The 57,671-nt window shown below is 68.0% G+C and carries 40 protein-coding genes and 8 pseudogenes (1 of these 48 cut by a window edge); 19 read left to right on the top strand and 29 right to left on the bottom strand.

Annotation, left to right across the window (positions count from 1 at the left end; translation table 11 throughout):
* The 3 genes from BJF87_RS19635 to BJF87_RS19625 all read left to right on the top strand — a co-directional run.
* On the top strand, positions 1–415 hold the 3' portion of the coding sequence (locus tag BJF87_RS19635) for a hypothetical protein (RefSeq protein ID WP_006357144.1). The gene continues 1,031 nt to the left of window position 1, outside the view; the window shows 415 of its 1,446 coding nt (coding positions 1,032–1,446); its start codon lies off the left edge, out of view; its stop codon occupies positions 413–415.
* Entirely contained in the window at positions 412–1,428 is a 1,017-nt protein-coding gene (locus BJF87_RS19630) for a glutamate ABC transporter substrate-binding protein (RefSeq protein ID WP_006357143.1), read from the top strand. The genes BJF87_RS19635 and BJF87_RS19630 overlap by 4 nt, the downstream gene beginning before the upstream one ends.
* Before the next feature lie 121 nt (positions 1,429–1,549).
* Complete coding sequence (locus BJF87_RS19625) at positions 1,550–4,075, top strand: serine/threonine-protein kinase (RefSeq protein WP_262339056.1); 2,526 nt, start codon at positions 1,550–1,552, stop codon at positions 4,073–4,075.
* On the opposite strand, the gene BJF87_RS19620 is transcribed toward BJF87_RS19625, so the two are convergent.
* The 7 genes and pseudogenes from BJF87_RS19620 to BJF87_RS19590 form a co-directional block, all read right to left on the bottom strand.
* A complete protein-coding gene (locus tag BJF87_RS19620) occupies positions 4,072–5,295 on the bottom strand; it encodes an acetate kinase (RefSeq protein ID WP_035753806.1) in 1,224 nt (407 codons plus the stop codon). The two genes, BJF87_RS19625 and BJF87_RS19620, sit on opposite strands and share 4 nt — an antisense overlap.
* Positions 5,292–7,472 carry a phosphate acetyltransferase gene (gene pta, locus BJF87_RS19615; protein ID WP_042375124.1) on the bottom strand — a complete coding sequence of 727 codons (2,181 nt, stop codon included), beginning with the start codon at positions 7,470–7,472 and terminating at the stop codon, positions 5,292–5,294. Before pta ends, BJF87_RS19620 begins: the two co-directional genes overlap by 4 nt.
* Positions 7,473–7,488: 16 nt before the next feature.
* Positions 7,489–9,134 (bottom strand): annotated as a pseudogene (locus BJF87_RS19610) (FAD-binding oxidoreductase).
* 7 nt (positions 9,135–9,141) lie between these two features.
* Positions 9,142–9,699 carry a TetR/AcrR family transcriptional regulator gene (locus BJF87_RS19605; protein ID WP_006357138.1) on the bottom strand — a complete coding sequence of 186 codons (558 nt, stop codon included), beginning with the start codon at positions 9,697–9,699 and terminating at the stop codon, positions 9,142–9,144.
* A 53-nt stretch (positions 9,700–9,752) separates the two neighbouring features.
* Positions 9,753–13,028, bottom strand: a complete 3,276-nt coding sequence (locus tag BJF87_RS19600) for an NAD-glutamate dehydrogenase domain-containing protein (protein WP_075863753.1) — start codon at positions 13,026–13,028, stop codon at positions 9,753–9,755.
* Positions 13,029–13,184: 156 nt separating this feature from the next.
* A complete protein-coding gene (locus BJF87_RS19595; RefSeq protein ID WP_075863752.1) occupies positions 13,185–14,573 on the bottom strand; it encodes an aspartate aminotransferase family protein in 1,389 nt (462 codons plus the stop codon).
* A gap of 33 nt (positions 14,574–14,606) precedes the next feature.
* Positions 14,607–16,115 carry a CoA-acylating methylmalonate-semialdehyde dehydrogenase gene (locus BJF87_RS19590; protein ID WP_075863751.1) on the bottom strand — a complete coding sequence of 503 codons (1,509 nt, stop codon included), beginning with the start codon at positions 16,113–16,115 and terminating at the stop codon, positions 14,607–14,609.
* A 214-nt stretch (positions 16,116–16,329) separates the two neighbouring features.
* On the opposite strand from BJF87_RS19590, the gene BJF87_RS19585 reads away from it, so the two are divergent.
* Positions 16,330–17,940, top strand: coding sequence for a PucR family transcriptional regulator (locus BJF87_RS19585; RefSeq protein ID WP_075863750.1), 1,611 nt, complete (start codon positions 16,330–16,332; stop codon positions 17,938–17,940).
* Between the two features lie 113 nt (positions 17,941–18,053).
* Here the strand turns inward: BJF87_RS19585 and BJF87_RS19580 are convergent, their stop codons facing one another.
* The 9 genes and pseudogenes from BJF87_RS19580 to fgd all read right to left on the bottom strand — a co-directional run bounded on the left by BJF87_RS19580 (position 18,054) and on the right by fgd (position 25,586).
* On the bottom strand, positions 18,054–18,689 hold the full coding sequence (locus tag BJF87_RS19580; protein ID WP_084813235.1) for a 3,4-dihydroxy-2-butanone-4-phosphate synthase: 636 nt from the start codon (positions 18,687–18,689) through the stop codon (positions 18,054–18,056).
* Positions 18,690–18,796: 107 nt separating this feature from the next.
* Positions 18,797–20,062 carry an ethanolamine utilization protein EutH gene (locus tag BJF87_RS19575; protein WP_075863749.1) on the bottom strand — a complete coding sequence of 422 codons (1,266 nt, stop codon included), beginning with the start codon at positions 20,060–20,062 and terminating at the stop codon, positions 18,797–18,799.
* Between the two features lie 66 nt (positions 20,063–20,128).
* Complete coding sequence (locus tag BJF87_RS19570) at positions 20,129–20,914, bottom strand: SDR family NAD(P)-dependent oxidoreductase (protein ID WP_084813234.1); 786 nt, start codon at positions 20,912–20,914, stop codon at positions 20,129–20,131.
* Between the two features lie 184 nt (positions 20,915–21,098).
* Positions 21,099–21,437 (bottom strand): cupin domain-containing protein, encoded by a 339-nt coding sequence (locus BJF87_RS19565; RefSeq protein ID WP_075863748.1) that lies wholly within the window; start codon positions 21,435–21,437, stop codon positions 21,099–21,101.
* A 92-nt stretch (positions 21,438–21,529) separates the two neighbouring features.
* The gene (locus tag BJF87_RS19560) at positions 21,530–22,609 is read right to left on the bottom strand and encodes an LLM class flavin-dependent oxidoreductase (RefSeq protein WP_075863747.1); all 1,080 of its coding nucleotides are present in this window, start codon (positions 22,607–22,609) and stop codon (positions 21,530–21,532) included.
* Between the two features lie 139 nt (positions 22,610–22,748).
* Positions 22,749–23,255: a flavin reductase family protein gene (locus BJF87_RS19555; protein WP_075863746.1), complete on the bottom strand. Its 507-nt coding sequence runs from the start codon at positions 23,253–23,255 to the stop codon at positions 22,749–22,751.
* Positions 23,256–23,518: 263 nt separating this feature from the next.
* Positions 23,519–24,121 carry a TetR/AcrR family transcriptional regulator gene (locus BJF87_RS19550; protein ID WP_075863745.1) on the bottom strand — a complete coding sequence of 201 codons (603 nt, stop codon included), beginning with the start codon at positions 24,119–24,121 and terminating at the stop codon, positions 23,519–23,521.
* 66 nt (positions 24,122–24,187) lie between these two features.
* Positions 24,188–24,514: pseudogene (locus tag BJF87_RS19545) on the bottom strand (EamA family transporter); the annotation flags it as partial.
* 61 nt (positions 24,515–24,575) lie between these two features.
* Positions 24,576–25,586 carry a glucose-6-phosphate dehydrogenase (coenzyme-F420) gene (gene fgd / locus BJF87_RS19540; protein ID WP_075863744.1) on the bottom strand — a complete coding sequence of 337 codons (1,011 nt, stop codon included), beginning with the start codon at positions 25,584–25,586 and terminating at the stop codon, positions 24,576–24,578.
* A gap of 183 nt (positions 25,587–25,769) precedes the next feature.
* Here fgd and BJF87_RS19535 point away from each other — a divergent pair, with 183 nt between their 5' ends.
* Entirely contained in the window at positions 25,770–27,689 is a 1,920-nt protein-coding gene (locus BJF87_RS19535) for an ABC transporter ATP-binding protein (RefSeq protein WP_075863743.1), read from the top strand.
* A 56-nt stretch (positions 27,690–27,745) separates the two neighbouring features.
* Here the strand turns inward: BJF87_RS19535 and BJF87_RS19530 are convergent, their stop codons facing one another.
* Genes BJF87_RS19530 through BJF87_RS19520 form a run of 3 tightly spaced genes read right to left on the bottom strand, consistent with a single transcriptional unit; the run spans position 27,746 to position 29,428 of the window.
* Positions 27,746–28,027 (bottom strand): hypothetical protein, encoded by a 282-nt coding sequence (locus tag BJF87_RS19530; protein WP_035753791.1) that lies wholly within the window; start codon positions 28,025–28,027, stop codon positions 27,746–27,748.
* 47 nt (positions 28,028–28,074) lie between these two features.
* Positions 28,075–28,449 carry a YidH family protein gene (locus BJF87_RS19525; protein ID WP_006357132.1) on the bottom strand — a complete coding sequence of 125 codons (375 nt, stop codon included), beginning with the start codon at positions 28,447–28,449 and terminating at the stop codon, positions 28,075–28,077.
* 4 nt (positions 28,450–28,453) lie between these two features.
* Positions 28,454–29,428 carry an alpha/beta hydrolase gene (locus BJF87_RS19520; protein WP_075863742.1) on the bottom strand — a complete coding sequence of 325 codons (975 nt, stop codon included), beginning with the start codon at positions 29,426–29,428 and terminating at the stop codon, positions 28,454–28,456.
* Between the two features lie 143 nt (positions 29,429–29,571).
* Here BJF87_RS19520 and BJF87_RS19515 point away from each other — a divergent pair.
* A pseudogene (locus BJF87_RS19515) lies at positions 29,572–33,452 on the top strand (Pls/PosA family non-ribosomal peptide synthetase).
* Positions 33,453–33,467: 15 nt separating this feature from the next.
* On the opposite strand, the gene BJF87_RS19510 reads toward BJF87_RS19515, so the two are convergent.
* On the bottom strand, positions 33,468–34,049 hold the full coding sequence (locus BJF87_RS19510; protein ID WP_035753790.1) for an HdeD family acid-resistance protein: 582 nt from the start codon (positions 34,047–34,049) through the stop codon (positions 33,468–33,470).
* An 89-nt stretch (positions 34,050–34,138) separates the two neighbouring features.
* Between BJF87_RS19510 and BJF87_RS19505 the strand changes: the two genes are divergently transcribed.
* A complete protein-coding gene (locus tag BJF87_RS19505; protein WP_006357127.1) occupies positions 34,139–35,005 on the top strand; it encodes an acyl-CoA thioesterase domain-containing protein in 867 nt (288 codons plus the stop codon).
* 69 nt (positions 35,006–35,074) lie between these two features.
* The gene (locus BJF87_RS19500; protein WP_035753787.1) at positions 35,075–36,136 is read left to right on the top strand and encodes a DUF4185 domain-containing protein; all 1,062 of its coding nucleotides are present in this window, start codon (positions 35,075–35,077) and stop codon (positions 36,134–36,136) included.
* A gap of 64 nt (positions 36,137–36,200) precedes the next feature.
* Here the strand turns inward: BJF87_RS19500 and BJF87_RS19495 are convergent, their stop codons facing one another.
* The 3 genes and pseudogenes from BJF87_RS19495 to BJF87_RS19485 all read right to left on the bottom strand — a co-directional run bounded on the left by BJF87_RS19495 (position 36,201) and on the right by BJF87_RS19485 (position 38,683).
* On the bottom strand, positions 36,201–36,887 hold the full coding sequence (locus BJF87_RS19495; RefSeq protein WP_006357125.1) for a DUF305 domain-containing protein: 687 nt from the start codon (positions 36,885–36,887) through the stop codon (positions 36,201–36,203).
* 71 nt (positions 36,888–36,958) lie between these two features.
* Positions 36,959–37,318: a hypothetical protein gene (locus tag BJF87_RS19490; protein ID WP_052362759.1), complete on the bottom strand. Its 360-nt coding sequence runs from the start codon at positions 37,316–37,318 to the stop codon at positions 36,959–36,961.
* 88 nt (positions 37,319–37,406) lie between these two features.
* Positions 37,407–38,683, bottom strand: a pseudogene (locus BJF87_RS19485) (phosphatase PAP2 family protein).
* A 248-nt stretch (positions 38,684–38,931) separates the two neighbouring features.
* Between BJF87_RS19485 and BJF87_RS19480 the strand changes: the two are divergent.
* On the top strand, positions 38,932–39,147 hold the full coding sequence (locus BJF87_RS19480) for a hypothetical protein (RefSeq protein ID WP_005194730.1): 216 nt from the start codon (positions 38,932–38,934) through the stop codon (positions 39,145–39,147).
* Positions 39,148–39,217: 70 nt separating this feature from the next.
* Positions 39,218–39,988: a deoxyribonuclease IV gene (locus BJF87_RS19475; RefSeq protein WP_006357122.1), complete on the top strand. Its 771-nt coding sequence runs from the start codon at positions 39,218–39,220 to the stop codon at positions 39,986–39,988.
* Between the two features lie 8 nt (positions 39,989–39,996).
* Here BJF87_RS19475 and BJF87_RS19470 read toward each other — a convergent pair whose 3' ends face one another.
* Complete coding sequence (locus BJF87_RS19470) at positions 39,997–40,512, bottom strand: hypothetical protein (protein WP_035753782.1); 516 nt, start codon at positions 40,510–40,512, stop codon at positions 39,997–39,999.
* 308 nt (positions 40,513–40,820) lie between these two features.
* Here BJF87_RS19470 and BJF87_RS19465 point away from each other — a divergent pair, with 308 nt between their 5' ends.
* Both BJF87_RS19465 and BJF87_RS19460 read left to right on the top strand, forming a co-directional pair.
* Positions 40,821–42,656, top strand: coding sequence for an acyl-CoA dehydrogenase (locus BJF87_RS19465; protein WP_075863772.1), 1,836 nt, complete (start codon positions 40,821–40,823; stop codon positions 42,654–42,656).
* A 180-nt stretch (positions 42,657–42,836) separates the two neighbouring features.
* Complete coding sequence (locus BJF87_RS19460; protein WP_006357118.1) at positions 42,837–43,892, top strand: zinc-dependent alcohol dehydrogenase family protein; 1,056 nt, start codon at positions 42,837–42,839, stop codon at positions 43,890–43,892.
* Positions 43,893–43,964: 72 nt separating this feature from the next.
* On the opposite strand, the gene BJF87_RS19455 is transcribed toward BJF87_RS19460, so the two are convergent.
* The 3 genes and pseudogenes from BJF87_RS19455 to BJF87_RS19445 all read right to left on the bottom strand — a co-directional run bounded on the left by BJF87_RS19455 (position 43,965) and on the right by BJF87_RS19445 (position 48,094).
* On the bottom strand, positions 43,965–44,744 hold the full coding sequence (locus BJF87_RS19455; RefSeq protein ID WP_006357117.1) for an SDR family NAD(P)-dependent oxidoreductase: 780 nt from the start codon (positions 44,742–44,744) through the stop codon (positions 43,965–43,967).
* Positions 44,745–44,808: 64 nt separating this feature from the next.
* On the bottom strand, positions 44,809–46,494 hold the full coding sequence (locus BJF87_RS19450) for a VanW family protein (RefSeq protein WP_050918616.1): 1,686 nt from the start codon (positions 46,492–46,494) through the stop codon (positions 44,809–44,811).
* A 287-nt stretch (positions 46,495–46,781) separates the two neighbouring features.
* Positions 46,782–48,094, bottom strand: a pseudogene (locus BJF87_RS19445) (acetyl-CoA C-acetyltransferase).
* Between the two features lie 89 nt (positions 48,095–48,183).
* Here BJF87_RS19445 and BJF87_RS19440 point away from each other — a divergent pair.
* On the top strand, positions 48,184–49,548 hold the full coding sequence (locus BJF87_RS19440) for a 3-oxoacyl-ACP reductase (RefSeq protein ID WP_075863741.1): 1,365 nt from the start codon (positions 48,184–48,186) through the stop codon (positions 49,546–49,548).
* On the top strand, positions 49,548–50,435 hold the full coding sequence (locus BJF87_RS19435; protein ID WP_006357113.1) for a MaoC/PaaZ C-terminal domain-containing protein: 888 nt from the start codon (positions 49,548–49,550) through the stop codon (positions 50,433–50,435). The genes BJF87_RS19440 and BJF87_RS19435 overlap by 1 nt, the downstream gene beginning before the upstream one ends.
* A gap of 117 nt (positions 50,436–50,552) precedes the next feature.
* On the opposite strand, the gene BJF87_RS19430 is transcribed toward BJF87_RS19435, so the two are convergent.
* Together BJF87_RS19430 and BJF87_RS19425 are read right to left on the bottom strand one after the other, a co-directional pair.
* A complete protein-coding gene (locus BJF87_RS19430; RefSeq protein WP_042375238.1) occupies positions 50,553–51,155 on the bottom strand; it encodes a TetR/AcrR family transcriptional regulator in 603 nt (200 codons plus the stop codon).
* A 99-nt stretch (positions 51,156–51,254) separates the two neighbouring features.
* The gene (locus tag BJF87_RS19425; RefSeq protein WP_075863740.1) at positions 51,255–52,454 is read right to left on the bottom strand and encodes a glycoside hydrolase family 3 N-terminal domain-containing protein; all 1,200 of its coding nucleotides are present in this window, start codon (positions 52,452–52,454) and stop codon (positions 51,255–51,257) included.
* A gap of 29 nt (positions 52,455–52,483) precedes the next feature.
* On the opposite strand from BJF87_RS19425, the gene BJF87_RS19420 reads away from it, so the two are divergent.
* The 5 genes and pseudogenes from BJF87_RS19420 to BJF87_RS27240 all read left to right on the top strand — a co-directional run.
* Complete coding sequence (locus tag BJF87_RS19420) at positions 52,484–53,041, top strand: universal stress protein (protein ID WP_035753775.1); 558 nt, start codon at positions 52,484–52,486, stop codon at positions 53,039–53,041.
* A gap of 67 nt (positions 53,042–53,108) precedes the next feature.
* Positions 53,109–54,074: pseudogene (locus BJF87_RS19415) on the top strand (GlxA family transcriptional regulator).
* A gap of 37 nt (positions 54,075–54,111) precedes the next feature.
* A pseudogene (locus BJF87_RS19410) lies at positions 54,112–54,833 on the top strand (DJ-1/PfpI family protein).
* 80 nt (positions 54,834–54,913) lie between these two features.
* The gene (locus tag BJF87_RS19405) at positions 54,914–55,114 is read left to right on the top strand and encodes a DUF2613 domain-containing protein (RefSeq protein WP_005196483.1); all 201 of its coding nucleotides are present in this window, start codon (positions 54,914–54,916) and stop codon (positions 55,112–55,114) included.
* 106 nt (positions 55,115–55,220) lie between these two features.
* A pseudogene (locus tag BJF87_RS27240) lies at positions 55,221–57,272 on the top strand (DUF3367 domain-containing protein); the annotation flags it as partial.
* Positions 57,273–57,671: the final 399 nt, after the last annotated feature.

The raw sequence follows: 57,671 nt of genomic DNA, 5'->3' as shown, positions 1-57,671 counted from the left end.
GCTGGAACGCACCTTCGCCGCGACGACCGCCAAGATCGGCGGCATCGTCGACGACGTCCGCACATCCAAGGAGACCGGATCGGTGTCGGCGGAGCAGCTCGACACGGTGAGCTCGGCGCTGGCGGAGTGGAGACGCACCGATGCCGGCGTCCGGCGGTACATCCAGACCGGCAACTTCGACCGCGCCCGGCAACTCACCGTCGGGGACGGGCTGAACAGCTCGGCCCGCGCGTATACAGCCGTGGACAGTGCACTCGTCGACGCGATCACCACCGCGCGAACGTCGTTCCGCGACGACATCAACACCGCTCAGCGCGTACTCGGCTTCACCGGGACCGGGATACTCCTGCTCGCGGTCCTCGCCGCCGTCGCGATCGTCGGCGGACTCGTCCCCCGAATACGGGAGTACCGATGACCCGCCCCCGATTCCATCTGTCCGGCCCCGCCCGCTCGCGGCGACCGCTGGTCGTTGCGGTCCTCCTGCTCGTGGCTCTGGTCGCCACGGGCTGTGTCCGGTTTCCCGCCCCGGACGCACCGCCTCCGACCGCGACCGCCGGACCGCTGGTGTTGCCCGGCGTCCAGACCGACGTGCCGGTCGAGCCGCCGCCGAGTTCGGAGGCGTGCAACGCGACCCTCACCCTGCGCCCACCCGCCCAGATGCCGGCGCCCGGACGCATGCCGCCGAACTCGACGATGGCCGGCATCTTCGAACGCGGGCGGCTCATCGTCGGACTCGACATCGGGTCCAACCTGTTCAGCTTCCGGGACCCCATCTCCGGCGACATCGAGGGCTTCGACGTCGACATCGCCCGCGAGATCGCGGGTGCGATCTTCGGCGACCCGAACCGCGTCGAATTCCAGGTGCTCAGCTCCGCGCAACGCATCGACGCGTTGCGGGACAAGACCGTCGACGTCGTCATCAAGACGATGAGCATCACCTGCGACCGCCTCCGCGACATCTCGTTCTCGGCCCCGTATTACGTGGCGTCGCAACGTATCCTGTCGTTCCGTAACTCGAACATCGTCGGACCGTCCCAGCTCGCCGACAAGCGGGTCTGCGCCGCACGCGGCACCACCTCGATCGGCCGGATGCAGTCCATCCAGCCGCGGGTGCGGATCGTCAGCACCACCACCTGGGCCGACTGCCTCGTGCTCATGCAGCAGGGTCAGGTCGACGCGGTCACCAGCGACGACGCCATCCTCGCCGGGCTCGCCGCGCAGGACCCGTGGGTCCGGGTCGTCGGCCCCAGCCTCGGTGAGGAGTTCTACGGCGTGGGCATCCCGAAGGGCGAGGACGACATGGTCCGCTTCGTCAACGGGGTCCTCGAACGCGCCCGCGCGACCGGGCGCTGGCAACAGATCCGCGATCGCTGGCTCACCATCCTCGACAGTGGATTCGGCGCTCCGCAGCCGTACTACCGGGACTGATGCCCATGGACTACGCCGGCGAACCATCCCAGGCAGACCCTCACGGACCCGAGGTCCGGACGCACCCACCCCCGACACCCCGGAGGAGGTCGGTACCCAGCGCGTCTCGCTCGCCGACCTGATGGGTGACGACGCGACGGACACCGACCGGCACACCCCCGACGACCACACGACCGACGACCACACGACCGACGTCCGTTCCCCCGACGAGGGCACCACCGACCAGGTCGTCGAAGTCGGCACGCAGAAGGTCGATCTCGACGCACTCATGGCCGAGGGCGACAACACCGCCGACGACACCACCAGACCCCGCGCGGTGACCGACCCCGATGTCGGGACACAGGCGGCCGCACCCGCATTCACCGTCGGCATCGCGCCGCAGGATCGCTTCGACGGCCGGACCGACCGGGTCGTCCGTACCCGGGCGACACCGGAACCGGATTCGGGTCCGCTCGGGCGGCGACTCGTCCCACGGCGTCGCCCGCCGGTCCACGAGCGCCGTCTGGGCAGCGGCCTGGTCGAGATGCCGAAGATCACCGACATCGAACCCGAGGACGCGGTCATCGACGATCCGGTGATCGCCGAGGGCAAGCGATTCTGTTGGCGCTGCGGCAAACCCGTCGGGCGACTCGAGGGCGAAGGCGAGGGCCCACCCACCGGCGACTGCGCCAACTGCGGTGCGCGGTACTCGTTCGTGCCGGGACTCGCCCAGGGGACACTGGTCGCGGACCAGTACGAGATCGCCGGCGCCATCGCCCACGGCGGCCTCGGATGGATCTACCTGGCCATCGACCGCAACGTCAGCGACCGGCCCGTCGTTCTGAAAGGACTTCTGAATTCCTCTGATTCGGAGGCCCAACGCGTCGCCGTGGCCGAGCGGCAGTTCCTGGCGTCGGTGAACCATCCGGGCATCGTCAAGATCTACAACTTCGTCGAACACATCAGCGACGACGGTGAGCGTTTCGGTTACATCGTCATGGAGTACATCGGCGGTCAGACGCTCAAACAGATCACCTCGGGTGATCCGGAGAAGTCGCTGCTGTCAGTCGAACAGGGCCTCGCCTACATCCTCGAGGTGTTGCTGGCCGTCGGCTATCTCCACTCGGTGGGCCTGGTCTACAACGACGTCAAACCCGAGAACATCATGGTCGGCAGCGACGAGGTCAAGCTGATCGACCTCGGGGCGGTCTCACCGATCAACGGCTACGGCCATCTCTACGGCACACCGGGTTTCCAGGCCCCCGAGATCGTCAAGACCGGGCCCCAGGTGGCCACCGACATCTACAGCGTCGGACGCACCCTCGCGGTGCTGACCGTGCCGATGGAGATGCGCAACGGCCGCTACGTCGACGGTCTGCCGGCCCCCGACGAGACTGCCGTCTTCCGCGACAATCCGTCGTTCTACCTTCTGCTGCAACGTGCCACCGCCCCCGATCCGGCCGACCGGTTCGCCTCCGCGGAGGAGATGAGCACCCAGGTGCTCAACGTGCTGCGCGAGACGGTCGCCGTACACACCGGCGTCCCCCGGCCCTCGCTGTCCACGGTCTTCACCCCGCAGCGGTCGACGTTCGGCACCGACCTGATGCTCGCCCCGGTCGACGGCTTCTTCGACCCCGACCAGGCCGCGTTCTACGATCCGGTCGACATCGCCACCGCACTCCCCCTGCCCCTGGTGAATCCGCTGGATCCGGCCGCGAGCCTGTTGACGTCGGCGGCCCTGTCGGACCCGCGGCAGACTCTCGACTCGATCAACACCGCACGCGCCGAAGGGTTCGCGTCGCTGTTCGGCGGCCGGCCGGTGAAGAACGCCCATCCGTCGCTGGAGATCGACCTGGCCGAGGCGCGCGCCCACCTGCAGCTCGACGACGTCGACACCGCTCTGGCGCTGCTCCGCGATGTCCGTGAGCACCACGGTGATTCGTGGCGGGTGGAGTGGTACATGGGCATCTGCGCGCTGATGAACGACGAGCCCGAGTTGGCCTACGAACGCTTCGACGAGGTGCTGGGCGCGATGCCCGGCGAGGTGGCGCCGAAACTCGCGGTCGCCGGGACCGCCGAACTGATCGGACGCTGGCTCGCCGACGAGAACGGGTCGTCGAAGTCGGCCGACAAGGTCTCCCGGCTCTACGATGTCGCGCAACACCACTATCACGACCTGTGGCTCACCGATCACAGCATCGTGACCGCCGCCTTCGGGCTGGCCCGCCTCGCCGTGGCGGCCGGCGACTACGACGGCGCGATCCGCCCCCTCGACGAAGTGCCCGCCACCAGTAGGCATTTCAACACCGCCCGGGCGACGGCGATCATCGCCCTGGTACACGGCCGGCCCACCTCGCAGGTCACCCGCAACCAGATCGTCGAGGCCGCACGACGACTCGAACAGATCCCCGACACCGAACCCCGCAAGTCGCGGATGCTGCTGATCGTGCTCGGCACCGCGCTCGGCTGGATCCACGACAACCCCGAGGAGGAGGATTCGGACAAGGAACCCTCCACCCTGCTCGGCTTCCCCTTCACCGAGTACGGAATCCGCACCGGCACCGAGAGATCCCTGCGCCAGCTCGCACGTCAGACCCGCAACAACCGCGAGCATCGGTTCATGCTGGTCGATCTCGCGAACTATGTGCGGCCGAACACGCTGTTCTAGGGCTGCCCGCCGGCCGAGTCCGCGACAAGCGCCGCCGACTGCCGCGCGATGGCGAGCTCCTCGTTCGTCGGGACCACCAGGACCTCGACCGCACTGTCGTCGGCGGAGATCCGACGCGCCGACCGGCCCGCGGCGGCGTTGCGGTCCGGGTCGAGGACGATCCCGAAACGCTGCAGCCCCTCGAGCGCATCCGCCCGGACGCGGGCCGAGTTCTCGCCGACGCCGGCGGTGAAGGTGATCGCGTCGAGCTTGGCGAGCCCGAAGGTGTACGCGCCGAGGTAGTGCCGCAGCCGGTGGATATAGACGTCGTAGGCGCGCCGAGCGTCCTCGTCACCGGCGTCGACCAGTGCGGCGATGGAACGGAAGTCGTTCTCGCCGCACAGGCCTCGGAGTCCCGACCGCTGGTTGAGCAGGGTGTCGATCTCGTCGACGGACAGATGGGCCACGCGGTTGAGATGCAGCACCAGGCCGGGATCGATGTCGCCGCTGCGGGTTCCCATGACCAGCCCCTCCAGCGGGGTCATGCCCATACTGGTGTCGACGGGTTGTCCGCCCGAGATGGCCGACGCCGACGCGCCGTTGCCGAGGTGCAGCACGATCTGGTCCAGGCCGGCGGGGTCCTTCCCGAGAAACTCGGCGACGCGGCCCGACACGTACTCGTGGCTGGTGCCGTGGAATCCGTACCGCCGGATGGCATGTTCGGCCGCCACCGCGCGGTCGATCGCGTAGGTCGCGGCCGCCGGGGGCAGGCCGTGGAAGAAGGCCGTGTCGAACACGGCGACCGACGGCACGTCGGGGAGCAGGGTCCGGGCCGCCTCGATGCCCACCAGGTTGGCCGGATTGTGCAGCGGCGCAAGGGTGGAGATCCGCTTGATCTCCGAGATGACCCAGTCGTCGACGAGGGTCGGCTCGTAGAACGACCGGCCTCCGTGCACCACGCGGTGCCCGACCGCGGCGAGCCCGGCGTGCACCAGATCGGTGCCGTTGTCGGCGAAGAACTGTTCGGCCCGCCGAACCGCCGTCAGGTGATCGGGCAGCGGCACCGACTCGGTGACCGTCTCCCCGTTCTGTTCGTGCGTCATCGACGATCCGGCGTCACCGATGCGTTCGGCGATTCCGTCCGCGATGACCACCCCGGTGTCGGGTTGTACCAGTTGATATTTCAGCGACGAGGAGCCGGCGTTGAAGACCAGGACCGCCCCGGCGGTGTCGGCGCTCAACGCGCGTCTCCGGCGACCGTGTCGGCGTCGACCTGCTGCGCCTGGATCGCGGTGATGGCAACCGTGTTCACGATGTCGGACACCAGCGCGCCACGGCTCAGGTCGTTGATCGGCTTGTTCAGGCCCTGCAGGACCGGACCGATCGCGACGGCACCGGCGCTGCGCTGCACCGCCTTGTAGGTGTTGTTGCCGGTGTTGAGATCCGGGAAGATCAGCACGGTCGCCCGACCGGCGACCGGGGAGTCGGGCATCTTGGTCGCCGCGACCGACGGTTCGACCGCCGCGTCGTATTGGATCGGCCCCTCGACGAGCAGCTCGGGAGCGCGCTTCCGAACGAGTTCTGTTGCGGTCTTGACCTTTTCGACGTCGACACCCGAGCCGGACGTCCCGGTGGAGTACGAAAGCAGCGCCACGCGCGGGTCGATGCCGAAGGCCGCCGACGTCTCCGCCGACGAGATGGCGATGTCGGCGAGCTGTTCGTCCGTGGGATCGGGGACGATCGCGCAGTCACCGTAGGCGAGCACGGTGTCCGCCAGGCACATGAAGAACACGCTCGACACCGTGGAGACGCCCGGCTTGGTCTTGATGATCTCGAAGGCCGGTCGGATGGTGTGGGCGGTCGTGTGAGCCGCTCCCGACACCATCCCGTCGGCGCGCCCGGTGTGCACCATCATGGTGCCGAAGTAGGAGACGTCGAGCATCTTCTCCTGTGCGCGTTCCAGATCCATGCCCTTGTGCTTGCGAAGGTCGGTGTAGATCCGGGCGAACTCGTCCAGGTACTCCGAGGTGGCCGGGTTGATGACGATGGCCTCCGAGAGGTCGAGGCCGAGTTCGATCGCCCTCGCCTGCACGGCTTCCGGGTCGCCGAGCAGTGTCAGGTCGGCGACGCCGCGACGGAGGAGCCTGCTCGCCGCCCGCAGGATGCGATCGTCGCCGCCCTCGGGCAGCACGATGTGCTTGCGCTGTGCCCGCGCCCGGGAGATCAGCCGGTACTCGAACATCTGCGGGGTGACGACCGACGGGACGTCGACGTTGAGGTTGCGCATGACGACGTCGGGATCGACGTAGGTCTCCATCAGCGACAGCGCCGCCTCGATCTTGCGGGCCGATCCGGCGTTGAGCCGGCCCCGGGTGTGGGCCGCGGTCCGCGCGGTGTCGTAGGTGCCGTGCGGGCAACTGATGATCGGCAGCGTCGGCTTGAGCCCGCTCACCAGCGCCTCGATCATCGGGTGCGGTTTGAGTCCACCGTTGAGGATGATGCCCGACAGTCTCGGGAATCCGTGCGCCGTATTGGCATTCACGAGGGCCAGGAGGACGTCGGAGCGGTCGGCAGGGGTGATCACGACCGTGCCGTCGGTGAGGCGTTCCAGGATGTGTTCGACGGTCATGCCGCCCACCATCACCCGCAAGGCCTCGTGGTCGAGGAGTTCCTCGTCACCGCTGTACATGGTGGCGCCGAGCGCCTCTTTGAGTTCGGCCATGGTGGGCGCGAACAGGATCGGCTCCTCGGGCAGACACAGACTCGGTACCCCGGTGCGGCGCAGCGTCGTCCGGATCTCGTCGAGTCGGTCCGGGTCGCAGCGGTTCGCGACAATCGCAATCGGCGTGGCATGGGCCGCGCCGACCTCGGACACCAACCCCGCGGCGAGATCGGCGATCTCGGCGGGAGACCGGTCGTCGGCCTTCAGCGCGATCACCATCGGGGCCGACAGGTTGGCAGCGATGCGGGCATTGAAGCTCAGCTCCGACGGGGTTCCGACGTCGGTGTAGTCCGACCCGACGATCACGACGCGGTCGCAGTGCGTTGCCAGCGCATGGAATCGGGCGACGATCTCGCCGATCGCGGCGTCGGGATCCTCGTGAACCTCCTCGTAGGTCACGCCCAGGCAGTCCTCGTAGGGCACGTCCACCGAGTCGTAGTCGATCAGGAGGTCGAGCAACGGGTCCCGCTTGTCGCCGTTGGCACGGATGATCGGGCGGAAGACGCCGACCCGGCCGCCGGTCGCCGCGAGCAGTGCCAGCAGGCCCAGCGCCACGACGGATTTCCCGGTCTCCCCCTCCGCCGACGCGAGATAGATGCTGGTCGTCGACTCGCCCGCAGCACCTCCATCCCTTGCGGTTCGATCTCCAGCGGCGGGGTCGGTAACGGCAGCGTCGGTGGCCATGCGCCCCAGCATAGTGGCGCCCCGGGGTTCAGATCAGGATGCCGGGATTGCAGACGCCGTCGGGATCGACGGTCGCCTTCACCGCCCGCAGAGCCTCGAGCGCCAGCGGACCGATCTCGTCGTGGTAGGCGTCGCGGTGGTCGCGGCCGATGGCGTGATGGTGGGTGATGCTCGCGCCGGTGGCCCGGATCGCGGCGTTCGCCGCGGTTTTCGCCGCCGCCCACTCCGCGATCGGGTCGGCGCCGAACGGCGCGACCACGGTGAAGTACAGCGAGGCACCGGAGGAGTAGACGTGGCTGATGTGACACATGACCAACGGCGGTGTGCCCGATGCGGTGACATTCGGCCCGCTCGCTCCGCTTCCGGCGCCGGTGAGCGTGTCAGTGATCGCGGCGGTGACCGAGGCCCGCAGCTCGTGCAGCTTCGACCAATAGGTGGCGGTCTCCAGGGTCTCGACGAGCACACCGGCGTCGAGCAGCGGATCGCGTAGGTAGGGTCCGGCGAAACGTCCTGTGCGCCAAGACTCTCCGGGGCCGGCCCCGAGTGCCGTGCCACCGGCGCCGACGAGCACCTCCGACGCGGCGTCGCGGCGTCGGAGCACCTCGCGCTCTTCGCCCTCGTATCCGGTGACGACGAGACATCCCGTCGACTCACCGCCGAGCTGTGCGGGATCGGCGAGATTGATCGCGGTCTCGACCTCGTCGGACAGGCGGATGACGGTGGGCAGCGGGCCGTCCTGGGCGAGGCGACGCAACGCGGCGGCGCCGTCGGCGAAGGAGGCGAACCGCCAGCCGTCGAAGATCCGGGTCGTCGGGGCGGGACGGACGCGCAGCCGGACGCTGGTGATGACACCGAAGGCGCCCTCGGAGCCGAGAATCAGCTGGCGGAGGTCGGGTCCGGCCGCCGACCGGGGTGCAGTCCCGAGTTCGACGGTGCCACGCGGGGTGGCGAGCACGAGTCCCTCGACCATCTCGTCGAAGCGTCCGTAGCCGGCCGACGACTGCCCCGCCGACCGGGTCGCCGCGTAGCCGCCGATCCCGGCGCCTCGTAGGACTGCGGGAAGTGACCAAGTGTCCATCCCCGCTCACGCAGAAGTGCCTCGGCGGCGCTCCCGCGAAGCCCGGCCTCGAGGGTGGCGACACGAGAGATCTCGTCGATCTCGACGAGACGGTCCAGGCGGCGGAGGTCGAGGCTGACGACACCGGCGAACCCGGCACGGTCGGGGGCGAGCCCGCCCACGACCGAGGTCCCGCCGGTGAACGGCACGACCGCGACCTTCGCCGCGGCGCAGATCTGCAGGGTCCCCACGACCTCGTCGTGACCGGCGGGATAGACCACCAGGTCCGGAGCGTCGGAGGCGTCGCCGATGCGCAGCCGCAGCAGATCGGGCGTCGAGTAGCCCCGGGTGTGCTGCACGCGTGCGTCGTCGGAGCCGACGACGTGCTCGGAGCCGACGAGGGCTTCGAGATCGGCACGCACGGCCGACGGCACGGTTTGCGCGGGCGGGGTGACCGCCTCGGGAGCGACACCGCGATCCTCGGTGGCGTCGCCGGCCAGCGCGGCCGCGGCGGCGGGCAGTTCGGTGACGCGCGCCGGGTCGCCCCAACGCGGCCGGCGCATGTCGACGACCGGGATCGCGGTCTCGTCCGCGGTGGACCCCTGTTTCCCGGTCATCCTGCGATCACTCCTCGTTCTTGACGACCGCCCGCACGACGAGATCGGCGATCTGCTCGTCGGTGAGCGAACTGTCCGGGATGAGCATCAGCGAGTAGATCGTCCGCACCAGGAACTCCGCGGCCCCACGCGGGTCCGGGACGAGCTGGTCCTGGATCAGCGGATCGAGATCGGGCAGCGTCTGGTCGACGATCTGGTGGATGAGGGTGGAACCAGAGGAATCGCTCGTCGCGACGAGCGCCCGCACGATCTCCTCGGGTTCCTTGCGCAGCACGTACTGCAGCGCCTCGTGCTCACGGATGTAGGGCAGCACGTTCACGACCTGCGCGCGGACCTTGCCCGCGGCGTCGGGCGCGGAGGCCGACCACTCCCGCAGCTTCACGCGCAGAAGTGACACCTCGCGGTCGACGATCGCCGCGACCAGCGCATTCCGTCCGCCGAACATGCGGTAAGCGGTGGCCCGGGCGACACCTGCGTGACGCGCCACGGACGTAAGACTCAACGTCTTGGCGCCGAAGCGGGAGACGAGTCCCACTCCGACATCCACCATGCGGTCACGATCCATGCGAAAAATCTATCGAATCGGGGTGCCTGCACGCGCGGGCACCTCCGCCAAGGCTACCGCCCATCGGCCACCAGCCGGATGTGTTGAGCCGCCACCGCGAGCGTCGCCAGGTCGAAGCGTTCGGCGGCCTCGATCTCGCCGAGGGTGACCGTGACGCGCTGCAGGGCCGTCTGGTTGGACCGTTCCCAGGCCTCGATGGCCTCGGTCGGCCAGTACGATACCGCCGCCGCCTGGACCGGGTCGTCGGCCAGGGTCTCCACGACGTTGCGGGTGAGGTCGCGGAGTGCGCGGTACAGGTCGTCCCGCAGAGCGGAGCGCGCCAGCGCATGCCAGCGGTCACCGCGGGGCAGCGCCGACAGCCGGATCAGCCAGCGGTCGACGTCGATGTGGTCGGACAGGGTGAAGTAGACGGCCCCGACGGTCGCGATGTCGCATCCCGTCTCCTCGGCCACCTCCGCGATGTCGAGCACGCTGTAGCGATACAGGCCCTCGGCCACCCGCCGTGCGATCGCGGGCGGAACGCCGGCCTCGGTGTACTCCGTCACCGCCGACTCGATCCGGGCTGCCTCGTCACCGCGGAGCCAGATCGAGACCTGCGGCGCGGAATCCCGGACGATCCGCAAACGCCTGATCGTCTCGGTCACCGGGATCGGCTGCGGACGGCGGGTCAGCAACCAGCGCGACGCACGGTCGAGGAGCCGGCGCGCCTCGGCGATGATCTCGTACTCCACCTCGGGCCGCAGGCCGGCCGTCTCGATGTCGGCCTGCAGCTCGGCCAACCCCAGGACCTCCACGGCGACAACGAATGCCCGCACGATGTCGGCGGCCTGCGCACCGGTCTCCTCCCGTAACCGGAACGCATACGTCAGGCCGCCGAATGCGAAGAGATCGTTGACGAGTTCGGTCGCGATGACCTCGGTTCGCAACGGGAAGCCGTCGACGTCACCCAGTTCCGTCAGAGCTTGCGGGAAGTATTGCGCCAGCCGGTCGGAGAAGTACGGATCGTCGAAAGCATCTGTCGCGACGCGGAGTTCGGTCTTCACATCGAGCTTCGCGTGGCCCATGAGGGTGGCGAGTTCCGGCGACGACAATCCCTCGCCACGTCGGGCCAGGGCCGCGAATCCCTCGGCGGTGGGCAGGGTCTCGAGTGCCCGGTCCAGCCCCCGGCGCCGCTCCAGATCCTCGACCATGCGGGCGTGCACGTCGACCATCTGGGCCGCATGAGCGCGCGCCTCGCCGAGAACCCGGTTCTGCGACCAGTTGTTCCGCAACACGAGGTCGGCAACCTCGTCGGTCAGCTCGGCGAGGACCTCACCGCGCCGCTCCCCCGACACCGCGGCTCCCGACATGGCGTCGAGGAAGATCTTGATGTTGACCTCGTGATCCGAGCAGTCGACGCCCGCCGAGTTGTCCAGCGCATCGGTGTTTATCCGTCCGCCGTTGCGTGCGAACTCGATCCGGCCGGCCGGGGTGACGCCCAGGTTTCCGCCCTCGCCGACGACTCGCGCCCGCACCCGGGTGGCGTCGACCCGGACGACATCGTTGGTCCGATCGCCGACCTGATCGTGGGTCTCGTTCTCGCTCTTGATGTATGTCCCGACGCCGCCGTTCCAGAGCAGGTCGACCGGCGCAGCCAGGATCGCCGAGATCAGCTCCTGCGGGGTGGCGCTGGTCGTGCCGCGCGCCAGTCCGAGCACCTCGGCCGCCTCGGGCGACACCGCGATCGACTTCGCCGTCCGGTCGAAGACCCCGCCGCCGGCGCTGATGAGATCGCGGCGGTAGTCGGCCCAGGAGGAGCTCGGGAGCCGGAAGAGTCGTCGGCGTTCCTCGAACGAGCTTTCGGCGTCCGGGTTCGGGTCGATGAAGATGTGCCGGTGGTCGAAGGCCGCAACCAGCCGGATACGCGGGGTCGAGAGCATGCCGTTGCCGAAGACGTCACCGCTCATGTCACCGATGCCCGCCACCGTGAAGGTGTCGCGGTCGACGTCGATGCCGAGCTCGGCGAGATGCCGGGTCACGCTCAGCCAGGCGCCCCGCGCCGTGATCCCCATCGCCTTGTGGTCGTAACCGACCGAGCCACCCGAGGCGAAGGCATCGCCGAGCCAGAAGCCGCGGTCGATGGCGATCCCGTTGGCCACATCGGAGAACCGTGCGGTCCCCTTGTCCGCGGCGACGACGAGGTATGAGTCCTCGCCGTCGCGGCAGACCGTCGCGTCGGGGTGTATCGATCGTCCGTCGGCAGAACGGTTGTCGGTGAGGTCGAGCAGACCCGAGATGAACTGGCGGTAACCGTCCTCCCCCGACATCGTCGGATTCTTCACGACGAAGCCGCCTTTCGCGCCCGCGGGCACGATCACCGAGTTCTTCACCGTCTGGGCCTTCGCGAGTCCGAGGATCTCGGTCCGGTAGTCGTCGCGCCGGTCCGACCATCGGAGTCCACCGCGGGCGACGGCGCCGAAGCGGAGGTGGACACCCTCGACATCCGGTGAGTACACGAAGATCTCGTGCAGGGGTCGCGGCTGCGGGAGGATGTCGATGTCGCGAGGTCGGAGTTTGACGGCCAGCTGCGGGCGTTCCGGGCCCAGCGCGTCGGGTCGGTAGAAGTTGGTGCGGCTCGTGGCGACGACGAGAGATCGGTAGGCGCGGAAGATCCGGTCGGCGTCGAGCCCCTGGACCCCGTCGATCAGCGCGTCGAGCGCGGTAAGCCGGTCGGCGACGAGATCATCACGCGCTGAGTCGGATTCGATTCCCGGATCGAACTGGGCGTCGAAGAGCGCCACGATCGCCGATGCGACGGCCGGGTTGCCGGTCACCACCGATTCGATCGTGCGCTGCCCGTACGGCAGTGCCGTCTGTTGCAGGTAGCGGGCGTAGGCACGCAGGACGACCACCTCGCGCCAGCCCAGGCCGGCGGTGAGGACCAGGTGTCCGAACCGATCGGGTTCGGTACGGCCCGACCACATCGCCTTGAACACGTCGAGCACCGCCGCACCGTCCGGGTCCGGGCCGGCGACGCGGCCGTGGGACGCGACGAAAGCGTGCAGACGGCACCGTAATCCGTCGGGGCGTCGGACCACCGTGGTGGCGTGATCCACGAGTTCCAGGTCGAGGCTGCGCAGCAACAGGATGACCTTCTCGAAGGACACCTCGGGGCCGCCGCTGTACAGGGTCACCTGCAGGTGACCGTCCGCGGTCGTCTCCGTCCCGACCTCCACGGTGTCGGGCGTGAGCGCTTCGAGGATCGCGACCTCGGGGGCCGCGGTGTGCGCCTGCTCTTCGACGTAGCCGGTCGGCAGGAGATCGTGGCGAGGGGGCAACGTGCTGGTCATCGCTGGACTCCGGGGGTTCAGGTGGCGGGGTTGGTGATCGGAGGTGGTTCGGGAGAGCTGTTGGCGTGCAGTGGAATGCACGCGGCCCACCCATGGACACCGTTGGCCATGGGTGGGCCGGGAGTGCAGGACGCGTGTCCTGTCAGTCCTGAGTGATCAGGACTTCACGTGTGCATCCGCGACGTCGAGTGCGGTGTCGAGGATCGCCAGACCCTCGCGCACCTCGTCGTCGGAGGCGGTGCACGGGGGCACCGCGTGGATGCGGTTGAAGTTTGCGAACGGCAGCAGTCCGTTGGACTTCAGCGACGCGATCACCTCGTTCATGGCCGGGCTGCTTCCGCCGTACGGGGCCAGGGGTTCCCGGGTCGCCCGGTCGGCGACGAGCTCGATGGCCCAGAAGACACCGAGGCCGCGGACCTCACCCACCGACGGGTGCTTGTCGGCGAGCGCACGCAGTCCGGGACCGAGTACCTCGTTGCCGATGCGAGCGGCGTTCTCGACGATCTTCTCGTCGGTCATCGCGTTGATCGTCGCGACGGCCGCGGCGGTGGCGAGCGGGTGACCCGAGTAGGTCAGGCCACCCGGGTACGGGCGCTGCGCGAAGGTCGCGGCGATCTCGCCGCTGATCGCGACGCCGCCGAGCGGCACGTAGCCCGAGTTCACGCCCTTGGCGAAGGTGATCAGGTCCGGCACGACGCCGTCGAAATGCTCGATGGCGAACCACTTTCCGGTACGGCCGAAGCCGGCCATCACCTCGTCGGCGATGAATACGATGCCGTAGCGGTCACAGATCTCGCGGACGCCGGCCATGTAGCCGGGCGGCGGGACCATGATGCCGGCGGTGCCCGGGACCGACTCCAGCACGAGTGCTGCGATGGAGTCGGGTCCCTCGAGGCGGATCAGCTGGTCGAGCGAGGCCAGGGCGCGCTCGGTTTCCTGCTGCTCGTCCTGGGCGTGGAACTGTGAGCGGTAGAGGAACGGTCCGTGGAAGTGGACGACTCCGCTGTTGCCGTAGTCGTTGGGCCACCGACGCGGGTCACCGGTCATGTTGATCGCGGTGTCGGTGCCGCCGTGGTACGAGCGGTAGCGGGTGAGCACCTTGTACCGGCCCGTGTGCAGGCGCGCCATGCGGACCGCATGCTCGTTGGCGTCTGCTCCACCGTTGGTGAAGAAGACCTTGTTCAGATCGCCCGGGGTGCGCTCGGCGATCAGGCGGGCAGCCTCGGAGCGGGCGTCGTTGGCGTGCTGCGGGGCGATGGTGCACAGCTTCGCGGCCTGCTCCTGGATCGCCTTGACCACGGCCGGGTGCTGATGCCCGATGTTGGTGTTGACCAGCTGGGACGAGAAGTCCAGCAGGCGATTTCCCTCGCCGTCCCAGACGTAGGAGCCCTCGGCGGCGAGGATCGTCATCGGATTGATCTGCTCCTGGGCCGACCAGGAGTGGAACACGTGGGCGCGGTCAAGGGCGTGGGCGCGCACGCCACGCTCGCGTGCGGACTCGAGGTCTTCCCCGGTCGGCAGGATGACATGTTCTGTGGTGGTCATGTCAGATGTCCTTTCTGCTCAGGTCTCTCGAGGTCAGTTGTTCTGCGGGAAACCGAGGTTGATGCCACCGTGACTCGGGTCGAGCCAGCGGCTGGTGACGACCTTGCCGCGGGTGAAGAAGTGCACACCCTCGGTGCCGTGGGCGTGGGTATCGCCGAACAGCGAGTTCTTCCAGCCGCCGAAGCTGTAGTAGGCGGTGGGAACCGGGATCGGGACGTTGATGCCGACCATGCCGACCTCGACCTCGTTCTGGAACCGACGTGCCGCGCCACCGTCGTTGGTGAAGATCGCGGTGCCGTTGCCGTACGGGTTGGAGTTGATCAGTTCGAGCGCCTCGTCGTAGGTCTCGACGCGCACGACCGAGAGGACCGGGCCGAAGATCTCGTCGGTGTAGACGCTCATGTCGGTGGTGACGTTGTCGATCAGGGTCGGGCCCAGCCAGAAGCCGTTCTCCTCGCCGTCGGCCTGGACGCCACGACCGTCGACGACGATGGTCGCGCCGGCAGCCTCACCGGCGTCGACGTAGGAGGCAACGCGATCGCGGTGTGCCTTGGTGACCAGCGGTCCCATGTCGGAGTTGCGGGTGCCGTCGCCGGTCACCAGGCCGACGGTGCGCTCGGAGATCTTCGCGACCAGCTCGTCGGCGATGTCACCGACGGCGACCAGCGCCGAGATGGCCATGCAGCGTTCACCGGCCGAGCCGAAGCCGGCGTTGACCATCGCGTCGGCGGCGAGGTCGAGGTCGGCGTCGGGGAGGACGATGGCGTGGTTCTTGGCGCCGCCGAGGGCCTGCACGCGCTTACCGTGTGCGGTGCCGGTCGAGTAGACGTACTGCGCGATCGGGGTCGAGCCGACGAAGGAGATGGACTTCACGGCGCGGTTGGTCAGGAGCTCGTCGACGGCGGTCTTGTCACCCTGCAACACGTTGAAGACGCCGGCGGGCAGGCCTGCCTCGGCCCACAGTTCGGCGATCCAGATGGCGGCGGTGGGGACCTTCTCCGACGGCTTGAGGATCACGGTGTTGCCGGTGGCGATGGCGATCGGGAAGAACCACATCGGGACCATCGCGGGGAAGTTGAACGGGGAGATGATGCCCACCGGGCCGAGCGGCTGGCGGAGGGAGGCGACGTCGACCTTGGTCGAGGCGTTCTCGGTCATCCCGCCCTTGAGCAGATGCGCGATGCCGCAGGCGAATTCGACGACTTCCTGGCCGCGGGAGATCTCACCGAGGGCGTCGGAGAGCACCTTGCCGTGCTCGGAGGTGATGATCTCGGCCAGCTCCGCCTTGCGAGCGTTGAGCAGTTCGCGGAAGGCGAAGAGGATCGAAGTGCGCTTGGCGATCGAGGTGTCGCGCCAGGCCGGGAAAGCCGCTGCGGCGGCCTCGATCACGCGCTGCGCGTCGGCGGTGTCGGCCAGTGCGACCTGACCGGTGACCTGACCGGTCGCCGGATTGGTCACCGGCGCGAAACGGTCACTTGCGCCGGAGAACTCCTTGTTGTCGAACCAGTGCGAGATCGTCTTGGTGGCGAGCGTGGCGGTCATGAATCGCGTCCTTTGCTGGTGGGGAGCACTGCCGGGTGGAATCACTGCTGGGTGGGATACGAGGCGGCGGTACTAGGGGACATCCGGAACCAGGGGAAATCCGGAGCCGCGCGGAGAATCGGTGCGCTGCGGTGATTACAGAATGCAGCCTCCGGAGCGCCCATGGGACCGACACTGTGTAAGTTTCGAGGCCCGATCCTTTACACTTTGTTACGTGAAGCCGACCATTGCCGACATCCTCTCGCTTCCCGTGGTGCAGAACGGACTACCGCGGCAGGTCGGTGGCGGGCGGCTCGACCGCGAGGTCCGGTGGGCTCACGTCAGCGACCTGGCCGACCTCACCGATCTGCTTCAGGGAGGCGAGATCGTCCTGACCACCGGCCCGGCGCTTCTCGCGGACCCGGCCGGCTATCTCGAGGGGCTGGCGGCTGCGGGCGCGGTCGGCGTGATCGCCGAGCTCCTCGACGCCGATATACCGGATTCCGTTGCCGCGAACGCGGATCGGCTCGACCTGCCCGTCATGGTGCTCGAACGCGCGATCCGCTTCGTGGACGTGACCGAAGAGGTCCACAGCGCCATCGTCGCCGACCAGTACGAGGAGGTCGTCTTCTCGCGACATGTCCACGAGGTGTTCACCGGGCTCGGCATGCGACGCGCGGGTGTCACGGAGATCGTCGACGCCGCAGCCGAACTCATCGACTCGGCGGTCGTCCTGGAGGATCTGACCCGGCAGGTGCTGGCGTTCTCCGCGCGGGGCACCTCGGCCAAGGATCTGTTGCGCGACTGGGAGAGACGCTCCCGCCTCACCCCCGGCGGGCGGGAGACGTCGACCTCCGGACCGGAGGGATGGCTGACCGCGCCGGTGGGGGCGCACCGTCAGGAGTGGGGCCGGCTCGTGGTCCCGCACCCAGGCGACCTGGGCGAACGCGCACGCATGCCCGTGGAGCGCGCGGCGCAGGCTCTCGCCCTGCATCGGATGATCGAACAGAACTGGACCGAGCTGGAGATCCGTGCCCAGAACGGTCTGGTCGACGACCTGCGGCTGGGCCGGATCCCCGACGAGGCCGAGGCCACCGCCCGCGCGCACGCGCTGGGTCTCCAGCCGGGACTCACCTATGCGCCGTTGACGATTCGCGTGGTGGAATCCGTCAGCGCCGACCAGGTACTGGCACAGGGACGGTTGACGCGAGCGCTCGACGCGGTGCGGCACTCGGTACGGGGTGTGGGACGCACCGCGCTGACCGCGTTGCGCCCATCCGGGCAGATCGACCTCATCCTGTCGCTGTCGGCCTCCCGGAACACCGACATGATGACCGAGGTCTGCACGGCCATCCGGACTTCGCTCATGCGGCTCGACGGCGTCGTGAGCGTGACGATCGGCGTCGCACCGGATTCGACGCGACTCGTCGATGCCGCGCGCGGACTCGCGGAATCGGCACATGTCGCCGAGGCGGCGTTGTCCTTGCCGAAGAGCGACAAGGTGTTTCACCGGACGACCGACGTCCGGCTGCGGGGGCTGATCGCGGTCATCCGATCCGACGCGCGTGTTCAGGCGTTCGCCGAGACGGAGCTGCGAGGGCTCCTCGAACACCATGCGCGACACGACGACAATCTGCTCGAGACACTGCGTCGCTTCATCGGGGTCGGCGGCAACAAGGCCGAACTCGCCAAGGCCATGAACCTCGCCCGCCCGACGGTCTACGCCCGCCTCGCACGAATCGAACGCATCCTCGGCGTCGAACTCGACGATGCCGAATCCCGGACGTCCCTGCATGCGGCGCTGCTCATCCTCGACAGCCGGCCGGAGACCGAACGCAGCCGCTGACACAGAATGAAGTCGCGCGCGATATCAATCCGGCTCAACGACTTCGATCGAGGTCGTGTGGCCGAATTGATGTCGCACGCGACTTCGTTCCGGGTGGGAGTTGTGAAGGGGATTCACAACTCCCGGATCTGCTGCACCGACACGACGCGGAGCCCGTGCTCGGCGGCGAACTCGAATGCCTCACCGGCGTCGGCCATCTGGGTCTCGTCGCGCACCGACACCAGGTCGGCGAAGGCGACGACACCGGAAAGTCCCGCGCGACGGACGAGTTCGCCCAGTTCGCGTGCACAACCGTACGACGCCCCGGCGCCGTCGGTGACCCCGACGACCAGGACGTGACCCGGCCGGGTGAAGTCGGCGTGGCCCAGCGCATCGTCGGCCAGCGCCCGAACGGTACGGGCGCGGTCAGCAGCCGAGATACCGGTGCCGACACCGGCAACCGCATCCACCGACACCGCGAAATCTGTTGGTGCGCCCGGCGTCACGTCACCTGCCGTGAGCATCGGGGGCAGGCCCAGGACCCGGCACCGGTCGGCGGGGAGCGACACCGTCACCAGACCCGAACCGAATTGGATGACGAAGGCCATCTGCTCAGTCGTCGCGGGTTCGGCGGCGAGGGCGAGGACCACGCGCCCGGATTCGACGTCGAACACGACGACGGGACGTCCGGCACGCAGATCGTCGAACACCTCAGGTGATATGTGCGTCGAATCCTGCTGAGAGATTGCACGTTCCAGCATCACGGTCATCGCGAGTCCTCTCGGAGGAAGATTGGAGCGGCCGCCGACCGATCGGACCCATCACGATCGATCGGCGGCCGGGTTCAGGTGGAACACCTACCGTGAGGCAGGGTCTTTCAGACGCGCTCGGCGAGATCTCCGGCGTCGGGTTCGACGGAATCCGCTGCCCGGGCGCGGGCTTCGGCGGCCTCGTCTTCCTTGCCCAGTCGCTCGGCGTGCGGAACCGCGAGCCACAGTGCGATGAAGATCGCGACGATCCCACCGAGGAGCTTGCCGATGAGCATCGCGCCGATCATGTTCGGCTGGAAGTTCGCCGTAAAGGCGATGAAGTCGCCGATGGCGAAGGCAGCACAGACCGCGAAGGCGATGGTCAGCACCTTGTCACGCGGCGGCATCAGCGGAACCACCCGGAACAGGGCCAGGACGTTCGCGGCACCGGCGAAGAAGCCGGCCATACCGGCCTCGGAGACACCGACGCGCTTGCCCAGCAGGGCCAGCGGCTTCTCCAGCCACGTCCGGATGGCATAGACCATCGGGAACGCACCCGCGAGCATGACGCCGATGTAGCCTGCGGTTTCCAGCGCCCGGAACTGGTTCTCCTCGTCGGCGATGAAGGGCGCAAGACCCCACGAGCCGAACATCCAGGAGAAGACCCCGGTGAAGTACTCGACGATGGAGAGCGCGAGCGCGGCCGCGGTGACGCCACGGATCAACTGTCCGAAGGCCATGAATCCGGTGATCGCCTGCCGGGGGAAGAACTTCAGCATCAGGGCCAGCACGACCATCAGCACCACCAGCGGAATGAGATTCAGCAGGATGTCGCCGACCGGGAGGTCGAAGGGCTTGGTGCTCGGCGAATCCACCGAGACGTCCTCACGGAGCAACACACCCGTCTGCGCCAGGATGAGGGTCATGAAGAAGGCGGTGAACGGAATGGCGAGCAAGCCGGCCATCACACCCAGCGCCATGAACTTGTGGTCCTTCTTGGGCAGCATTGCCAGGCCGACCGGAACGCTGAAGGTGATCGTCGACCCGGCGGTCATCGCGACCGCGAAGGCGAGGATCCACGCGTTGTGGCTTCCGGCGACCTCGAGGGACAGCTGGTAGGCGCCCTGATCCGCCGGGATGAACGAACTGACCGCGATCGACGCATCGGAGTGCATCCATCGGTAGGCGGGAGCGATCCACTTGTCGATCGCGTCCGCGAGAAACGGGATGATCGCCATCATGCCGCCGACCGGGATGAAGATCGGGCCGATCGACATGAGTCCCTCGCGGAACTCCTCGCCCAGCGGTGAACCCGGTTTGAAGATATAGGCGCCGGCCCCGAGGAGCAGGAACGCCATCATGATGTAGATGATGATCTGGCCGAACAGTTCCATCAGGCCGACCTCCCTTCACGTGAATCCAGTTGCGAGTACATTTCGCTGGCCCCTTGTCCCGCCGCCTCAGCGACCCGCGAGCAGGCCGCCGTCGATGAGCACCTCGGCGCCGGTGATGTACGAGGCATCATCGGAGGCCAGGAATGCCACCGTCGGAGAGATCTCCTCCGGTCCGGCCAGGCGACCCATCGGGATGGTGGCCAGGGTGGCCTCTTCGGCACCCTCACCGAGCTGTGCGAACTCGTCGCGCAGCATCTGGGTGTCGATGTAGCCCGGGTGGATGCTGTTGACGCGGATGCCGAACTTGCCATAGCTGAAGGCGGCGGACTTCGTCATCAGCGTCACCGCACCCTTGGAGGCGACGTAGGAGAGGTAACCGTCCGCACCGACGAGACCGAAGATGCTGGAGGTGTTGATCACCGCAGCGTGCTTGCTCTTCTTGAGCAGCGGGATCATCGTGTGGAACGACAGGAAGATGGACTTCTGGTTGACGTTGGTCGTCTTCTCCCACGCGGCCTCGGTGGAGAGCTCGGCCGGGTGGATGTCGGCGAGGATGCCGGCGTTGTTGACCAGGATGTCGAGGTAGCCGACGGTGGTCTCCAGCTCGGCGGCCAGTGCCTTCCACTGATCGATGCTGCTGACGTCCAGCTGATGGAAGACGACCTGCAGGCCCTCCGCCTTGAGCGTGCGCTCGGCCTCTGCACCGACCTCGGCGTTGATGTCGGCGAAGTGGACGACGGCACCTTCCTGCGCGAGGCGGCGGGTGTGCTCGAGTCCCTGGCCGCCGGCGCCACCGGTGACGAGGGCGACGCGGCCCTTCAGGCGGGTGATGGCAGGTGCGGTGCTGCTCATGATGAATACCTTTCAAGCGTTCGTGAATCTTATGGGTGCGGTGGCCGACGCGGCCTGACGGGAGGCGTGAATCTCACGGCACTGGGAGTTCACGGGTGAAAAGCGTCATCCCGGTCTTGACCAGGCAGATGTGGTCTGCTCTCGCAGACGGATACTTCTGTCCGCTCGCGCAGACGGGGAACTGCTAGCGGTTGATGACGTAGAACTTGCGGACGGTCTCGAGGACCTCCCAGGTGGCCGTTTCGCCCGCGTCGATGACGAAGGTGTCGCCGGCCGCGATCTCGAAGACCTCGTCGGAGGGATGGACGGTGACCTTGGCCCGGCCGGCCACGATGGCGACCGACTCCGGCCCGTGGACGTTGCGCAGCACGCCGGGCGTCATCTGCCAGAGGCCGTGCGACTGACCGCCGTCGGCCCACAGCACGCGCGAGCTGATGGTCCCGGTCTCCGGGTCGGTCTTCTCCCGCTCGTCGAGGTCGGCCTCGCTGATGTTGAGGTGCCGGGAGGTGACGATGTTGGCCAAGGCGTGGGGTCCTTTCGGGGGATGGGTCGGTCCGCCGGACGCCGATGTCCGGCGGACCGACCCAGAGGCGGGGTTGTTGCGGAGCGGAGGTGTCAGCCGTTGAGGTGCGCGAGCTGCGGGGCGACCTTCTGGCCGAGGAGCTCGAAGCTGCGGCGGTACACCTCAGGCGTATCGGTGTACTCGTAGACGAAGGACACCAGCGTGCCGAAGCCGTCGACGGCGTTGTACAGCTCCTCGATGCGGGCGGCGACGGTGTCGGGCGAGCCGATGATGAAGAAGTTGTCGATCATCCAGTCGAGGCTGAGTTCGTCGACGGAGATCTGACCGCCGGTCAGCAGCGGGCCCAGGCCGAGTCGCACGAAGTTGGGGATGTTGTACTCGGCCCACATCTTGCCCATGGCGCCGTTGCGGACCAGGTCGATGGCTTCGGCGTCGGTGTCGGCGACGAAGATGTCGCGGCAGACGCGCCAGTCGGCCTTGCTCGGGTTGTGACCGGCTTCCGCCGCGGCTGTCGAATAGGTCTCCCAGTGGTTCAGCCAGGTCTTCTCGTGGGTCTGCTGGCTGAGCAGGTAGGCACCGCGGCTGCCGGCGAACTTGATGGTGGAAGAGTTCTCCGACATACCGGTGATCATCAGCGGGAGCTTCGCACCATGAGGCTTGAGGTGCGGACCCGCGATCTCCTCGTCGTAAGCAGGCATGTCGACGGAGAAGTACTCGCCCTCGATCTTGAACGGGCCTTCGCGCCCGGTGATCGCCTCGATGATGTCGAGGGCCTCGACCATCATCTTCTGGTTGTTCTTACCGGTGCCGAACAGCTGGGCGTCCGACGGGTACGCGCCCGGAGCGACACCGGCGACGTAGCGGCCGCCGGTCATGTGGTCGAGCCACATCATGCGGTGCGCCAGGGCGATCGGGTTGTGGTACGGCAGCAGGTGGGCGGCGGCACCCAGGGTGAGACGCTCGGTGACCTGCGAGGCGGCCGCGATCATCGCGTCGGGGGCCGGCGAGGGCTCACCACCCAGGGTGTAGTGCTCGGCGAAGAACGCCTCGTCCCAACCGTATTCCTCGGCCCACTTCACCATCGTGAGGTCCCAGTCGATGACCTCTTTGGCGGCGCGGTTGCCGTGAGCGTAGTCGTGCGAGTACGGGGCGCTGAAGATTCCGAACTTCATTGGTTTCCTCTTTCTCGATGGGCCGGCGGATGCCGGCGGGTAGGGCGGGATGGCCGTCCGGCGCGGTGCGCCGTCGGTTGCGTTCTGCTGCTTGGGATCTGGGAGTTTGGAAGCCGCGTCGTCGAGGCCGGGGAACGTCCTACGCGGGCGCCGGCTCGGCGAGCCGACGGAATCCGCTGCGATGGAAGATGATCGGCTCGCGTACTACCGACTCGTCGGACTGACCGAGTTCGAGGACCTCACCGATCACGATCACATGGTCGCCGCCGTCGAGGATGTCGGCGATACGGCAGTCGAACCAGGTCACCGTCTCGCCCAGGATCGGGTTGCCGGTGGAAGTGGTTGTGTAGTCGAGTGATTCGAAACGATCGCCGCCGCTCGACGCGAACTTGCGGGCCAGCTCGGAGTGCTCTTCCGAGAGGATGTTGACCGCGAACGATCCCGTCTCGGCGATGACCGGCCACGTGGTCGACGTCCGGGCCGGCGCGATGGCGATCAGCGCAGGATCGAGGGACAGGGACATGAACGACTGGAGGGTCATTCCGTGCGGCTGTCCATCACGGACACCGGTGACGATGGTGAGTCCGCTGGGGAACTGGCCTACCGCCTTCTTGAAGGCCGAGTGGTCGAACGCTCGGGTTGTCATCTAGCGCCCCTTCAACAGTTCTGAACATTTGTTGAAACTTTGATGGACGTAAACCTAAAGCGGTTGGGAACCCGCTGTCAACGGGTAGTTCCCAAGTTTTCCGTGCTGTAACAAGAGAACTGACCAGTTACGTCCGTGTTAACGGAGCTGGATTCTAGCCAGACAGAGGGCCGTCCGAGGGTGAAAAATTGAGACACAACTGAACATTTGTTGGGCAGTGAGCGCAACACGTCAGAGCACTCGGCAGCGCCGGACAGAATGCGTCAGGAAGAGGCCCGCGCGCCCGCGGTACGAGCCCTCACCTGCGGGTACTCCCGGGACTCGTCCGAGCGGATGATCCCGAGCACGACCTCGCGCAGATCCGCGTCGGACAGGGATGCATCACCGACGTTCCGCTGGACGGTGGAACCGTCCCAGACCGCTTCGAGGATCGTCGCCACCCGAGGGGAGCAGTACATCTCGACACCCGATTTGGCACGCTTGGACCACTTTCGGATGAGCTGCCGGTAGGCCTTCTCGCGAACGCCCTGCGCGTACATCTCCCACATGAGGACCACCGATTGCGTGTCCTCCGAGAGCTTTCGGGTCATGTCGACGACCGCATCGGCCAAGTCGTCGTCGCTGCGGACGTAAGAGAAGCTGCTCTCGTACTTCTCCGAACTCCGGTCGACGTAGTAGGCGAACGCATCGAGAAGCAGTTCGTCGAGGTCCGCGTAGTGGTAGTTCACCGTGCCCAACGCGAGGCCGGCGGCACTGCACACCTTGCGGTGGGTGACGCTCTTGACGCCGCTCTCGGTGATCACCTGCAGGGCCGCTTCCATGAGAGCGGCGCGCGTCGCTTCGGACCGCGCATTCTTCGCCTTCATGGTTCCTTCCCGATGACCGCCGGCAGACCGCGGCGCCCAGGTCTCGACGGTCGGTCCGAACCGCGATTATCGCACTCCGGGCCCCGGCACCACAGTGGCCCCCGCATCGTCGGCGGCGTCCTCCGGCGGGACGCTCACGACCCGGCGGGTCAGCGGCAGCAACCGACGAGCGACCGCCACCCCGCCGATGCACAGCACGCCGCCGACGATCCCGACGCCGGTCGGCAGTTCGTCGAGAAGCGCCCAGGACATCACGATGACGATCGCCGGAACCACGAGCGTCGTCGCCGCCATTGCGCCGGCATCGGTGCGCGCGAGGGCATAGGCCCACGTGGAGAAGGCGATCGCAGTGGGCCCGACGCCGAGATAGATCACCGCGGCGGTCGCCGACGCGGACAAGCGATTTCATAGCTCGAAGCCGCGCTGAGCGCGGTTTCGAGCTATGAAACTGCGACTAGCCCAGCTTGCGCAGGCGCGGTTCCAGATCGCGCCGGAAGTTCTCCAGGAAGCGACGCTGATCGTGCCCCGGCGCGTGGAAGACGAGGTGGTTGAGTCCGGCGTCGGTGTAGAACTTGACCTTCTCGACGGCCTCGTCGGGGTCGGAGGCGACGATCCAGCGCTTGGCGACCTGCTCGATGGGCAGCTCGTCGGCGAGACGTTCCATCTCGGTGGAGCTGTTGACGCTGTGCTTCTGCTCCGGGGTCAGCGACAGGGGTGCCCAGAAGCGCGTGTTCTCCAGCGCCAGTTCGGGATCGGGATCGTAGGAGATCTTGATCTCGATCATCTTGTCGATGGCGTCGAAGTCGCGTTCGGCCTTCTCCGCGCCTTCCTTCACCGCGGGCAGCAGCTTCTCGGTGTAGAGCTCGGCGCCCTTGCCGGAGGTGCAGATGAAGCCGTCACCGGCGCGTCCCGCATAGCGTGCCACGACCGGCCCGCCGGCGGCGACGTACACCGGGATCGGTTGTTCCGGAACGTCATACATGTAGGCGCCCTGCGTGTGGTAGTACTCGCCGTCGAAGTTGACCTCTTCGCCGGTCCACAGTTCGCGCATGAGCTTGATCGACTCGCGCAGGCGGGCGAAGCGCTCCTTGAACTCGGGCCACTCCCCCTGGAACCCGGTGGCGTACTCGTTGAGTGCCTCGCCGGTGCCGACGCCGAGCATGATGCGGCCCGGGTACATGCACCCCATCGACGCGAAGGCCTGGGCGATGACGGCGGGGTTGTAACGGAAGGTCGGGGTCATGACCGATGTGCCGATCTGGACGCGCTTGGTGCGCTCGCCGACGGCCGCCATCCACGCGAGCGAGAAGGGAGCGTGGCCGCCGTTGTGCCGCCACGGCTGGAAGTGGTCACTGACCGCGACCGAATCCAGCCCGTGCTCTTCGGCCGCGACCGCGATCTCCACCAGCTCGCGCGGATCGAACTGCTCCGCTGACGCCTTGAAACCGAGCTTGAGTTCTGCCATGAGCCTCGCCCCTAACCGTCGGCCGTGCCGACCTTTCCCTGGTCGATCCGCTGATCGTGATCGCTGTTGTGACCTCGATTACCAACCTAGAGCATCGGCGAGAGCGCGACTCTTCCCGTCCGATTCGAGCGCCCACCCCCCGGATTGGACCTCAAGTCAACTTTAAGTTCTACCCTGGGCGACATGAGCATGGAGTCGGTCGCCTGGGACATGATGTACAAGTCGTCGACCTCGCCGGACGGTAAGCGACTGCGGGGGGATCGGCGCGCGACGCTGCGTCGGATCGGTGGGTTCGCGAGCCCCCACCGACGGCGGATCGCGCTGTTCCTGGTGCTGTCGGTGTTCACCGCGGTCCTGACCGTGGTGACCCCGCTCCTCGCCGGACGCGTCGTCAACCTCATCACCGACAACGGGGCCGAGGCGATGATCGTCGGGCTCGCGGTGGCGATCGCCCTGATCGCCGTCGCCGAAGCGGCGGCCGGAATCGGAGTGCGGTGGCTGTCGTCGAACATCGGCGAGGGTCTCATCCTCGATCTGCGTCGCGCGGTCTTCGACCATGTCCAGCGCATGCCGGTCGCCTTCTTCACCCGAACCCGGACCGGCGCGCTCGTGAGCCGGCTCAACAACGACGTGATCGGCGCCCAGCGCGCCTTCAGCGACACCCTCTCCGGTGTCGTGTCGAACATCGTGACGCTCACCCTGACTCTGGGCGTGATGATCTACATCAGTTGGCAGATCACGATTCTCGCCCTGGTGCTGCTCCCGGTGTTCGTGATCCCGGCACGTCGGATGGGAGGCCGGATGGCTGCCCTGTCACGTGAAGCAGCCGAGCACAACGCGCGCATGTCGACGCAGATGACCGAGCGGTTCTCCGCTCCCGGTGCCACCCTGGTCAAGCTGTTCGGACGGCCCGACCTGGAATCCCGCGAGTTCGCCGACCGCGCAGATCGCGTGCGCGACATCGGCGTCCGGCGCGCCATGCTGCAGGCCTACTTCTTCACCGCTCTGACTCTCGTGTCGGCACTCGCGCTCGCACTGGTCTACGGGCTCGGCGGATGGCTCGCCGTGCACGAACATCTGTCGGCGGGCGCGGTCGTGTCCCTCGCACTGCTGCTGACCCGGATGTACGCGCCGCTCACCGCCCTGGCGAACGCCCGCGTCGAGATCATGAGCGCGCTGGTGAGTTTCGAGCGCGTCTTCGAGGTCCTCGACCTGACACCGCTGATCGTCGACGCCCCGGACGCTCGCCCGGTGCCCGGCACCGAGAGCGGCCGGCCGGTGCCGGTGTCGGTGCGCTTCGACGACGTCTCCTTCGCCTACCCGTCGGCCGACAAGGTCTCGCTGGCGTCGCTGGAAGAGGTTGCGCAGCTGGACAACCGGGCCGGACAGACCGTCCTGCACCACGTGGACCTCGATGTTCCCGCGGGGAGCATGGTGGCGCTCGTGGGCAGTTCGGGTGCCGGCAAGTCGACCATCGCGAGTCTCGCCACGAGGCTGTACGACGTCGACGAGGGCTCGGTCCAGCTCGCCGGCGTCGACATCCGTGACCTGCAGATCGCGTCGGTTCATCGTACGGTCGGCCTGGTCACCCAGGACGGCCACCTCTTCCACGACACCATCCGCGCCAATCTCGTTCTCGCACGACCCGACACGTCCGATGAGGAGATCTGGGACGCGCTGCGCCGAGCACGCCTCGAGGAGCTCGTGGCATCGTTGCCCGACGGACTCGACACCATCGTCGGCGAACGCGGCTACCGGCTCTCCGGCGGTGAGCGTCAGCGGATGACGATCGCACGCCTGCTGCTGGCACAGCCGTCGGTGGTGATCCTCGACGAGGCGACCGCACACTTGGATTCGACCTCGGAGGCGGCAGTTCAGGAGGCCTTGGGCGAGGCCCTCGAAGGTCGTACCTCGATCGTGATCGCGCACCGGCTCTCGACGATCCGCGCGGCCGATCAGATCGTGGTGCTCGAAGCGGGACGCGTCGTCGAACGCGGCGATCATCCGACGCTCCTCGCACGAAACGGTCGCTACGCCGAGCTCTACCGCACGCAGTTCGCCGACGGTGGGGACGAGGACGACGACGGCACGCTGAGCGCCTAGGCCTTCGAGGCTCGTCGCTGCGCTCCTCGCACCTCAGGCGACAGGGGACGCAGGGCTCACTGCTCGTCTTCGAGGTCGTCGAAGGTGTCGATCAGCGGGCGGCGGGGTTTCCGGGGATCGTTGACGCGCTCGCTCAGGCGGCGGCGCAGCTGCATGCCGATCAGCACGATGTTGACCACGATGACGGCGATGCCGACGGCCACCCAGAACCAGCGGCCGTCCTGCCACCAGCCGACGGTCAGCCAGCCGATGCAGACGATGAGGATGGCCGCTCCGATGCTGGTCATCGTCGTCGACAGCGTCTGCGCGCCGCGGGAGAAGTCGGGGCCGGTACTCACGGGAACTCCTGGATAGAACGGTTGCTGGCGATCAGGTCTGGACCCGATCACGTCTGGATTACGACGACGACCGCGATCAGGATGGCCACCACCACTATCGCAGTGACGACGAACAGGATCTGGGCCGGGCCGGGCATCTGCCCACCGCGCTGGAGGACGCGCATCGTTCGACGCCAGCGCCACGCACCGATCACCGCCAGGGAGCAGCCCAGAGCGACGAGGATGAGCCCCAGGATCAGTTCGAGGACCGGATTGTCGATGTCCGGGGCCAGGTAGACGATCGCCATCCCGGCGGCCATGAACCCGAGGGCGGTGCGAACCCACGCGAGGAGTGTGCGTTCGGCGGCGAGGGTGAAGCGCGCGTCGATCGCACCAGGTGGCGCGGGGGTCGGAGTCGCGCCCTCGCCGGGTCCGGCGCCCACTCCGTCAGCCGGCCCGTTGGTCCTCTCGGTCGTCAGCGCTCTTGCCCTCTCGTATCGCCTCTTTCGCGAAGGCCGCGGTCGCCTCGATCGCGTGGATCGTCTCCGGGTGATGCGAGGCGAGCACCGGGAACGCGTGTACCTGCCAAGCGTAACTGTGGGCGAGGGCCTCGACCCCGGCCTCGTCGAGAATCTCGATCAGGCCGATGACGTCCGGTTCGAGCATCTCCCCCTCTGCGGTGACCATGACCGTCGGCGGGAACTCGACCGGGTCGAGGTCGGCGATACGGCGCACCCCGGTCAGCGGCACGGGACCGCGATCGAACTGCGGTGCCAGCTTCGCCATCTTCGACTTCGGAATGTAGGCGTCGGAGCGGCTGGACCGGTCCGGGTTGGTGCCCAGGTCGACGTCGAGCAGCGGGGAAAAGCCGACGAGTGCGGCCGGGGCGGGGAGTCCGCGTTCGACGGCGGCCTCCACGACCTTCGCCGCCAGGAACCCGCCGGCCGAGTCGCCGGCGACGATGACCCGTCGATAGTGGCGTTCGTTGATGAGCTCGGCGTAGGCGGCGACGGCGTCGGCCACCGACGCGCCCACCCCGGCCTCCGGCAGCTGCCGGTACTCGAGCGAGAAGACCGGGACCTCGCAGGCCCGGGCCAGCCGCGCGGCGATCGAGCGATGGGTGCCGATACCGCAGACGACGAAGGCACCACCGTGGAGGTACAGCATCGCCGTGTCGCTGTCGCGGCGTGACGGGCCGGCCGGCATCGCCAGCTCCGTCGAGCGCCCGGCGAGGGTCAGCTGTTCACGGACCACCCCCCGGGGCTTGGGCCCCACGGCGACGACCCGGTCGATGAGGAACAGTCCGGCCATGCCCGCCTTGTTGATCGGCCACAGCGTGAGCAGCGGCTTCAGGAACACGCGGGAGCCGAACCAGAGGGGATACGACAGGAGGCTCGGCCGCCAGTGGTGAACGATGGGCATGGGACTCCTCCTGGTCTGAGCCGAAGCTACACCCTCGGCGCCTCCGTATAACCGGTAAACGCCGAGCAAAAACATTCACCAAGCCTTGGCCTGCCGGCCACCTGGGTCCGCTATATTCTCGAACTCGTGACAAGACGGTGGCCGTGACGCAGGTACAGATCCTTCCGCAGTTCCTGCGGTCCGCGCAGGCAGGCGATCCGCGAACCCTGTGCGATGTCCTCACCGCGACCGCGCGTGCGCACCCCGATGCGCCCGCGATCGACGACGGCGACGTCACCCTCACCTACGGCCAGCTGCTGGCCTGATCCGCCGCACCGTCGCGCGTTTCGCCGAGGTCGGCGTCGGACACGGCAGCCGCGTCGGCATCCGGATGCCCTCCGGGTCGCGTGACCTCTACGTCGCCATCCTGGCCACCCTCTACGCCGGCGCCGCCTACGTCCCCGTCGACGCCGACGACCCCGATGAGCGCGCCGAACTCGTCTTCGGCGAGGCCGGTGTCGATGCGATCGTCGACGCCGACGGCCCTCGCCCGACGAAACCCGCCGCCGGGACGAGCACGGCCCCGGCACGGCCGACCCCTGCCGACGACGCGTGGATCATCTTCACCTCGGGCTCCACGGGAACGCCGAAGGGCGTGGCGGTCACGCACCGCAATGCGGCAGCCTTCGTCGACGCCGAGGCACACATGTTCCTCCCCGACGAGCCGATCGGACCCGGTGACCGGGTCCTGGCCGGGCTCTCGGTCGCCTTCGACGCCTCGTGCGAGGAGATGTGGCTGGCCTGGCGCAACGGCGCCTGCCTCGTCCCGGCGCCCCGATCGCTGGTGCGCAGCGGCATGGACCTGGGGCCGTGGCTGGTGGCCCGCGACATCACCGTCGTCTCCACCGTGCCGACCCTGGCCTCGCTGTGGCCACCGGAGGCCCTGGAAGCCGTGCGGCTGTTGATCTTCGGCGGCGAGGCCTGCCCGCCGGAACTCGCCGACCGCCTCGCCGTACCCGGTCGCGAGGTCTGGAACACCTACGGCCCCACCGAGGCGACCGTCGTCGCCTGCGCCGCCCCACTGGGCGGCCCCGGGCCGGTGCGCATCGGATTGCCCTTGCAGGGTTGGGATCTCGCGGTCGTCGACGCGGACGGCAACCCCGTCGCCGAGGGCGAGGTCGGCGAGTTGGTCATCGGCGGCGTCGGCCTGGCCCGCTACCTCGACCCGGCCAAGGACGCCGAGAAGTACGCACCGATGCCGGCCCTGGGCTGGGAACGCGCCTATCGCAGCGGAGATCTCGTGCGGCTCGACCCCGCGGGCCTGATCTTCATGGGCCGCGCCGACGACCAGGTGAAGGTCGGCGGTCGACGCATAGAACTCGGCGAGATCGACAACGCCCTGCAGAATCTGCCCGGCGTGAGCGGAGCTGCCGCCGCAGTCCGCAAGTCGGCGGCGGGCAACAGCCTGCTCGTCGGCTATCTGGTCTCCACCGACCCCGACTTCGACGCTTCGGCAGCACACGCCGAGCTCACCCGCCATCTGCCCGCCGCGATGGTCCCAACCCTCGCCGTCGTCGACGAACTGCCCACGCGCACTTCGGGAAAGGTTGATCGTGATGCGCTGCCCTGGCCTCTGCCGGGCAGCAGCAGACCAGTGGATGACGACGTCGAACTCGGCGAGACCGAGCTGTGGCTGGCCCAGTTGTGGACCGATGTGCTCGGCATCCGGATCACCCATCCCGACGTGGACTTCTTCGCGGAGGGCGGTGGTTCGCTCGCGGCCGCGCAGCTGGTGACCGCGATCCGTGGGCGCCACCCCGACATCTCGGTGGCCGACCTCTACGACCATCCGCGACTGGGATCGATGGCGGAGATGCTCGACGCGCGCCGACCGGCGACCAGCATCGTCGAACGCGATGTCGCACCCACGCCACGCGCGACGGGTCTCGCCCAGCTCGCGCTGACCGTTCCGCTGACTACCCTGACCGGTCTGCAGTGGGCGACCTGGCTCGGCGTGGTGAACAACCTGGGCGCCGTCGTGGCCGACCGGCTGGATCGTTCGGTCCCGTGGCTGGTCGAGGTGAACTGGTGGGTCCTGCTCGCGGCCTTCCTGCTCTTCATCACCCCGCCCGGCCGGATGTGCATCGCGGCGTTGGGCTCCCGCCTGCTCCTCGCCGGGGTCACACCGGGTGAGTACCCGCGCGGCGGCAACGTGCATGTGCGTCTGTGGGTGGCCGAACGGCTCCTCGACGCGAGCGGCGCGGCGAACCTGTCCGGTGCGCCGTGGATGATCTACCTCGCCCGGGCACTCGGGGCGCGGATCGGTGGCGACGTCGACCTGCATACGATCCCGCCGGTCACCGGTCTGCTGACGGTCGGTGAGGGCGCGTCGGTGGAGCCGGAGGTCGACCTCGCCGGCTGGTGGATCGACGGCGATGTGGTCCATATCGGGGAGATCGCCATCAAGCGCGGGGCGTCGATCGGTGCGCGCTCGACGCTCATGCCGGGGGCCGTCGTCGGACGCGACGCCGTCGTCGCACCCGGGTCGGCGGTGTTCGGCCGGGTGAAGGCGCGCCAGCACTGGGCCGGTTCACCCGCGGTCAAGGTCGGCAAGGCCATGCACCCATGGCCCGATCATCGGCCGCCACGCGCCCGCGCCTGGGTGCCGATATACGGGTTGTCGTCGCTGGTGCTGGCCGCGATCCCGCTGATCTCACTGGCCGCGGGACTCGCCGTCATCGGCCTGTGGGCCCTCTCCGCCGACCGGTTGCGCGACGTCGCGATCCGCGCCGTGATCCTCCTGCCGGCGGCGACCCTCACCAGTCTGGCCGTCTTCGCCGCGATCACCGCGGTGCTGGTGCGGCTGGCATCCCTGGGCCTGAGCACCGGCTACCACCCGGTGCGGTCACGCGTCGGCTGGCAGGTCTGGCTGACCGAACGCCTCCTCGACGCCGCCCGCACCTACCTGTTCCCGCTCTACGCGAGCCTGCTCACGCCGGTCTGGTTCCGCGTGTTGGGTGCCAAGGTCGGCAAGGGCACCGAGATCTCGACGGCACTGGTGCTGCCGCGCTTCACCACCATCGGCGACGGCGCCTTCCTCGCCGACGACACGATGGTCGCGTCGTACGAGCTCGGGGGCGGCTGGTTGCACATCGACGAGGCGAAGATCGGCAAACGCTCGTTCCTCGGCAATTCGGGGATGACCGGCCCGGGCCGCAAGGTGCCCAAGAACGGCCTGGTCGCCGTGCTGTCGGCGACGCCGAACCGAGCGAAGTCGGGGTCGAGCTGGCTCGGCAGTCCCCCGGTCCGCCTGCGCCGCACCGCCGCCGAGACCGACACCTCCCGCACCTTCGATCCGCCGACGAAGCTGAAGGTGGCACGTTCGGTCATCGAGACCCTCCGCCTCATCCCGGTGATGGTGTCCTTCGGGCTCGGCGTCGGCATGCTGATCGCATTGCAGTACGTCGCCGTCCACGTGCACTACGGCGTCACCGCGCTGGTCAGCGGACTACTGCTGCTCGGGGTCGGCGCCGTCGCGTGTGGCACCGCGGCCGCCGCGAAATGGCTTGTCGTCGGCCGCATCACCGTCAGCGAGCACCCGCTGTGGAGCTCCTTCGTCTGGCGCAACGAACTGTCCGACGCCTTCGTCGAGACCGTGGCCGCACCGTGGTTCGCCAACGCCGCCACCGGGACACCGATCCTCAACCTGTGGCTGCGCCTGCTCGGCGCCCGCATCGGACGTGGCGTGTGGTGCGAGACCTACTGGCTCCCCGAGGCCGACCTCGTCAGCCTCGGCGACGGCGCGACCGTCCAGCGCGGCTGCGTCGTCCAGACCCATCTGTTCCACGACCGCGTCATGGCCATCGACCGTGTCACCCTCGACGCCGGCGCGACGTTGGGGCCGCACTGCGTCGCGCTCCCGGCGTCGGGGCTGGGCGAATCGGCAACGGTCGGACCGGCATCGCTGGTCATGCGCGGCGACGTCGTACCCGCGCACACCCGCTGGCAGGGCAACCCCATCGCCCCATGGCCGACGGCGAGATAGGTCTCGCCGCTGCGGTCAGACCGCGGGCTCGGCCGGGGCCTCGACCTTCTTCGGGAGCGTCAGCAGCGTCGCGATGGACAGTGCGACAAGCATGATGCCGCCGACCCAGGCCAGGACCTGGAGCGAGAAGACCGGCAGGATGATCATCACGATGCCGGCGATCACCGAGATGATGCCGGAGAGGATCAGGAACCAGGTCGGGCTGTGGCCGGACTTGGTGACCGCGCCGTAGAGGTCGGCGACGCCCTGGAAGATCCAGCCGATGCCGATGAAGACCGCGAGCAGCCAGACCGCGTCACCGGGGCTGAAGAGCGCGATGATGCCCGCGAGCAGCACGATCACGCCGACCACACCGAGCAGGGCACGGACGCCCGTACTCAGGAACGACGCCGCGAAGGCCTGGTAGATGCGGAAGATGCCGGCGATGATCAGCGAGATCGCGAACAGGATCGCGACCACGACGATGGTCGGGCCGGGCCAGATGATGGCAACGATGCCGAGCACGATGCCGACGATCGAGGTGATGATCAGGGCCGTCCGGACGGCGCCGATCAGTTCATCAGGGAAATGCTTCGTGTACGCCGTCGCGAAAGTCATGGTCGAAGGTTATCGCCCGGAGGGCCGTGACACGCTGTCCTTGAGGGCCCGTGGCACAAACTGATACTCGTACCGGTAGTAAGTATCGAATGACCTCCATCGCGTTCTTCGAGAGGGCCGGCGACCCGTCCGGCGAGATCAGGTACCGCCCGACCACCTTCGCCGCGAGTCTCTGGGCCCCGGGAACCCTCAACGGTCCGGCGGTGTGCGCGCTCGCCGCTCGGGCGGTCGAGGTGGAATTCGGCACGGAAGAGTTCCTGCCCGCCCGGTGCACGATCGATCTGTTCAAGGCCGCCCGAGACGTTCTCACCTCGACCCGGACGCGGCTCATCCGTTCCGGCGGGCGAATCCGCGTCGTCGACGTGGAAATCGTCCAGCATCCCGACGGCGCCGACGAGGTGGTGGTGGCACGCGGGACGACGGTGTTCCTGCGAACGTCGACCAACCCTCCGGGTGAGCGGTGGCACCGGCCGCCGGAGATGGTCACCTTTCATCCGCCGGCGACCACCGGCGATGACCTCGCACCGCGATTCGCCTCCGACGCGCCGGACGGCGGCCTCGGCGAGTGGCAGCGGGACATGTCGGGTCACCAGAACGGTCACCGCAAGCGGATCTGGACCCGCGCGGCCCCGATCGTGCCGGGCGAGGAGCCGACGCCGTTCCAGCGTGCGGTGGTCAGCGCCGAGTCGGCGAGCCTCATCTCGAACTGGGGTAGTACCGGGATCGGCTTCATCAACTGCGATCTCACCGTTGCGCTGAGCCGCCTGCCCCACGGTGAGCGGATCGGTGTCGAGGCGGACATCCACATCGAGGACGACGGGGTCTCGGTCAGCAACGCCGGTCTCTACGACGCCGACGGCATGTTCGGGACGGCGCTCGTCACGGCGGTCAACAACGCCGCCGCCCAGATCGACTTCACCACTGTGGACACCTCCGAGCGCTACCGCGAAGCATGAGGAAGAACCTGTATTTAACCAGGCAAATTACTTCCCACAGGGCTCTCAGGTCTTGATATGGTCACGCCCATGACACGACGCCTTCATCGGCTTCTCCTGGGTCTCGTCGTCTCGACCCTCGCGCTTGCCCTGACGTCCACGCTGGCCTCGCCGGCGCAGGCCACGAACGCCGCGGGCCCGGCGACCATCGTCAACCGCCTCACCGGCCCGTTCGCCATGAACGACACCGTCGGCCGCCACAACATCGTGGGCACCGATCTGGGCGTCATGTGGGACAACGGACGTGGCGAGATTCTCACCGCCTTCGGCGACACCCAGTCGTTCAACGGCTGGTCACTGCTGTACGGCGAGCTGTACTACTGGCGGTCCAACGTCCTGTTGCGCAGCACCGACCGCAACCTGGCCGACGGCATGACGTTCACCTCGCACGCCGGCCGTCCCGGGCACGCCAAGCGGCTACTGAAGCCGAACGTCCGTCGCGAGGTCACCATCATCCCGACCGCAGGTGTCGCCGCCAACGGCAAGCAGTACATGACCGTCATGTCGGTCAAACGGTGGGATTCGCCGGGCATCTGGACGACCAACTGGTCGGGCCTGGTGGTGTCCGACGACAACGGCGAGAACTGGCGTGCGCTCGACGCCTTCCGCCCCAACGGCGGTGGCAACAAGAAGTTCCAGATGGGCGCCTTCCTGAAGGTCGGCAAGACCGTCTACCACTACGGCACCCCCGACGGCCGCTGGGGCGGCGTGTACCTGGCCCGGGTCGACGAGAAGGACATCGAGAACCTCGGCAAGTGGGACTACTTCTCCTACGGCCGCTGGGTCCGCAACAACCCCGGCGCCGCCACCCCGGTGATGGGCGCGCCGACCGGCGAGATGTCTGTCGCGTGGAACGACTATCTCGGCAAGTACATCTCGCTGGCCAGCCAGGACATCGGCGTGACCCTCCGGACCGCCGACAAGCCCTGGGGTCCGTGGACTTCGGGTGAGCTCGTGGCGCCGTCCGCCGACCCGTACACCGGCTATGCGCCGTACATCCACCCGTGGTCGAAGGGCAGCACCCTGTACTTCACGTACTCGATCTCGATCGGCTACCAGGTCTACCTGATGAGGTTGCCGCTCAAGCGATGACGCTCGAGAGATGTGGGGCGGTTCGGAGATCTCCTCCGAACCGCCCCACCTCGCTTTCATGCCGTCAGTTCTGGCCCAGCATCGCCCGCATCTGGTCGATCTCGGCCTGCTGCGTCGTCGTGACCTGTGTGGCAAGGGCTCTGGTCGCCGGGTCGGTACCGTTGGCCAGCACCTCGTCGGCCATCGCGATGGCACCCTCGTGGTGCCGGATCATGCCCTCGAGCCACAGTCGGTCGAACTCGCCACCGCTGGCCTGACGGAGCGCCGCCATCTGCTCGGCGGACATCATTCCCGGCATGTCCCCGTGACCCATGTTCCCGTGGCCCATGTTCCCGTGGCCCATGTCCCCGTCGTCGTCCATGTGTCCGGCCACCGGCACCCCCCACGACTTCAAACGCGCTGTCATCTGGTCGATCTCGTCGTCCTGTGCGTCCTCGATGGTGTCGGCGAGAGTGATCAGTTCGCGGTTCTGCGTCCGGCCTTCGACGAGGTCGGCCATCATCACCGCCTGCCGGTGGTGGGGGATCATCTCGGTGGTGAACTCGACGTCCGCGTCGTTGTGCTTCGCGGCGGGCGACTGGCCCGGCGCAGACGCGTCCGCCGGGGACGAGGTCGCGGGGCGGTCTGCGGTGGTGGTTCCGGAAGGCGACTCGTCGGATGAACACCCGGCGAGGGCCAGGGCGAGCGCGGCGCCGACGGCGGTTCCGACCGCAACGCGGCGTCGAATATTGGCATTGTGCTGTACAGACATTGGATTTCCTTGCTGCTGAGGGTTTTCGGATACGACGACATGGCGGACCCGAAAGGTCCGCAGACGTCTCCTCAGCAGCGGACCACCTGCAACTGCAGGTGGGTTCGGATCGCCCACGGGGGCGGACGCCCCAGGACGACGATGCCCCGGCGAGCCGGACGGTACAGCCCGGCCACCGACAAGGACAGGAATGCCCAGATCAGTAGTACGAGGACCACGGGCGGGATGTCGATGCCGGCGGCGCGGGTGAACACACACGCGTGGTCATGGTCGCCGCAGTCCTCACCGGACATCGACGGGTGTTCGCCCATCACTGCGGCTGGTGTCATCGCCGAACCCGTCGACGGCGAGTGGTGACCGGCAGGGTCGAAGTGGGCGTCGGGATGGCTGGACGCCGTGGCCGGACCCGCGATCACGGTGTGCATGAGCATCACCGCGAGCGCGAGAGGAACTATCAGCCCCCGGAACCAGATGGCGGCCCGGGGCCCAGGCCGGCTCACCTCTCCCAGGCTAGCGAGGTCATGACGCGGGCGTCGAGACCTTCTCCGCGTCCGGGTCCTCGCTGTCGGATTCGACCTCGGCGGCTTCGGCTTCCGCCTCGGCGGCCAGACGCTTCTGCCGCGGGATCAGGTACTTCCGGTCGATGATCCGGTACGCCGCGATCACGCCCGCGGCGAGACCCCACCCGAGCAGGATGTCGAAGATGTAGTGCTCGGCGGTGTAGATGAGGGCGAAGGCCATCGCGAGCGCGTAGCCCATGAAGAGCGTTTTTCCGAGCGCCTTGACCCGTGGCCACATGAAGAGTGCCAGCAACATGGTGAGACCGGCATGCAGGGACGGGATGGCGGCGACGAGATTGGACTTGCCCTGTCCGAGCGTGACGAGCTGCGACGCCATGCTGATGTTCAGGTAGTTCCAGCCACGCGCGGAGATCCGCTCGACGTACGGCTCGGCGTCGGGGTACGCATTGTCCAGGGGTCCGAGGAGACCTCCCTGATCGTCGGCCTCCGTCGAGTACATGCAGATCGGATCGCGGGGGTAGTCCTGCACCTCGACCGCGGTGCACCGCGCCGCCGCCCACGGCGGTGCGCCGGGGACGAGGGTGTAGCCGACCAGCGCGAGAAATGTGGTCGCCACGAAGCAGGCCGCGTAACGGCGCCAGGCCGTGCGGTCCTTGAGCCACAGCCAGGCCGCCACCGCGTACGGGACGATGAAGTACGACATGTAGACGATGCTGACGATGACCTCCCACCACGGAGGATTCGCCTGCTTGAGCTGCTCCTGCAGCCACGCGGTCGGGGTGATGTCGCCACCCATGAGCCATTTGTCGAAATCGATCGCCAGGTGCCAGTGAGTCGCATGCCGACGATCTGGGCGATGTTGCGCGTCCAGTCGTAGAGGATCAGGATCAGCGCGAACGGCGCCCAGTCGAGGATGATCGTGATGAACTTGCGGCGCCCGATGCTCGCCGCCGCCAGTCCGAGGCAGAGCAGGATGATGAGCCGCGTGCGGTCCCACGCCAGACCCTCGAGGTAGATGTGCACTGCCATCACCAGGAACCAGGCCGTGACCGCGATGCGCCGGACCATGGTCAGGTCGCGACGGTTCTCCGGGTGGGCTTCCATCTCGGCGGCAGCGGCCAGGTCGTCGAAGACCGGCGCCATCTCGGGCGGGTCGACGTCTGATCCTGCGCTCGACCGGTCAGACTTCGACAGCGTCACCTCCGCCGAGGTCGTGTCATCAGGCTCCTGGCCCTCACCGCGCTCCGAGGACTTACCCGGCCGCGGGAAGCCCACCGACTCGTCAACACTCACCCGACACAATCCCGCCCGTCACGCCCCTCAGGGCACCCACGCTCGTAACCTGCCGTCAGTGTAGTGGCCATGTCCGATTGGTGAGCCACCGCTGCACAGCACGTGCGGGCTGGTCGTCGCGGCCACCGTGATCACCCGCGCCGACGACCCGTTTCGACGGATTCACGTCCACTGGGCGTGTCGTGGATCACACTGAAGACCTGCAATGCCCCATCCCAGAGGAGGTCTCGGTGCCCAATCGCTACCTGCGCTACGGCGACCAGCGCTACATCATCACCAAGGAGGCGGAGGCTCGACTGAATCGCACCCTCGATGCGGTGTACTCCGACGGGACCCGCGGCCATGAGTGGCTGAATCTGTATCACGACAGCGCGGCCCCCTGCCGTCTGCTGATCGCAGCCGGTGTGCCGATCACGATCGAGACGGAGCCGGCGCCTGGCGAGTGACCCGACGCGCCGAGCGAGCCGACCCCGGGCATCGGCGGTGCCGCCCGGAGGCGGCCACTATCGTTGACCCATGCGCATCGGAGCACACCTTCGCGAGGACACCGACCCACTGGTCACCGCCGCCGAACTCGGCATCGACGTCTTCCAGATGTTCGTCACCGATCCGCAGAGCTGGAAGAAGCCGCAACCGAATCCTCATGCGGCCGCGATCCGCGAATCCGACATCGACGTCGTCGTGCACTCCAGCTATCAGATCAACGTCGCGAGCCTGAACAACCGGCTGCGCATGCCGTCGCGCAAGGCCGTCGAACAGCAGGCCGCCGCGGCCGCCGAACTCGGCGCCTTCGGCCTCGTCGTACACGGTGGTCATCTGCGTGACGGCGAGGCGTCGGCCGAGGGATTCGCCAACTGGCGCAAGCTCTTCGACCGCCAGGTCGACAAGGGCGGCTTCGGGGTGCCGATCCTGATCGAGAACACCGCCGGCGGCGACCACGCGATGGCACGCACCCTCGAGTCCATCGACCGGCTGTGGGAAGCAGTCGGCGACTTCGAGCAGGCCGGCTTCTGTCTCGACACCTGCCACGCCTGGGCCGGCGGGGAGGATCTCGTCGGACTGGTCGAGCGCGTCAAGGAGATCACCGGACGCATCGACCTGGTGCACCTCAACAACTCTCGCGACGAGTTCGACTCCGGCCGCGACCGTCACGCCAACCTGGCGTCGGGTCAGATCGACCCCGAGATACTCGCCGCCGTGGCCAAGGCCGCCGACGCACCGGTGATCCTGGAGACACCCGCCGAGGGCATCCCCGAAGACCTCGAGTACCTGCGCTCAGCGCTGTAGGGCGTCTGTCACGACAGGTTCCAGCCGGGAGCCGGCGGAGTCACCGGATACGCGGCGACGTTCATGACCACCGTCCCGTCGCAGGGCCCGCCGTCGATCGTGGTTCGCCACACGCCTTTCAGCGTGCCGTCGCCCTGTGGGGCGTACGTGGCGACCGACGTCGCCGGTCGCCACACCTTGGGCACACCCGCGCCCTGCCAGCAATCCCATTGCCAGTCGTAGCGGTGCACCCACGATCCCGCCTCCCAGGTGTAGCGAGGCGGTTGCGGGAGCGTCGGGTTCGCGGGTTTCGGCCCGTCGATCACCGTCGCCACGCACGTACCGCCGTCGCATGAGGTCGTGAAGGTGTAGTCGTCGGAGAAGTCCGGCTCCGCCTGCCTCGCCGCGAGGCTGGTGCCCGTCTTCGACGCCGCGAACCGCTTGAGCGAGTACACCCCGTTCCACGCGGGATCGGCGGCGTGCGCCGGAGCGGCGCTCACCATCGGTGCCAGTCCGACAGCGACGACCGCTGCCACGAAGGTCATGATCCGAATTCTGGTCCCGCGTCGTGTGCGCATGTCCGATTGGACCGCATCCGGCCCTCACCTGCAGCGGTTGTCGGAATTGTCGTGGGACTTAGTCCGTCCTGCCGCCGGAGGAGATCACATAAACGGCGATTGATCCCCTGGCGATATGGGTCTATATTGGGGGTTACCGGCGAGTAACTTAGCTCGAACCGAGACAGCTACACCACGCCCGGCCGGTACCCACTTCAACCGAGTTGGGGTCGGACCGGGACCTGGAAGACAACACCGTCATCACGCATACGGCCACACCAGAGAAGGAATTCACCATGGGCCATTACAAGAGCAACATCCGCGACCTGCAGTTCAACCTGTTCGAGCTGTTCGAGCTCGACAAGGTGCTGGAGTCGGGCGACTTCGGCGATCTCGACCACGAGACCGCCGTCGACATGCTCCGCGAGGTCAAGGCACTCGCCGAGGGCCCCATCGCCGAATCCTTCGTCGACGCCGACCGCAACCCGCCGGTCTTCGACCCGGAGACCCACAGTGTCACCATCCCGGAGAGCTTCAAGAAGTCCTACAACGCCCTCGTCGAAGGCGGCTGGGACAAGATCGGCATCCATGAGGAGCTCGGTGGCCTCCCCGCCCCGCGTTCGCTGTACTGGGCCATCGGCGAGATGATCCTCGGGGCCAACCCGCCGGTGTTCATGTACGCCGCCGGCGCCGGGTTCTCCGAGATCTTCTACAACAACGGCACCGACGAGCAGAAGAAGTGGGCCACCATCTGCGCCGAGCGCGGCTGGGGCGCCACCATGGTCCTCACCGAGCCGGACGCCGGTTCGGACGTGGGCGCCGGCCGCACCAAGGCCACCCAGCAGGAGGACGGCTCCTGGCACATCGACGGTGTGAAGCGCTTCATCACCTCGGCCGACCAGGACATGACCGAGAACATCTTCCACCTGGTGCTCGCCCGCCCCGAGGGCGCCGGCCCGGGCACCAAGGGCCTGTCGCTGTTCTTCGTGCCGAAGTTCCACTTCGACTTCGAGACCGGTGAACTCGGCGAGCGCAACGGCGTCTTCGTCACCAACGTCGAGCACAAGATGGGCATCAAGGCGTCGGCCACCTGTGAGGTCACCTTCGGTCAGCACGGCATCCCCGCCAAGGGCTGGCTCGTCGGCGAGGTCCACAAGGGCATCGCCCAGATGTTCGAGGTCATCGAGCACGCTCGAATGATGGTGGGCACCAAGGCCATCTCGACCCTGTCGACCGGCTACCTGAACGCGCTCGAGTACGCCAAGGAGCGCATCCAGGGTGCCGACATGACCCAGATGACCGACAAGGCCGCACCGCGCGTGTCGATCACCCACCACCCGGACGTGCGTCGTTCGCTCATGACCCAGAAGGCCTACGCCGAGGGCCTGCGTGCGGTCTACCTCTACACCGCGTCGCACCAGGACGTCGCCGCCGCGAAGATCGTCTCCGGCGCCGACGCCGAGATGGCCGCTCGCGTCAACGATCTGCTGCTCCCGATCGTCAAGGGTGTCGGTTCCGAGCGCGCCTACGGCACCCTCGGCCACGAGTCCCTGCAGACCCTCGGTGGTTCCGGCTTCCTGCAGGACTACCCGATCGAGCAGTACATCCGTGACTCGAAGATCGACTCGCTCTACGAGGGCACCACTGCCATCCAGGCGCAGGACTTCTTCTTCCGCAAGATCATCCGCGACAAGGGCCAGGCGCTGGCACACGTCGCCGGCCAGATCCAGAGCTTCATCGACTCCGAGGCCGGCAACGGTCGCCTGAAGTCCGAGCGCGCCCTGCTGAAGACCGCCCTCGAAGACGTGCAGGCAATGGCCGCCTCCCTGACCGGCAGCCTCATGGCCGCCCAGGAGAACTCGGCCGAGCTGTACAAGGTCGGCCTCGGTTCGGTCCGCTTCCTGATGTCCGTCGGCGACCTGATGATCGGCTGGCTGCTCCTGCGCCAGGCCGAGATCGCCCTCGCCGCACTCGACAACGGCGCATCGGACAGCGACAAGGCCTTCTACGAGGGCAAGGTCGCCGTGGCGAGCTTCTTCGCCAAGAACATGCTGCCGCTTCTCACCGCCGTCCGTGTCACCGTCGAGAACGTCGACAACGACATCATGGAGCTCGACGAAGCGGCCTTCTGACAGCACACCCACCCTTGATCGGTAAACCCACCGCCTTGCGAGGCGGTGGGTTTACTGATCTGTGGTGGGTTTCCGGTTGCGGTCGCATCTCAATACGAGATGCTCCGGGCGAGTCCCGTCGATGTTTCCTAGCCTCGGGAAGGGAACCACAGGCAGTCGGGGACAACTCGAGGGAGAGCCATGAAGGCACTCGTCTTTCACGGACCGGGCAAGAAGAGCTGGGACGACGTACCCGATCCCAAGATCCTCCAACCCACCGACGTCATCGTGAAGATGGACGCCACCACCATCTGCGGCACCGATCTGCACATCCTCAAAGGTGATGTCCCCGCGGTCGAGAAGGGGCGAATCCTCGGCCACGAGGGCGTCGGGACGATCACCGAGATCGGCCCTGCGGTAACCACTCTCGCAGTCGGCGACCAGGTGATCCTGTCGTGCATATCGGCCTGCGGCAAGTGCGACTTCTGTAAGCAGGGAGTGCACTCACACTGCCTCGGTGACGAGGGGGCGTCGGGTATCGGCTGGATCTTCGGACACCTCATCGACGGCACCCAGGCCGAGCTCGTACGAGTCCCCTACGCCGAGACCTCGGTCTACAAACTGCCGTCGGGCGTCACGCCCGAGCAGGGCGTCGTCCTCAGCGACATCCTGCCGACCGGGCATGAGATCGGTATCCGTTACGGCAACGTCAAACCCGGTGACGTGGTGGCCGTCGTCGGAGCCGGACCGGTGGGTCTCGCGACGATCGCGACGTCGGGACTCTACGGACCGAGCCGCGTGATCGCGATCGACATCGACCCCAACCGCATCGAGCAGGCCAAGTCCTTCGGCGCGACCGACGGCGTCGTGTCGTCGGATGCCGATTGGAAGGACCAGGTCCTCGCGATGACGGACGGGCTCGGCGTCGACGTCGCGATCGAGGCGGTGGGCATCCCGCAGACCTTCCAGATGTGTCTGGATGTCGTCCGGCCCGCGGGTCATGTCGCCAACGTCGGCGTGCACGGCGCCCCGGTGGAGTTCGCTCTCCAGGATCTGTGGATCTCCAACATCAACGTCTCGATGGGCCTGGTGAACACCGACACGCTCGGCGTCCTGCTCAAGCTGGTCGCGCAGCGTCGGATCGACCCCGACCTGTTCATCAGCCACCGTTTCGCCCTCGGCGACATCATGGAGGCCTACGACGTCTTCGGCCGGGCCGCGGAGACCAAGGCACTCAAGGTGGTCCTACAGGCCTGAGTAACCCACGAACGGCCGAACCCACCACCCCGCGGGGCAGTGGGTTCGGCGAGTGGTGATGTGTGCTGGTGACTACTTCGGAGGCATCCGGATGCCGCCGTCGACGCGGATCACTTCAGCGTTCATGTAGCTGTTGGTGACCAGCTCGACGACCATCGAGGCCAGCTCGTCGGGAGCACCCAGACGGTGCGGGAACAGGACCGACTCGCCCAGCTTCGCCTTGAACGCCTCGGCGGCCTCGCCCTCGCCGTAGATCGGGGTGTCGATCAGGCCGGGGGCGATGGTGTTGACGCGGATGCCGACCGCCGCCAGGTCACGCGCGACCGGCAGGGTCATGCCGACGACGCCGCCCTTGGACGAGGAGTACGACGCCTGACCGATCTGGCCGTCGAAGGCGGCGACGCTGGCCATGTTGACGATCGCGCCGCGCTCGCCGTGGGCGTCGAGCGGCTCGTTGCGGCTCATCGCGGTGGCGGCGAGACGGATGAAGTCGAAGGTGCCGATCAGGTTGATCGCGATGACCTTCTTGTAGGCGTCCAGGTTGTGCGCCGAACCGAACTCCCCGTCGCGGCCGATGGTGCGCTGTGCCCAGCCGATGCCGGCCGAGTTGACCAGGGCACGCAGCGGGCCGAGTTCGGTGGCCGCGTTGATGGCGGCTTCGATCTGTTCGGTCGAGGTGACGTCGACGCTGACGAAGACACCGCCGATCTCCTTGGCAAGCTCCTCCCCCTTGTCGGCGTTCAGGTCGGCGACGACGACCTTCGCACCCTTGGCCGCCAGCTGGCGAGCCGCAGCTGCGCCGATCCCCGACGCCCCACCCGTGACGATTGCACTAGCTCCATTGATATCCACGACTCGGAGCCTATCGAGCGTTCTATCGCTCGGTAAAGACCCCGCGCGAAACACTCCGATCGGTCTACACGCACTTCACGTTCGGCTCGGGTGCGTACCGCACGGTGCGGGTGTACCGGTTGATCTCACGGCCGGTCCTCGCGTCGCGGATGATCCGCGTGTTCGACGTCGTGAAGCCCTTGCTGCCGCTGCTCGCAATGCAGTCGTCGCCCTTGGGGAGCTTGATCCGTTCCGGTTCGGTGGGGTCGGTCCGCTCGCCGGTGATCGACTCGACCTCGAATGCCTTGGTGCCCCACAACCTCACGGTCACCGCGGACGGCGACCAACCGGTCTCGATGAGCACCCCGTGCCGGGTGTTGTTGCGGAACTTCAGGTCGATGGCGCCTTCGAAGACGGTGGCCTCCCGGGCCTCCGGATAGCGCGAGATGTAATACGCGTGCTCGGTGTGGTCGACGTCCTCGAGACCCGCGAAGTACGCGGCGTTGTAGAGGGTGGTCGCGAACTGGGAGATGCCGCCGCCGACGGCCGTCGCGGCGCGGCCGTTGTTGATGATCGTCGAGTCGACGTAACCCTCGGCCGTGCCTCGCGGACCCGTGTGGCCGTTGAGCGAGAAGACCTTGCCGGGCAGGACCAACGCGCCGTCGACCTCGGCCGCGACGAGGCGGATGTTCTCACCGGAGGCACTCGAGAAGCCGTCGGTGGTGTACTCGCTGATCAGTTCGCGCACACCGAGTTTGCGGGCGGCGTCGGTGGTGAGCTTGGGGTCGACATCGTCGTAGACGACATCGGCGGTACGGTTGCCACCGGCTGCGGTCGCCGTCGTGGCGAGCGCCTGAAGTGTCTTGTCCCAGTTGATCTTCGAACCGGTGATCGCGGGCACGACGGTCGGGCGGCCACTGGCGAGGCTGAATGTCGCACTGACGGCGGGGCGTTGGGACGGATCGAGATCGGGGCCGAGAGACTCGCGCGCTTTCTTGACGTCGACGTGCGGGGTGAGACCGCCCTTTCCGTCGGGCACGAAGGTCAGCATCGCCCCGATGTCGCCTGCCGGAACCTCGACCGTGCGCTTGCGCCGGTCGATGAGCTTCACCGACCCCGACGTCGCGCGGTCGGCGGGGCCGGCCACGGTGGCGGCGACGACCTCCGAGGTCACGGTCGGCGAGAACGGTTCCATCGGCATGTCGATCGGCGTGCCGTCGAGCCAGTGGTCGACGAGCACGACGGCGGCGGCCTGGCGGGCGACGCGCTCACCCGGTGCCGGCTCGTCGCCGACCGGCGTGGCGCCGTCGTAGTGGACTCCACCCTCGACCGCGGCCTTCTCCAGCGACCTGCGGTGGGCGTCGAGGGCCTTGTTCATGGCGGCGGGATCGATCGTCACGACGGGCTCGACGTCGAGGTCACGACCGAAGAGCGACAGGAAGCGCGTGAGCGGGTTGCGCGGCTGTTCGAGAAGACGTGCGCGGGTCGCGTCCGCGTCGAAGGTCAGCCCCAGTTCGGTCGGCGCGACCTCGGCCGAGCCCTCGGGGGTGCGCAGGACGACCGGCTGCGTGGAGCGGGCGGTCAGCTCGTCGATGACGGGGTTCAGCTTGGCGGCGTGGCGGTTGCCCGCCGAGATCCCGCCGACGACGGCTCCGCGTGCGGAGTGATCGCGGGTGGCGACGAAGTCGATGGAGAGGGCGAGCGCCAAAATGATGACGACGACGACCGCAGCGCGTACCGCGTGGCGTGCTCGCCGGGCGCTCGTGGTCACAACTCCATCCATCACGGCTGACTACCTGGGCCAGTCGGGGTGGTGGCCGCAGAACTCATACCCCAGAAATGTAGGTGCCCCGGCTGAGCTGTCGGGTCGGGGGTCTGACAGCTCTGCCGAGCTGTCTTCATGTTTACGCTACTTTTCGGCCGATGACACGTTCGGGGCCACGTTTCGTCCAAACATGTGACGAAGGACCCCATTCGGGGTGCCAAAAGGAGACGGATCGAGCGATTCGTCGCTCGATCCGTCCCCTCTGCTCGGTCCGGACCGTGCCGGACGAGGGATCAGCCCTCGATGATCGCGGTGACGCCCTGGCCGCCGGCGGCACAGATCGAGATCAGCGCGCGACCGCCGCCGTTCTCCTTGATCTGCTTCGCCGCCTGCGCGACGATGCGGCCGCCGGTCGCGGCGAACGGGTGACCCGCGGCGAGCGAGGAGCCGTTGACGTTGAGCTTGGACCGGTCGATGGGTCCGAGCGCCGAGTCGAGGCCCAGTCGCTCCTTGCAGTACTCCTCGGACTCCCACGCCTGCAGCGTCGCGAGCACCACCGACGCGAACGCCTCGTGGATCTCGTAGAAGTCGAAGTCCTGCAGGGTGAGACCGTTGCGGGCCAGCAGGCGCGGCACGGCGTAGGTCGGGGCCATGAGCAGGCCGTCGGGTCCGTTCACGTAGTCGACTGCAGCGGTCTCGCTGTCGACGAAGTACGCGAGCACCGGAAGACCGCGCTCGGCGGCCCACTCGTCGCTGCCCAGCAGCACGGTCGACGCACCGTCGGTGAGCGGGGTCGAGTTGCCCGCGGTCATGGTCGCGTCGCCGAGGGAGACACCGAAGACGGGCTTGAGCTTGGCGAGCTTCTCCGCGGTCGAATCGCCGCGCAGGTTCTGGTCGCGCGTCAGACCCATGAACGGGGTGATCAGGTCGTCGAAGAAGCCGTCGTCGTAGGCGGCCGCCATGTTCTGGTGGCTGCGTGCGGCGAGCTCGTCCTGGTCGGCGCGCTTGATGCCGAATTCCTTGGCGGTGATGGCGGCGTGCTCGCCCATCGACATCCCGGTGCGCGGCTCGCCGTTCTGCGGGATCTCGATCCCGAGCTTGGTGAGCAGCTTCGCGGCGCCGAGGATCTGGTCCTTGGTGGAGCGGGCGCGGTTGACCTCGAGCAGCTGGCGACGCAGGCCCTCGCCCACGGCGATCGGGGCGTCGGAGGTGGTGTCGACGCCGCCACCGATCGCGGCGTCGTAGCGGCCCCGTGCGATGCCGTCGGCGACGGTCGTGATGGCCTGCAGACCGGTGCCGCACGCCTGCTGGATGTCGAAGGCGGGGGTGTAGGGCGACAGGGCCGAGCCCAGCACCGATTCGCGGATGAGATTGAAGTCACGGGCGTGCTTGAGCACGGCGCCGCCGGCGACCATGCCGAGCTGCTCACCCTGCAGGTTGAAGCGACTCACCAGCCGTCGAGAGCGGCGGTGAACATCTCCTGATTGCTGACCTTGGCATATGCCTTGTCCTGGCGGGCAAACGGAATGCGGTTGCCGCCGAGGATCGCCACCGGGCGCTCGGTGCGGGTCTCGGGCTTCTTCGGGGTGGTGCTGTTCTCTGCCACGTCGATCTCCAGGGTCGTGTGCGGTATCTATAGCGTATTCTTACTCAAGAGTAAGTTCCTTGTCGAACGACAGTCAGAGGAGATCCAACATGGCCGCCAACGGAACAACTGGCCTGTACTCGAGCTTCGTCCATTCCGGCCCGGGCGCATTCATCGCCAAGCAGGCCGGGCTCCCCGTCCCGCCGCCCCTGCGGCGTTACAAGGCGTCGGAGCCGCCGCTGCCGGGTCCGGTGCTGCTCGGAGGTTCGGGACGCCTCGTCGAACCGCTCCGGGAGATGCTCTCGGGCGACGACTACGACCTCATCCAGAACGCCCTGACCGGCCGCAGCGCCGACAAGTACGGCGGCCTGGTCTTCGACGCCACCGGCATCACCTCCCCGGCCGAGTTGCGTCAGTTGTTCGAGTTCTTCCAGCCGGCCATGCGCTCGACCGCGCCGTGCGCTCGCTTCCTCGTCATCGGCACCACGCCGGAGCTGGTGACCGACCCGTCCGAGCGCGTCGCACAGCGTGCTCTCGAGGGCTTCACCCGCTCGCTCGGTAAAGAGCTACTCAAGGGCTCCACCGTCCAGCTCGTGTACGTCTCGCCCGACGCCAAGACCGGTCTGAGCGGCCTGGAATCGACCGTACGCTTCGTGCTGTCGGCCAAGTCCGCTTTCGTCGACGCACAGGTCATCCGCGTCGGGTCGGCCGACGCGATCGCGCCGAAGGACTGGGATCGTCCGCTCGAGGGCAAGGTCGCCGTGGTGACCGGTGCCGCCCGCGGCATCGGCGCCACCATCGCCGAGGTGCTCGCGCGCGACGGCGCCCACGTCATCGCCGCCGACGTCCCGCAGGCCGGTGACGCGTTGTCGGAGACGGCCAACAAGGTCGGCGGCACCGCCTTCCCGCTGGACGTGACCGCACCCGACGCCGGCGACAAGCTCGCCGAGCACGCCCTCGAGCGGCACGGCGGCATCGACATCATCGTCAACAACGCCGGCATCACCCGCGACAAGCTGCTCGCCAACATGGACGACGCCCGCTGGGACGCCGTCATCGCGGTGAACCTCATCGCTCCGCAGACCCTCGTCGAGAAGCTGCTGGACAAGGGTGCGCTCCATGAGGGCGGCGCGGTCATCGACGTCTCGTCGATCGCCGGGATCGCCGGTAACCGCGGCCAGACCAACTACGGCGCATCGAAGGCCGGTGTCATCGGCCTGGTCGACGCCTACGCGCCGATCCTGGGCGAGAAGGGCATCACCATCAACGCCGTCGCCCCCGGCTTCATCGAGACCAAGATGACCGCGGCGATCCCGCTGGCCACCCGCGAGGCCGGTCGCCTGATGAGCTCGCTGCAGCAGGGCGGCCAGACCGTCGACGTCGCCGAGACCGTCGCCTACTTCGCCAACCCGGCGAGCAGCGCCATCACCGGCAACGTGGTCCGCGTCTGCGGCCAGGGATTCCTGGGTGCGTGATGGGTAAGACGATCACTCTTCCCGGCGCCCCCGGCACCGGCGAGCTGTACGGCAAGGCCGTCACCGGGATGCTGCCGGGCGTCGGCAAGCCGGCCCGCGTCCCGGCCGACGCGCCGCTGCCCGACACTCACTACCGGCTCGAGGGCGTCCGCGTCGATCCCGCTGCGCTGCAGGCGTACTGCCATGCAACCGGTCAGCGCTTCGGCGCCACTCTGCCGGTGACGTACCCGTTCGTGCTGCAGTTCCCGGTGGTCATGAAGCTGCTGACGTCGGACGAGTTCCCGTTCGGTGCAATCGGTTCGGTCCACATGACGAACAAGATCGAGCGGAAGCGTCCGATCGAGGTCGGCGAGCCGCTGTCCATCGAGACCCACGCGGAGAACCTGCGGGAGCACCGCAAGGGCATCCTCGTCGACGTCATCAGCGAGATCAGCGTCGGCACCGAACTGGTGACCACACAGACCGCGACTTTCCTCAAGCAGCAGCGGACCAGCCTGTCCGACGAGCCGCGCGGTCCCGAACCGAAGTCGAAGACCCCGCCGCCGCCGGATTCGGTTCTGTCCGTGGACCTGGGACGCATCCGCGAGTACGCCGCCGCATCGGGCGACCGCAACCCGATCCACATGGCGAACCTGACCGCCAAGGCCTTCGGCTTCCCCAAGGCGATCGCCCACGGGATGTGGAGCGCCGCAGCGGCAATCGCAAACGTCGAGGCCCAGCTGCCCGGCGCGGTCACCTACGACGTCAAGTTCGGCAAGCCGATCCTGCTGCCCGCCAAGGTGAACCTCTACACCCGCCGCATCGACGGCGAGGGCAACTTCGACATCGCGATCCGCGACCGTCGCAAGGGATTCCCGCACCTCACCGCGACGACGCGGAAGGGCTGAGGGCTTTTCGCTCACCGTTTCCGTTCCCGCTCACACCATTCGCGTGAGCGGGAACGGATCGCGTGAGCGGGAACGGATCGAGTGAGCGACCCTTCGATACGCTCGCGAGCTCGCTGCTCAGATGTCGGTACCGACACCCTTCAGGCCGCGCCAGGCGATGCCGACGAGCATGTTGGTGGCCTTGTCGAGGTCGACGTCGCCCTCGGTGATGCGGTCGGCGACCGCCTCGCACGCGCCGACGATGGCGACAGCGGTGAGTTCGAAGTCGATGTCGCCGGCGGTCTCGACGGTCGTGCCGGCCTTGATGAGCGCCGCGACCATCTCGGTCACCCGCTGGCGACTGTCGGAGACGATGCCGGCGAAGCTCGCGGTCCCGATCGCGACGCGGTACAGCACGCGCCACGACTCTCGGTTCTCGTGCACGAAGCGGAGGAACTCGCGGATGACGGTGACGGCCTGCTCGCGCTGGGTGAGTGACGGGTCGAAACCGACGCTCATCGCGTCGATGAACAGTCCGGACTCACGGGCGATGCAGGCGCTGAACAGCTCCTCCTTGGAGCCGTAGTACAGGTACAGCATCGGCTTGGAGATCTGCGCCTCGGACGCGATGGCGTCCATCGAGGTCTCACGGAAACCGTTCTGCGAGAACACCTTCACGGCGGCGTCGAGCATCTGCTGCTCCCGCACTGCACGCGGCAGGCGCTTGGTTCCGCCCGACATGGCCGCCTCCATCCTCACTGTCGTGTCCGAAGGACCATACCCAATAAACTTACCAATCGGTAAGTTTAACGTTCGCTCGGGCCGCCCACGACAGATTACTCAGCAGGTGATGACGCCTTTCGACCGGAGGATGCGTGTCACCTTCGCATCGAGGCGCGCGGGTGCGAGGCGTCCGCGTTTCACCGCGGTCTCGAGGTTGTCGAGGACCGACGGGACGCGGTCGGTGGAAAGCCACAGCGCGACGTCGCCACCCGCGAGGATGAACTTCTCGACCGCCTGCTCGATCGGGTAGCGCTGACTGATCGCCGCCATGCCCGACAGGTCGTCGGAGTAGATCACGCCGTTGTACCGCGGACCGTTGTAACCCTCACCCGTCCGCAGCATCTGGATGGCCGGCCGACTGATGGACGACGGCAGGCCCTCGGTCAGACCGGGCACGATGAGGTGGCCGACCATGACGCCCGCTGGACCCGGGTCGCGCAGCAGCTTGCGGAAGGGCACGAGGTCACTGTTCTGCAGTTCGGCGAGCGACGGCACCGTCACCACGCCGAGGTGCGAATCGCCCGAGCCGTGGCCGTGGCCGGGAAAGTGCTTGTACACCGGCGTGATTCCGGCCTCGGCGAGGCCGGCGGCGTAGGCGGCCGCGTACTCGGTGACAACCGCCGGGTCGTTGCTGAACGAGCGATCGCCGATGACCTCGTTGTCGGATTCGTCGCTGACGTCGGCCACGGGCGCGAAGTCGACGGTCACGCCGAGCTTCTTGAGCTGACGACCGACGCCGGCGGCGATCTCCTTCACCTGGGCGGGCGTCTTGGTCTGCGCCAGTTCACGCGGCGAGGCGTGGTCGATGCCGAGCGCCGACAGCCGCGACACCCGACCGCCCTCCTGGTCGACGGTGACCATCAGCGGGATCGACGAGTTCTGCGAGATCCGTGATGCCGCACCACTCGTCAGGATCGCCTTGTCGGTCCAGCTCCCGACGAAGATCCCGCCGATCTGCTCGTCCTCCACGATCTGCTGCGCGTCGCCGGCGCCCGTGACACCCACGACGATCAGCTGGGCCAGCTTCTGCCGCAGCGTGAGCTTCGCGAGTTGTTCCGCGCCACAAGCGTTTGCGACAGGAGTGGTCGTCGCGACCACCGACGACGGGGACGCCGTGGGCGAGCTGTACGCGGACGGTGTGGGCGGCGCGGATTCGGGCGTCGACGAATCACAGGCGACGAGACCGAGACCCAATGCCGCGACCGTCGCAGTCGTCAGCGCGTTCCGAAGCCAGCGAGGTCGTCGAGTTGGGCCCATGGCTCGAGTCTGGCATGTAACCTGAGCAAATGGACGTGGGGTCCATCTCGGCCGGGTCCGCGACCGCCCCCAGCGGTCGCGGTGCCAATCGCGCCGGACAGACGTTGATGATCGCTTACGACGGCTCACCGAACGCCGATCGTGCGATCCGTTATGCCGGACACTTCCTGCGCGCCGAATCCGCCGTCGTCGTCACCGCCTGGCAACCCGGCGGCATGACACCCGCCCGGATGTCCACCCTCGCCGGCGGCATGCAGCCGTTCGTCGACACGCAACTCGACGCCGGGGTCGACCGCGCCCTCGAGGACGAGGCCGCGAAGATCAACGAACGCGGCGTGGCCCTGGCCCGCGAATGCGGACTGTCGACGAAGGGCACGCTCGTCGAGGTCGAGTCGACGGTGTGGGGCGCTCTCGTCGCCGCCGCCGAGGCACTCGACGTCGATCTGCTCGTCACCGGGACCCGCGGGGCGTCGGGCCTCAAGGCGCTGCTGCGGTCCAGCGTCGCCGAACGCGTACTCAAGCACTGCCACCGACCGGTGTTCATCGTCCCGGCGAAATGCGATAGACAACCGCAGGTGACGCTCTAGTCCCGATGTCCTCAAGTGTGGGATGCATGTCCTGGACGACGTGGGCCGTGTCGGCCACGATGAGCTCATGACACGAACCGTGCTGGTTCTCGGGTTCCCCGGGGTGCAGTCGCTCGACGTGACGGGACCGGCCGACGTCTTCACGACCGCGTCGATCGCCCTGCGTGATCAGGGGTCACCCGTCACGTACGACCCGCGGTTGGTGTCGCAGCACGGGCAGCCGATCGACACCGGCGTCGGACTGCAGTTCGTCGCCCACGTACTGCCAGACCCCGCCGAACTCGTCGACACCCTGCTGCTGCCCGGCGGCACGGGCGTTCACCGGGCCGTCGACGACGCCGACCTCCTCGAGTGAATCCGGGTGACGGCCACCCGGGCGCGGCGCGTCATCAGCGTCTGCAACGGCGCCTTCCTCGCCGCCGAGGCCGGTCTCCTCGACGGCCGGCGCGCGGCGACGCACTGGGCCATGGCCGAGCACCTCGCCGAGCGATACCCGACGGTGCAGGTCGACGCCGAGGCGCTGTTCGTCCGCAGCTCCGATCACGTCTGGACGTCGGCCGGCGTCACCGCGGGCATCGACCTTGCCCTCGCCGTCGTCGAAGAGGACCATGGCACCGAGCTCGCCCAGCTGGTCGCCCGCTGGCTGGTCCTCTACATGCGGCGCCCCGGCGGGCAGAGCCAGTTCGCTCCGCCGGTGTGGATGCCACGGGCGCGCCGCGACGTGATCCGCGACGCGCAGCAACGCATCGAGGCCGAACCCGGACTGCCCCACCGGCTTCACGACCTCGCGCGGGAAGCCGCGATGAGTCCTCGCCATTTCTCCCGCGTCTTCACCGAGGAGACCGGCGAACCGCCCAGCGACTACATCGAGCGGGTCCGCACCGACGCGGCTCGCCGTGCATTGACCGAATCCTCCGACACCATGCCGGTGATCGCCGCGCGCTGCGGATTCGGCTCCTCGGAGTCGTTGCGCCGCACGTTCATCCGACGCCTCGGCGTCTCCCCCGACCACTATCGCAAGACCTTTCGCTGACCACCGCACCACCATCACCGAACAGACAGGCACACCCATGACGCAGATCGCGATCGTCCTCTACCCGCGGTTCACCGCCCTCGACCTCATCGGCCCCTACGAGGTGCTGCGCATGCTTCCCGACGCGGAGGTCCGGTTCGTCACGCACGAGGCCGGACCGGTCGTCGCCGATTCCGGTGTTCTCCTCATCGGTGCGACGCATTCGTTCGACGAGACGCCGTCACCCGATCTGATCCTCGTCCCCGGCGGCCCGGGGTGTTTCGGCGCGGCGAAGGACGAGAAGCTCCTGGACTGGCTGCGTGCTGTCAGCCCGGGCGCGCAATGGACGACGTCGGTCTGCACCGGCTCGGTGGTCCTGGCTGCCGCCGGGCTGCTGGACGGTCTCCGCGCGACCACCCACTGGTCGTCGTTGGCCGCGCTGTCCCTCTACGGCGTGACCGCGGTGCCGGACGAGCGCATCGTGCGCGCCGGCCCCGACGAACGCATCGTGACGCGGCCGGTGTCTCCGCCGGCATCGACCTCGCGCTGTGGCTCGCCGACGAGATCGCCGGGACGAAGAAGGCCGAGGCGATCCAGCTCGCCATCGAATACGACCCGCAACCGCATCTGGACTCCGGCCACCGGTCGAAGGCGTCGGCCGGCACGATCACGGCGTCGACGCTGCTGCTCAGCCGCGATGTCCACAAGCCAGAGGTGCTGAAACTGAGCACCCAACTGCTGTGGGATCGCACGCTGGCGAAGGTCCGCTCGCGCCGCTGATGTCGAAACCCGTGCCCGAACCGCCGGACATGCGCGGGTGACACCGAGGTGAGACACCGCGCGATGGTAGTTTCTTCGCCATGACCAACAACCGCCTTGTGGCCGGCGCCGTCGCCGGAGTGGCCGGCATCCTGGTGGGACTCGGCGCGGTGTTCCTCGGCGGGTTCCTCGCCTCGGAGAACAGCCCGTCGACGGACCTGAACAACATCAATCCGAACAGCGGATTCGTCCAGGGTTCGGTCGACTACGGATCGCGCGGCGGCGCGGGCGAGACCAACTGACGCCCGCCCCCGATGCTCGGCGTCGGGGCCGTTCTGACGGCAGCAGCAACTGAGTAGTACATCGACCACCGCTTCCACAGGTGTCCTGTCGGCACGTGGGATCGGTGTGGCTGCCGCGATCGCGCTGATCGTCTGCCTGCTGCAGTCCCCGGGCCAGATCGCCGCCGACACCAAGCTCGACCTGACGGCGAACCCGCTCGGGTTCCTCGCGCGGGCGGCGCACCTGTGGACCCCGAATGCCCCGATGGGGCAGGTCCAGAACCAGGCGTACGGATACTTCTTCCCGCACGGCGCCTTCTTCGCCCTCGGTGATCTGCTGTCGGTCCCGCCCTGGATCGTCCAGCGGTTGTGGTGGGCGTTGCTCCTCACCGTCGGCTTCGTCGGCATCGTGCGTGTCGCGGAGGCGTTGCGACTGGGCTCACCCGCGTCGCGGATCATCGCGGGCGTCGTCTTCGTCCTGAGTCCGCGCGTCCTCACCACCCTCGGCTCGATCTCGTCGGAGACGCTGCCGATGATGCTGGCGCCCTGGGTCCTGCTGCCGGTGATCCGGGCGCTCGACGCCTCTGCCTCCGATGGTCGGCCGCTCTGGCGGGAGGCCGCACGGTCAGCGGCTGCCGTCGCCCTGATGGGTGCGGTGAACGCGGTCGCCACGGCCGCCGCGCTCGGCGTCGCGGCCATGTGGTGGCTTCTGCACCGGCCACGAGACCGCCGCTGGTGGCGCTTCGGTGCCTGGACCGCCCTGGGCCTGTTCCTGGCGTGCGCGTGGTGGATCGTCCCGCTGCTCATCTTGTCCCGCGTCAGCCCGCCCTTCCTGGATTACATCGAGTCCGCCCGCGTCACGACGCAGTGGACGTCGCTGACCGAGGTCATGCGCGGCGCGAGCTCGTGGACCCCGTTCGTCTCGACCGAGCGTGTCGCCGGCGCGGTCCTCGTCACCCAACCGGCCGCGGTACTGGCCACCGGCACGATCGCCGCTGCGGGACTCGCCGGTCTGTGCATGCGGCACATGCCGTTCCGCGGTCGCCTCGTGGCGATCCTGGGCGTGGGCCTGGTGGTCATGTGTGTCGGCTTCGCCGGGGGTCTCGGGTCGCCGATCGCCGAGCAGGTCCGGGTGTTCCTCGACGGTTCGGGTGCGCCGCTGCGCAACATCCACAAGTTCGAACCCTTCATCCGCATCCCGCTGGTACTCGGTGTCGCGCACCTGCTGGCACGGGTCCCGTTGCCCGGCACCGTCTCCGTTCGGGAGACACTCTCGGCCTTCGCACATCCCCAGCGATCCCGCCCGGTGGCCGCGGCCATCGTGCTGCTGGTGGCGGTCATCGGCGCCGGGTCGCTCATCTGGACCGGTCAGCTCGCTCCCGCCGGCACCTACACCGCGATCCCGAACCACTGGAAGCAGACCGCGGACTGGTTGTCCGAACACAGCGCTCGCCCCGACGACTCGCCACCAGCGCGCGCCCTCGTCGTCCCGGGCGCGCCGTTCGCCGATCAGCTGTGGGGTCTCACCCGCGACGAACCCCTGCAACCGCTCGCCGACGCCCCGTGGGCCGTGCGCGACGCCATCCCGCTGACCCCGCCCGGAGCCATCCGCGCACTCGACTCCGTGCAACGCGAGATCGCCGCCGGCCGGGGGTCACCCGGCCTGGCCGAGACCCTCGCCCAGCAGGGCGTGGGCTTCGTCGTGCTGCGCGCAGATCTCGACCCCGAGACCTCCCGGTCCGCGCGACCCCTCCTCGCGCAGCAGGCACTCGACACCTCCCCCGGCTTGACGCGGGTGGCACAGTTCGGTCCCCAGGTCGGACCGCCGAGCGTCCGGGGCGTGATGCGCGACAACGGTTTGCGACCCACCATGCCCGCCGTCCAGATCTATGCGGTCGAGGCGACGGGATTCGACGGCACCGGCCCCCTCCTCGTCGACGAGCGGGGCATCCCGCGCGTGGCCGGCGGCCCGGAGGCCATCGCGGCGCTCGCCGAAGTACGTGCACGACAAGGCCTTCCGCCTCTCGGACCGGTCCTGCTCGACGCCGATGCCCGACGCGCCGGGATCGCCGACGGCCCACTCATCGTCACCGACACCCCGAGCGACCGCGAAACCGACTTCGGACGGGTCGACGACCACAGCTCCGCCATCCGGTCGGCCGACGACCCGCGGCGCACGCAGAACGCGGCCGCCGACTACCCGGTCGACGATCAGCCGCTCGTCCGCGGGGAATGGCTGCTGGACAACCGGAGTGGCGAGATCGAGGTCACGACGTCGGGCTCGGCATCGGACGCGGTGCAACCGGGACAGACCTCGCCGGCGAACTCCCCCGCCGCGGCCTTCGACGGCAACCCCCAGACGGCCTGGGTCAGCGGCGGACTCGAAGGGGCTGTCGGCCGGTGGATGCGGATCGGGTTCACCACTCCCCAGACGGATCTCGCGTTGTCGCTGACCACCGCGAAGGCCCTCGGCTCGGACGTGACCAGCGTCCTGATCACCACGGAGGCCGGCAGCACCGTGGCGTCGGGGCTCGAGCCGGGTGAGCCGACGACGGTGACCGCCCCGAGCGGCCCGACC

This window comes from Gordonia sp. CNJ-863 (genome assembly GCF_001942325.1).
GTDB classification, from domain to species: Bacteria; Actinomycetota; Actinomycetes; order Mycobacteriales; family Mycobacteriaceae; genus Gordonia; species Gordonia alkanivorans.
The sequence above is the reverse complement of the archived record's forward strand: the minus strand, read 5'-3'. Positions and strand labels throughout refer to the sequence as shown.

Coding starts and splice junctions, on each gene's coding strand:
- BJF87_RS19630 (WP_006357143.1), top strand. CDS start 412: ATGACCCGCCCCCGATTCCATCTGTCCGGCCCCGCCCGCTCGCGGCGA.
- BJF87_RS19625 (WP_262339056.1), top strand. CDS start 1,550: ATGGGTGACGACGCGACGGACACCGACCGGCACACCCCCGACGACCAC.
- pta (WP_042375124.1), bottom strand. CDS start 7,472: ATGCTGGGGCGCATGGCCACCGACGCTGCCGTTACCGACCCCGCCGCT.
- BJF87_RS19605 (WP_006357138.1), bottom strand. CDS start 9,699: ATGGATCGTGACCGCATGGTGGATGTCGGAGTGGGACTCGTCTCCCGC.
- BJF87_RS19600 (WP_075863753.1), bottom strand. CDS start 13,028: ATGACCAGCACGTTGCCCCCTCGCCACGATCTCCTGCCGACCGGCTAC.
- BJF87_RS19595 (WP_075863752.1), bottom strand. CDS start 14,573: ATGACCACCACAGAACATGTCATCCTGCCGACCGGGGAAGACCTCGAG.
- BJF87_RS19590 (WP_075863751.1), bottom strand. CDS start 16,115: ATGACCGCCACGCTCGCCACCAAGACGATCTCGCACTGGTTCGACAAC.
- BJF87_RS19580 (WP_084813235.1), bottom strand. CDS start 18,689: ATGACCGTGATGCTGGAACGTGCAATCTCTCAGCAGGATTCGACGCAC.
- BJF87_RS19575 (WP_075863749.1), bottom strand. CDS start 20,062: ATGGAACTGTTCGGCCAGATCATCATCTACATCATGATGGCGTTCCTG.
- BJF87_RS19570 (WP_084813234.1), bottom strand. CDS start 20,914: ATGAGCAGCACCGCACCTGCCATCACCCGCCTGAAGGGCCGCGTCGCC.
- BJF87_RS19560 (WP_075863747.1), bottom strand. CDS start 22,609: ATGAAGTTCGGAATCTTCAGCGCCCCGTACTCGCACGACTACGCTCAC.
- BJF87_RS19555 (WP_075863746.1), bottom strand. CDS start 23,255: ATGACAACCCGAGCGTTCGACCACTCGGCCTTCAAGAAGGCGGTAGGC.
- BJF87_RS19550 (WP_075863745.1), bottom strand. CDS start 24,121: ATGAAGGCGAAGAATGCGCGGTCCGAAGCGACGCGCGCCGCTCTCATG.
- fgd (WP_075863744.1), bottom strand. CDS start 25,586: ATGGCAGAACTCAAGCTCGGTTTCAAGGCGTCAGCGGAGCAGTTCGAT.
- BJF87_RS19535 (WP_075863743.1), top strand. CDS start 25,770: ATGAGCATGGAGTCGGTCGCCTGGGACATGATGTACAAGTCGTCGACC.
- BJF87_RS19520 (WP_075863742.1), bottom strand. CDS start 29,428: ATGCCCATCGTTCACCACTGGCGGCCGAGCCTCCTGTCGTATCCCCTC.
- BJF87_RS19510 (WP_035753790.1), bottom strand. CDS start 34,049: ATGACTTTCGCGACGGCGTACACGAAGCATTTCCCTGATGAACTGATC.
- BJF87_RS19505 (WP_006357127.1), top strand. CDS start 34,139: ATGACCTCCATCGCGTTCTTCGAGAGGGCCGGCGACCCGTCCGGCGAG.
- BJF87_RS19500 (WP_035753787.1), top strand. CDS start 35,075: ATGACACGACGCCTTCATCGGCTTCTCCTGGGTCTCGTCGTCTCGACC.
- BJF87_RS19495 (WP_006357125.1), bottom strand. CDS start 36,887: ATGTCTGTACAGCACAATGCCAATATTCGACGCCGCGTTGCGGTCGGA.
- BJF87_RS19490 (WP_052362759.1), bottom strand. CDS start 37,318: ATGCTCATGCACACCGTGATCGCGGGTCCGGCCACGGCGTCCAGCCAT.
- BJF87_RS19475 (WP_006357122.1), top strand. CDS start 39,218: ATGCGCATCGGAGCACACCTTCGCGAGGACACCGACCCACTGGTCACC.
- BJF87_RS19470 (WP_035753782.1), bottom strand. CDS start 40,512: ATGACCTTCGTGGCAGCGGTCGTCGCTGTCGGACTGGCACCGATGGTG.
- BJF87_RS19465 (WP_075863772.1), top strand. CDS start 40,821: ATGGGCCATTACAAGAGCAACATCCGCGACCTGCAGTTCAACCTGTTC.
- BJF87_RS19460 (WP_006357118.1), top strand. CDS start 42,837: ATGAAGGCACTCGTCTTTCACGGACCGGGCAAGAAGAGCTGGGACGAC.
- BJF87_RS19440 (WP_075863741.1), top strand. CDS start 48,184: ATGGCCGCCAACGGAACAACTGGCCTGTACTCGAGCTTCGTCCATTCC.
- BJF87_RS19435 (WP_006357113.1), top strand. CDS start 49,548: ATGGGTAAGACGATCACTCTTCCCGGCGCCCCCGGCACCGGCGAGCTG.
- BJF87_RS19430 (WP_042375238.1), bottom strand. CDS start 51,155: ATGTCGGGCGGAACCAAGCGCCTGCCGCGTGCAGTGCGGGAGCAGCAG.
- BJF87_RS19425 (WP_075863740.1), bottom strand. CDS start 52,454: ATGGGCCCAACTCGACGACCTCGCTGGCTTCGGAACGCGCTGACGACT.
- BJF87_RS19420 (WP_035753775.1), top strand. CDS start 52,484: ATGGACGTGGGGTCCATCTCGGCCGGGTCCGCGACCGCCCCCAGCGGT.
- BJF87_RS19405 (WP_005196483.1), top strand. CDS start 54,914: ATGACCAACAACCGCCTTGTGGCCGGCGCCGTCGCCGGAGTGGCCGGC.